41 protein-coding genes, 5 tRNA genes and 7 pseudogenes (1 of these 53 running past the window's edge) are annotated in these 57,671 nt (G+C 47.4%); 33 read left to right on the plus strand and 20 right to left on the minus strand.

Annotated features, from left to right (window positions below; genetic code table 11):
- The first annotated feature begins 230 nt into the window (after nt 1–230).
- From JCM15908_RS07540 to JCM15908_RS13015, 16 genes and pseudogenes are all read left to right on the plus strand, one after another.
- Nucleotides 231–752: a transposase gene (locus JCM15908_RS07540; RefSeq protein ID WP_025002882.1), complete on the plus strand. Its 522-nt coding sequence runs from the start codon at nt 231–233 to the stop codon at nt 750–752.
- Nucleotides 753–1,286: 534 nt separating this feature from the next.
- Nucleotides 1,287–1,523, plus strand: a complete 237-nt coding sequence (locus JCM15908_RS07545; protein WP_025002883.1) for a hypothetical protein — start codon at nt 1,287–1,289, stop codon at nt 1,521–1,523.
- Nucleotides 1,524–1,826: 303 nt separating this feature from the next.
- Entirely contained in the window at nt 1,827–3,593 is a 1,767-nt protein-coding gene (locus JCM15908_RS14145) for a choice-of-anchor J domain-containing protein (protein WP_025002884.1), read from the plus strand.
- 184 nt (nt 3,594–3,777) lie between these two features.
- Nucleotides 3,778–3,963 (plus strand): hypothetical protein, encoded by a 186-nt coding sequence (locus JCM15908_RS14620; protein ID WP_148295551.1) that lies wholly within the window; start codon nt 3,778–3,780, stop codon nt 3,961–3,963.
- An 80-nt stretch (nt 3,964–4,043) separates the two neighbouring features.
- On the plus strand, nt 4,044–6,293 hold the full coding sequence (locus JCM15908_RS13005) for a ribosomal protein L7/L12 (RefSeq protein ID WP_148295552.1): 2,250 nt from the start codon (nt 4,044–4,046) through the stop codon (nt 6,291–6,293).
- A 684-nt stretch (nt 6,294–6,977) separates the two neighbouring features.
- A tRNA-Pro gene (locus JCM15908_RS07560) sits at nt 6,978–7,050 on the plus strand.
- A gap of 32 nt (nt 7,051–7,082) precedes the next feature.
- Nucleotides 7,083–7,155 (plus strand) — tRNA-Gly (locus tag JCM15908_RS07565).
- Nucleotides 7,156–7,201: 46 nt separating this feature from the next.
- Nucleotides 7,202–7,283 (plus strand) — tRNA-Leu (locus tag JCM15908_RS07570).
- Between the two features lie 35 nt (nt 7,284–7,318).
- Nucleotides 7,319–7,402: transfer RNA gene (locus tag JCM15908_RS07575), tRNA-Leu, on the plus strand.
- 34 nt (nt 7,403–7,436) lie between these two features.
- Nucleotides 7,437–7,509, plus strand: a tRNA-Gly gene (locus JCM15908_RS07580).
- 32 nt (nt 7,510–7,541) lie between these two features.
- The gene (locus tag JCM15908_RS07585; protein ID WP_025002886.1) at nt 7,542–8,081 is read left to right on the plus strand and encodes a hypothetical protein; all 540 of its coding nucleotides are present in this window, start codon (nt 7,542–7,544) and stop codon (nt 8,079–8,081) included.
- A 54-nt stretch (nt 8,082–8,135) separates the two neighbouring features.
- Nucleotides 8,136–8,543 (plus strand): single-stranded DNA-binding protein, encoded by a 408-nt coding sequence (locus JCM15908_RS07590; RefSeq protein WP_025002887.1) that lies wholly within the window; start codon nt 8,136–8,138, stop codon nt 8,541–8,543.
- Nucleotides 8,544–9,857, plus strand: coding sequence for a gliding motility-associated protein GldE (gene gldE / locus JCM15908_RS07595; protein ID WP_025002888.1), 1,314 nt, complete (start codon nt 8,544–8,546; stop codon nt 9,855–9,857).
- On the plus strand, nt 9,847–10,179 hold the full coding sequence (locus JCM15908_RS13010; RefSeq protein WP_051530777.1) for a 4'-phosphopantetheinyl transferase family protein: 333 nt from the start codon (nt 9,847–9,849) through the stop codon (nt 10,177–10,179). The genes gldE and JCM15908_RS13010 overlap by 11 nt, the downstream gene beginning before the upstream one ends.
- Complete coding sequence (locus JCM15908_RS14625) at nt 10,170–10,352, plus strand: hypothetical protein (protein WP_148295553.1); 183 nt, start codon at nt 10,170–10,172, stop codon at nt 10,350–10,352. Before JCM15908_RS13010 ends, JCM15908_RS14625 begins: the two co-directional genes overlap by 10 nt.
- A gap of 186 nt (nt 10,353–10,538) precedes the next feature.
- Nucleotides 10,539–11,134, plus strand: a pseudogene (locus tag JCM15908_RS13015) (porin family protein).
- Between the two features lie 697 nt (nt 11,135–11,831).
- Here the strand turns inward: JCM15908_RS13015 and JCM15908_RS15605 are convergent.
- The 6 genes and pseudogenes from JCM15908_RS15605 to dnaN form a co-directional block, all read right to left on the minus strand.
- Nucleotides 11,832–13,501, minus strand: a pseudogene (locus JCM15908_RS15605) (tetratricopeptide repeat protein).
- A 1-nt stretch (nt 13,502) separates the two neighbouring features.
- On the minus strand, nt 13,503–15,176 hold the full coding sequence (gene recN / locus JCM15908_RS07615) for a DNA repair protein RecN (RefSeq protein ID WP_025002889.1): 1,674 nt from the start codon (nt 15,174–15,176) through the stop codon (nt 13,503–13,505).
- 55 nt (nt 15,177–15,231) lie between these two features.
- Nucleotides 15,232–16,158, minus strand: coding sequence for a type IX secretion system protein PorD (gene porD, locus JCM15908_RS07620; protein ID WP_084607836.1), 927 nt, complete (start codon nt 16,156–16,158; stop codon nt 15,232–15,234).
- A pseudogene (gene coaBC / locus JCM15908_RS13025) lies at nt 16,094–17,292 on the minus strand (bifunctional phosphopantothenoylcysteine decarboxylase/phosphopantothenate--cysteine ligase CoaBC). The gene porD and the pseudogene coaBC overlap by 65 nt, the downstream one beginning before the upstream one ends.
- Before the next feature lie 3 nt (nt 17,293–17,295).
- Complete coding sequence (locus tag JCM15908_RS07630; protein WP_025002891.1) at nt 17,296–18,150, minus strand: 3'-5' exonuclease; 855 nt, start codon at nt 18,148–18,150, stop codon at nt 17,296–17,298.
- Nucleotides 18,151–18,208: 58 nt separating this feature from the next.
- A complete protein-coding gene (gene dnaN / locus JCM15908_RS07635; protein ID WP_025002892.1) occupies nt 18,209–19,333 on the minus strand; it encodes a DNA polymerase III subunit beta in 1,125 nt (374 codons plus the stop codon).
- A 203-nt stretch (nt 19,334–19,536) separates the two neighbouring features.
- Here dnaN and JCM15908_RS07640 point away from each other — a divergent pair, with 203 nt between their 5' ends.
- Nucleotides 19,537–19,929, plus strand: a complete 393-nt coding sequence (locus JCM15908_RS07640; RefSeq protein ID WP_025002893.1) for a DUF3127 domain-containing protein — start codon at nt 19,537–19,539, stop codon at nt 19,927–19,929.
- A gap of 144 nt (nt 19,930–20,073) precedes the next feature.
- Here the strand turns inward: JCM15908_RS07640 and JCM15908_RS07645 are convergent, their stop codons facing one another.
- The 3 genes from JCM15908_RS07645 to spt form a co-directional block, all read right to left on the minus strand.
- Nucleotides 20,074–23,133, minus strand: a complete 3,060-nt coding sequence (locus JCM15908_RS07645; protein WP_159101322.1) for a C10 family peptidase — start codon at nt 23,131–23,133, stop codon at nt 20,074–20,076.
- 103 nt (nt 23,134–23,236) lie between these two features.
- The gene (locus JCM15908_RS14815) at nt 23,237–23,383 is read right to left on the minus strand and encodes a hypothetical protein (protein ID WP_159101323.1); all 147 of its coding nucleotides are present in this window, start codon (nt 23,381–23,383) and stop codon (nt 23,237–23,239) included.
- A gap of 587 nt (nt 23,384–23,970) precedes the next feature.
- Nucleotides 23,971–25,161 carry a serine palmitoyltransferase gene (gene spt / locus JCM15908_RS07650; RefSeq protein WP_025002895.1) on the minus strand — a complete coding sequence of 397 codons (1,191 nt, stop codon included), beginning with the start codon at nt 25,159–25,161 and terminating at the stop codon, nt 23,971–23,973.
- Nucleotides 25,162–25,341: 180 nt separating this feature from the next.
- On the opposite strand from spt, the gene JCM15908_RS07655 reads away from it, so the two are divergent.
- From JCM15908_RS07655 to JCM15908_RS07700, 9 genes and pseudogenes are all read left to right on the plus strand, one after another.
- Nucleotides 25,342–26,370 (plus strand): diacylglycerol/lipid kinase family protein, encoded by a 1,029-nt coding sequence (locus tag JCM15908_RS07655; RefSeq protein WP_025002896.1) that lies wholly within the window; start codon nt 25,342–25,344, stop codon nt 26,368–26,370.
- Nucleotides 26,370–27,068 carry a tRNA1(Val) (adenine(37)-N6)-methyltransferase gene (locus JCM15908_RS07660; protein ID WP_025002897.1) on the plus strand — a complete coding sequence of 233 codons (699 nt, stop codon included), beginning with the start codon at nt 26,370–26,372 and terminating at the stop codon, nt 27,066–27,068. Before JCM15908_RS07655 ends, JCM15908_RS07660 begins: the two co-directional genes overlap by 1 nt.
- 131 nt (nt 27,069–27,199) lie before the next feature.
- Complete coding sequence (lon, locus tag JCM15908_RS07665) at nt 27,200–29,665, plus strand: endopeptidase La (protein WP_025002898.1); 2,466 nt, start codon at nt 27,200–27,202, stop codon at nt 29,663–29,665.
- Nucleotides 29,666–30,793 (plus strand): tRNA guanosine(34) transglycosylase Tgt, encoded by a 1,128-nt coding sequence (tgt, locus tag JCM15908_RS07670; protein WP_025002899.1) that lies wholly within the window; start codon nt 29,666–29,668, stop codon nt 30,791–30,793. It begins immediately after the preceding gene.
- Between the two features lie 278 nt (nt 30,794–31,071).
- Nucleotides 31,072–32,159, plus strand: a pseudogene (locus JCM15908_RS13030) (LptF/LptG family permease).
- A 46-nt stretch (nt 32,160–32,205) separates the two neighbouring features.
- Nucleotides 32,206–33,995: pseudogene (locus JCM15908_RS13035) on the plus strand (DEAD/DEAH box helicase).
- 473 nt (nt 33,996–34,468) lie between these two features.
- Nucleotides 34,469–35,698 carry a site-specific integrase gene (locus JCM15908_RS07690; RefSeq protein ID WP_025002900.1) on the plus strand — a complete coding sequence of 410 codons (1,230 nt, stop codon included), beginning with the start codon at nt 34,469–34,471 and terminating at the stop codon, nt 35,696–35,698.
- A 65-nt stretch (nt 35,699–35,763) separates the two neighbouring features.
- Nucleotides 35,764–37,059, plus strand: coding sequence for a site-specific integrase (locus JCM15908_RS07695; RefSeq protein WP_025002901.1), 1,296 nt, complete (start codon nt 35,764–35,766; stop codon nt 37,057–37,059).
- Between the two features lie 23 nt (nt 37,060–37,082).
- Entirely contained in the window at nt 37,083–37,472 is a 390-nt protein-coding gene (locus JCM15908_RS07700; RefSeq protein WP_234396412.1) for a hypothetical protein, read from the plus strand.
- Between the two features lie 174 nt (nt 37,473–37,646).
- Here JCM15908_RS07700 and JCM15908_RS07705 read toward each other — a convergent pair whose 3' ends face one another.
- The 5 genes from JCM15908_RS07705 to JCM15908_RS07725 all read right to left on the minus strand — a co-directional run bounded on the left by JCM15908_RS07705 (nt 37,647) and on the right by JCM15908_RS07725 (nt 45,160).
- Nucleotides 37,647–38,126, minus strand: a complete 480-nt coding sequence (locus JCM15908_RS07705) for a hypothetical protein (protein WP_025002903.1) — start codon at nt 38,124–38,126, stop codon at nt 37,647–37,649.
- Between the two features lie 22 nt (nt 38,127–38,148).
- Nucleotides 38,149–40,344, minus strand: a complete 2,196-nt coding sequence (locus tag JCM15908_RS07710; RefSeq protein ID WP_025002904.1) for a peptidase domain-containing ABC transporter — start codon at nt 40,342–40,344, stop codon at nt 38,149–38,151.
- A gap of 56 nt (nt 40,345–40,400) precedes the next feature.
- A complete protein-coding gene (locus JCM15908_RS07715; RefSeq protein WP_234396413.1) occupies nt 40,401–42,524 on the minus strand; it encodes an outer membrane beta-barrel family protein in 2,124 nt (707 codons plus the stop codon).
- A 173-nt stretch (nt 42,525–42,697) separates the two neighbouring features.
- Nucleotides 42,698–44,020, minus strand: coding sequence for a radical SAM/SPASM domain-containing protein (locus JCM15908_RS07720; protein WP_159101324.1), 1,323 nt, complete (start codon nt 44,018–44,020; stop codon nt 42,698–42,700).
- A gap of 510 nt (nt 44,021–44,530) precedes the next feature.
- Nucleotides 44,531–45,160 carry a hypothetical protein gene (locus JCM15908_RS07725; RefSeq protein WP_025002907.1) on the minus strand — a complete coding sequence of 210 codons (630 nt, stop codon included), beginning with the start codon at nt 45,158–45,160 and terminating at the stop codon, nt 44,531–44,533.
- Nucleotides 45,161–45,348: 188 nt separating this feature from the next.
- Here JCM15908_RS07725 and JCM15908_RS07730 point away from each other — a divergent pair, with 188 nt between their 5' ends.
- Nucleotides 45,349–46,104, plus strand: coding sequence for a helix-turn-helix domain-containing protein (locus JCM15908_RS07730; RefSeq protein WP_025002908.1), 756 nt, complete (start codon nt 45,349–45,351; stop codon nt 46,102–46,104).
- A gap of 14 nt (nt 46,105–46,118) precedes the next feature.
- On the opposite strand, the gene JCM15908_RS07735 is transcribed toward JCM15908_RS07730, so the two are convergent.
- From JCM15908_RS07735 to JCM15908_RS07745, 3 genes are all read right to left on the minus strand, one after another.
- On the minus strand, nt 46,119–46,868 hold the full coding sequence (locus JCM15908_RS07735; RefSeq protein WP_025002909.1) for a ThiF family adenylyltransferase: 750 nt from the start codon (nt 46,866–46,868) through the stop codon (nt 46,119–46,121).
- Nucleotides 46,869–46,995: 127 nt separating this feature from the next.
- Nucleotides 46,996–47,286, minus strand: coding sequence for a helix-turn-helix domain-containing protein (locus JCM15908_RS07740; RefSeq protein WP_025002910.1), 291 nt, complete (start codon nt 47,284–47,286; stop codon nt 46,996–46,998).
- 26 nt (nt 47,287–47,312) lie between these two features.
- Nucleotides 47,313–47,600, minus strand: a complete 288-nt coding sequence (locus JCM15908_RS07745) for a helix-turn-helix domain-containing protein (protein ID WP_025002911.1) — start codon at nt 47,598–47,600, stop codon at nt 47,313–47,315.
- Between the two features lie 479 nt (nt 47,601–48,079).
- Between JCM15908_RS07745 and JCM15908_RS07750 the strand changes: the two genes are divergently transcribed.
- The 6 genes and pseudogenes from JCM15908_RS07750 to JCM15908_RS14150 all read left to right on the plus strand — a co-directional run bounded on the left by JCM15908_RS07750 (nt 48,080) and on the right by JCM15908_RS14150 (nt 54,300).
- Nucleotides 48,080–49,477: a virulence-associated E family protein gene (locus JCM15908_RS07750; protein WP_025002912.1), complete on the plus strand. Its 1,398-nt coding sequence runs from the start codon at nt 48,080–48,082 to the stop codon at nt 49,475–49,477.
- 256 nt (nt 49,478–49,733) lie between these two features.
- Nucleotides 49,734–50,738 carry a DUF8464 domain-containing protein gene (locus tag JCM15908_RS07755; protein WP_025002913.1) on the plus strand — a complete coding sequence of 335 codons (1,005 nt, stop codon included), beginning with the start codon at nt 49,734–49,736 and terminating at the stop codon, nt 50,736–50,738.
- Between the two features lie 4 nt (nt 50,739–50,742).
- On the plus strand, nt 50,743–51,201 hold the full coding sequence (locus tag JCM15908_RS07760) for a DUF3408 domain-containing protein (RefSeq protein WP_025002914.1): 459 nt from the start codon (nt 50,743–50,745) through the stop codon (nt 51,199–51,201).
- Nucleotides 51,202–51,605: 404 nt separating this feature from the next.
- Nucleotides 51,606–52,031 (plus strand): plasmid mobilization protein, encoded by a 426-nt coding sequence (locus JCM15908_RS07765; protein WP_025002915.1) that lies wholly within the window; start codon nt 51,606–51,608, stop codon nt 52,029–52,031.
- Nucleotides 52,021–53,075, plus strand: a pseudogene (locus JCM15908_RS13040) (relaxase/mobilization nuclease domain-containing protein). The gene JCM15908_RS07765 and the pseudogene JCM15908_RS13040 overlap by 11 nt, the downstream one beginning before the upstream one ends.
- Before the next feature lie 505 nt (nt 53,076–53,580).
- The gene (locus tag JCM15908_RS14150) at nt 53,581–54,300 is read left to right on the plus strand and encodes a hypothetical protein (RefSeq protein WP_148295554.1); all 720 of its coding nucleotides are present in this window, start codon (nt 53,581–53,583) and stop codon (nt 54,298–54,300) included.
- A gap of 180 nt (nt 54,301–54,480) precedes the next feature.
- Here JCM15908_RS14150 and JCM15908_RS07780 read toward each other — a convergent pair whose 3' ends face one another.
- The 3 genes and pseudogenes from JCM15908_RS07780 to JCM15908_RS07790 form a co-directional block, all read right to left on the minus strand.
- The gene (locus JCM15908_RS07780; protein ID WP_025002917.1) at nt 54,481–54,993 is read right to left on the minus strand and encodes a hypothetical protein; all 513 of its coding nucleotides are present in this window, start codon (nt 54,991–54,993) and stop codon (nt 54,481–54,483) included.
- Nucleotides 54,994–56,960, minus strand: a pseudogene (locus JCM15908_RS13050) (NAD(+) synthase).
- Nucleotides 56,961–57,208: 248 nt separating this feature from the next.
- Nucleotides 57,209–57,671, minus strand: the 3' portion of a protein-coding gene (locus tag JCM15908_RS07790; protein WP_025002918.1) for a DUF2027 domain-containing protein. 731 nt of this gene lie beyond the right edge of the window; the window shows 463 of its 1,194 coding nt (coding positions 732–1,194); the start codon falls outside the window, past its right edge; its stop codon occupies nt 57,209–57,211.

Raw genomic sequence — 57,671 nt, forward strand, 5'->3', positions numbered from 1 at the left:
TATGTTTCTCCGAATCACCCCAAGGACAGCGGACCGCAGCCACGGGCTATCTCCCTCACGAATCGTGCCCCAACAGGCCCGTAAACTATTCCTTATCTTAATTGGCATAAGATGAAAACGGAAAAATTTGGCTTTGTCGGTGAAATGTTTAATCTTTGCTACTATAAATCTTGCAGCAACCAAAAATCGCCCGGTGTTGAACAAATACATGCTTAAATAACCTAATCTCTATGAATGTAAACGAACAGCATCCTATGCCACAACGCAAGGCAATGCGGTTGGCGAATTATGACTACGCCACCCGTGGCTATTATTTCATAACACTCGTTATTTACAAGCGGCTGTGTTTGTTTGGGCATGTTTATGACGGATGTATGATGATGAGCGATGCTGCCAAGGTCTTGGAGCAAAGTTATTATGAGCTGCCTCAGACTTTCAAGGATGTAGAATGTGGGGAGCATGTTTTCATGCCCAATCATTTTCATTGTATAATAGGTTTACAAATAGGTGGAAATAGTAATCTGTCAGACATCATGCAGTGGTGGAAGAGTCATACGACAAACCTTTATATCCGCGGTGTGAAGGAAAAAGGATGGCCGCCATTCTCCCAACGCCTATGGCAGGGTCGTTTCTATGACCATATTATCCGCAATCAATATGATTTTGACAATATTCGCAATTATATTTACGAGAACCCCATACGTTGGGGGCATGATTGTTATAATCCGGATGCTCCCAACGCACAAGTTTAAGATTCAGGAGTCAATTACGGGGCATGCCCCTGTAGATTGATATGTTTCTCCGACTCGCCCCAAGGACAGCGAGCCGCAGCCACGGGGTGTGTCGTGTTGAGCCGCAGCCACGGTGTAGGGACAGACCGCGTGTCTGTCCGATAATCAAACAGCACACGCATGCGTAAGCGGACAGGCACAGGGCCTGTCCCTACGGATTTTTATGTCGGGGAAAGGCATTTTCTCCTATCAAACTCTACAAAAAGACATTGCCATAACGAATAGATCTGCCGTGCCCGATGCGCAGAAAATGCTGTTTATCTCCTTCGGAAAGACTAAAATATCCCCAAAGCTGTAAATGTTAAAAGGCCTAAAAATATCACTAATAAAACTCTGTGATTCAGATTGTTGCGATGTATTGATGTCCGATATTGATAGATTGGGAAAATGAAGAATGTCCGATTTCGCTATTTTTTTGTCCGATTTCGCTATGTACTTTCGCGAATCTTGCCCTTATCTTTGCAGCAGAATTAAGACATAAATTTCCACGGTAAGATGAAACAGCAATCAGACGGAAAGCAGAACCTACGGCAAAAGCAGAACATGCAGTTCTTGGAAGACCGTACCGACCTGCTTGATACCATCCGCGAAATGATTGACTGCGAACTCGACCGAAGAGAACAGGCAAAGAAACACGGTATTCACCCCGAGAATCCGCCGCCCATCCCACCGCCTCGTTGGTGTTCACTCTGGCAGCGCATCATGAACATCTTCACCGTCTGCCTGTTATAATTAATAAGGTAAATTAATATGAAACAAAATGCAGAACACAGCGGATAGGCAGAACGACAGCCACGGTGTAGGGGCAGACCTCGTGTCTGTCCGATAAACAGAAAACAGATAAACAGATAAACAGATAAACAGAAAACAGATAAACCGATAAACGAAGAAAGAAAACAAAAAAACAAAGGAGCACGGGGCGATGCAAACTCCACTTAACTCCAAAATAAAAAACAAACTATTATTTAACCCAAACGCCCGAGCCTCCGCAAGGCGTTGCCCCGGAAGGGGATTCAGCAGGGAGGCATAAATACGATGAAACATAAGAACTTATTCAAGAACACGGCAGCGGCGATAGTCGCCCTGTTCATCGCAATGCTCGCACTGCCGCAGACTGCGCAGGCAGGCGGAACCGTAACCATCGACGGAGAGGAAAAAGCCGTCCTGTCGCATGAATATGATGGTGGTACAGGGGGCTTTATGCTTTCTTTATACCTCTCGGAAGACAAGAAAGAAAAAATCGAACTGGAACTCAACAAGGACTTCCATGTGGGCAAGGACATCGACCTGACGGAGAAAGAAAGCGAACACGACGGATACTATTGGGCCGTAGTCTATTATAAGGGCGGTTCTAAGGTTTTCAACTCTTTTGCCAAACCCGGCTCAAGCGCGGCTGTCTTTACCACGGGTACGTTACGCATGGACGGCGACCCGGCAGGCACCTTCACCGTCAGGCTATCCAACGGCAAGATAACCGATAATATAAACGACGGCAAGACACACACCATCAGCATCAACTACAGCAGTGGCGAAGCAGAAACATACGCCATCACGGTTTGCGAACAGCCTGTAACGTCTGCCAACTGCCACGACCTCAGCAGTATTGACGGTGTGGAGGGAAAAGTATTCTACAACCCCGACACCAAGACCCTCACCCTTGAGAATGCGGTAATCAACACGTCCGCGACCATAATTGAAGTGGATAAGGATGACCCGACCGATGAGGTCTACACCATTGTCGTGAAAGGAAACAACGTCCTGCACTCCACCTACGGGCACGGACTGCGCTTCGCAGGAGTGAACCTGAACATCAAGGGCAGCGGCTCGCTCACCGTCAACTGCGACAGATTCATAGCCCTCTGCATCTACAAGGGCAATACGACCGTGTCTGGAGGCTGCTCCTTAACGATGAAGGGCTGTCAGGGAGTTAACGGCTGGAAAGAGGCAGGCCTGACCATCGACGGCTCGCACTTCACGGCTGTCTCCACGGGGACTGAGGACTATGACCACACCATGAGAAACCTGACATGGCTCGCCCTCAACAACTGCCAGATTACGCAGCCCGCAGGCGCAGCCTACGACCCATCGCTCATGGGCGTGGCACTTGACGGAACGCTGCTGAAGGGCGAGGTGGTGATAGAGCCGACACCGTCGGGCGGCACTCTTCTCTATGAAGGCTTCGAGCAGGAAGGCATGCCAGCGGGATGGAAAACCATCGACAGCGACGGCGACGGATACGACTGGACGTTCTATTTCAAGAACGAAGGAGAATATACGGTATCAGCACACTCGGGAGAGGGCATTGCCACTTCGTACTCTTACGGCGATGGTAAGCCCCTTAACCCGGACAACTACCTCATTACGCCGCTCGTGAGCGGAGCGACCAAGGTGAGATTCTATGCCATGGCACAGGATAAGGACTATCCTGCAGATCACTTCGCAGTATGCGCCTCGAAGACGGGCAGGGAAGTCTCCGACTTCGCCATCGTAGAGGAGTGGACCATGACGGCCGCCAAGCCTACGACGAGGACTGTTGGCCAGTGGTACGAATACAATGTTTACCTGCCTGCCGGCACCCGGTACGTAGCGTTCCGCCACTACAACTGCACCGACCAGTTCCGTCTGAACATCGACGACGTTACGGTATTCGGCACCGCCGACGGCATCAGCACCGTAGCCACCGCCGTGCCTGCCAAGAAGCAGGGCATCTACAACCTGCAGGGCGTGCGCATGTCCGGCGACTTCAGCCGCCTGCCGGCCGGCATCTACATCGTAGACGGACGAAAGGTAGTGAAGAAGTAGAATCCCTTCCCGGGCTGGCCTAAGTGCCAGTCAGAACATAAACGACATACCGTCTCCTCCCCTCTCGGGAAGGAGGCGGTAGTGTGTAATACATCCTTTTCTCCCTTGGCACGCAACGAATAATAAAAAAAAATTACCTGATATTTGGTGTTGTCGGAAGAAAACATTATCTTTGCGAACAAGAGTGCCAATTGCAGTCAAAGCAGCTGCTGGCAGGGTCGTGGCGGTGGCCGTCATCTTCTACCGCTCCCTGTTGATGCGGGTACTCACTTCGGCTTGCTCCGATATTCTGATACACATAGGCACATTCCTAACCGACAATCACCCTGTAGGGACAGACTGCCACGTCTGTAGCCGCAGGAAAAATTAATCATAATCATTAAACTCTAATGCCCGAGCCTCTATAAGGTATTGCCCCAAAAAGGGATTTAGCAGGGAGGCGTCAATACGATGAAACAACAAAGTCCATTCAAGAACTTGCCTGCGGCGATAGTCGCGCTGTTCGTCGCAATGTTTGCACTGTCCACCACAGCGCAGGCGCAGGAACGGTACGACCTTATGGTTGCAGGTGTATGGGTAACATCTGACAACTGCGACGACCTCACCGTCGTTGATGGGGTAGAGGGTGTCGCGCAGTACGACCCCGAAACCAAGACCCTCACCCTCGAAAACGCTACAATCCGTAACTCGGCAGAGGAAAACGGCTATGCCTCGGGTGTGGCTTTTACGAATACCATGGACGGACTGACCGTCAACCTCGTGGGCAACAATACCATTATTTCAGAAAATAGCATGGGTATGTTCAATTTCCGGGAAAAGCAGCTCATCCTTACGGGCGGCGGCTCGCTCAAGGTGAGCGGTGCGGAAACAGCGACGAACGACCTCTTCAGCTGTGGTATATTGAACAGGGGCAGCATGGTAGTGAAAGGCTGCACCGTTGAGGCAACAGGCGGAATCAGCGGCATTAACCACGGCAACTGGGAGTTCGACAGCTGCACCGTGCGCGTCAAGGGCGGCGGCTCTGCGAACGATGAATATGCAGGCAGCATGGGCTGGCTTCATTCTCAGCCTACTTTCAAGAATTGTATTCTTACCGCTCCAGCGGAAGGAGTATGGAGAGATTTTACAGGGGATGATGGAATCTACTACGCTCTCTTCGGCTCTGACGGCAAGGTGTTTACCGACTGGATAACCATCGCACCAATTACAGAGGTTGAAAACTACGGCTTTTATGTTGCAGGCGTGCAGGTAACGTCGGAGAACTGCAATAGCCTGACGGACATCCCCGGTGTAGAGGGAACCGTGAAGTATGACCATAGCAGCAAGACTCTCACCCTCGAAAACGCTACAATCCGCAATTCGGCAGAGGAAAACGGCTATGCCTCTGGTGTGGCTTTCACCAATACCTTGGACGGCCTGACCGTCAACCTCGTGGGCAACAATACATTTATTTCCGAAAAGAGCATGGGTATGTTTAATTTCCGGGAAAAGCAGCTCACTCTTACGGGCGGCGGCTCGCTCAAGGTGAGCGGTGCGGAAACGGCTGCGAATGAGCTTTTCAGCTGTGGTATACTGAACAGGGGCAGCATGGTAGTGAAAGGCTGCACCGTTGAGGCAACGGGCGGAATCAGCGGCATTAACCACGGTAACTGGGAGTTCGACGGCTGTACCGTGCGCGTCAAGGGCGGCGGCTCTGCGAACGATGAATACGCAGGCAGCATGGGCTGGCTTCATTCTCAGCCTACTTTCAAGGATTGTGGTCTCATCTCTCCAAAAGAAGGAGTATGGAAAGACTTTACAGGAGACGACGGAAACTACTACTCTCTCTTCGGCTCCGACGGCAAGGTGTTTGCCGACTGGATAACCATCGCGCCAATTCCAGAGGTTGAAAACTACGGCTTCAGTGTTGCAGGCGTGCAGGTAACGTCGGAGAACTTCAATAGCCTGACTGACATTCCCGGCGTAGAGGGAACTGTGAAGTATGACCATGACAGCAAGACCCTCACCCTCGAAAACGCTACAATCCGCAATACGGCAGAGGAAGACGGCAATGCCTCGGGTACGGCCCTTTTCAGCACCTTGGACGGTTTCGTTGTCAACCTTGTGGGCAGCAGCACCATTATCTCCGACAAGGGCATGGGATTATGCAATGCCGATTCTGCTCATCTTACCCTTATGGGTAGCGGAACTCTCAAGGTGAACGGTTCGGCAGCAGCGGATGGTCTCCATAGTTGCGGCATACAGAACAATGGCTACCTCACCGTGAAGGACTGCGTCGTTGAGGTGGCAGCAGGAGTCAACGGCATTTGCAAGGGTGTTTGGACATTCGACAACTGTATCGTGCGCGTCAAAGGCGGAGGTTCTCAGAGCAGCGAGTATGCAGGCAGCATCAGCAGCCTTTGGGATAAGCCTACCTTCAATGGTTGCTCCATCATTGCCCCGGAAGGTACATACCTGAAGGATTTCATGTTAGATGGTGGTAAGGAACCTTGCTACTCCCTCTTCGGTTCGGACGGCAAGGTAGTAACGAGCAAGGTGGTAATTTCCACTGAAGTCTCTGGCATCAACACCGTACCTGTTGGCGTGTCTGCCGGGGAGCAGGGTATCTACAATATGCATGGTATGCGTATGAACGGCAACTTCGACCAATTGCCTGCCGGCATCTACATCGTTGACGGCAAGAAGGTGGTGAAGAAGTAACTATCTTCTTTCGGATAGGCACGGGTGTGTCCCTACATGCAATCGGTGTGTAGGGGCACACTTTGTGTCTGTCCAGTCTTCAAGGAAAGAAGAACGCGTATAGTGGATGCGGTCAGGCAGAAAACAATACACGCACGCATCAGCGGATGCTGACAGGCAGAAAGCAGTAAACATACATTGTAACGAAAGCGGACTGGCACGTGGCAATGCGGACAGGCATAGGGCCTGTCCCTACAGATTGATATGCCTCCCCCGATTCCATCCCCAAGAACAACGAGTCGCAGCCACGCAGTAGGGACAGACCGCGTGTCTGTCCGATAATCAGAAGACAGCATACGCATGCAGCAGCGGATGCTCCAAGGACAACGAGTCGCAGCCACGCTGTAGGGACAGACCGCGTGTCTGTCCGATAATCAGAAAACAGCACGTGCACGCAGCAGCGGAAGTGGATAAACAGAATATAGCAGTACGCACGCATCAGCAGATACGGACAGGCACGAGTGTGTCTTTGTAATGGCACTCGCTGTGCGAGAGCAAGGGATTCAACGCGCTTCTTTGTGAAAAAACTTTGCAAAAAATATACGAAAAGTTTGGTGGAATTAAAAAGATATGCTATCTTTGCACTCGCAATTCAGAAATGATGTTTCTCTGCTAAAGAGATAATAAAATTTGTATGAATGGTAGCGGGGTGTAGCGCAGCCCGGTAGCGCTCCTGGTTTGGGACCAGCGGCCGCAGGTTCGAATCCTGTCGCCCCGACACACATCAAGAGAGATGTGTGGATGATAAATGCGGCAATAGCTCAGTTGGTAGAGCACGACCTTGCCAAGGTCGGGGTCGCGAGTTCGAGTCTCGTTTGCCGCTCTTTGACATTCTGAAATAAGTACTCAGGGAGACGTGTCTCTTTTATGCCCAGGTGGCGGAATTGGTAGACGCGCACGTTTCAGGTGCGTGTGTTTCACGACGTGCAGGTTCGAGTCCTGTTCTGGGCACTTTGCTTATTCAGAATGTTAATATAAATAATGTCGGAGAGGTGGCGGAATTGGTAGACGCGCTACTTTGAGGGGGTAGTGAAAATTGTTTCGTGGGAGTTCGAGTCTCCTCCTCTTCACATTAGTTTGTAAGAAGTTTCTTACATTGTTGATGCGGCAATAGCTCAGTTGGTAGAGCACGACCTTGCCAAGGTCGGGGTCGCGAGTTCGAGTCTCGTTTGCCGCTCTTTTTAAGAGAAACATACTAAAGCCAACAGAATGAATTTGTATTTAAGATACTTCGACAATGAAACGTTAGTACATAATGTCGATGACGCTCTTGATTTTTTGGTCTCTATCCCTGATATTCAGATGACTCCAGAATTGGAGGCTGATATTCGTACGTATGCTGCCAACGATGTGTTCTATCCGAAGCGGTATAAGGTGCGTCCCCGTATTTATTTCATTATCATTAAGACAGAGGCTGCCACCATGCTGGACTTCAAACAGAAGAAGGCTCTCCGTTCCAGTGGTGATTATGCACAGCGTAAGGAAAATCCTGCCATCATGCACCTTGCCGAAGAGCGGGAGGGATGGTATGAAGGGCAGCTCAACTTCAAGCGTGTAGTCTTCCTGCCTGCAACGGGGAAGCATGAGTATCGCGACACCCATTTTGTTGCGAACTGCAAGGCTGTTTCGGGCATGGACTGCTACAACCGAATCATTGATTATCTGAAGGGCAGGGTAGATGCCCGTAGTCAGTTTCCTTCTGCTAAAGGCAAGAACTTCTCCTTTAGGTATTTGGGAATGTGGAAGTAATAAGGGCGCATGTATTCCGGTGCGTACCCGTAACTTTTTTAATATGTTGATGGTATGAACAAGGTCATGTTGATTGGAAACGTAGGAAAGGAGCCGGAGATACATTACTACGAGGCCGACCAGTGTGTGGCCTCGTTTCCTTTGGCAACAACCGAGCGTGGATATGTGCTCCCGAACGGGACAAGCGTGCCGGACAGGACGGACTGGCACAACATCGTGCTGTTCAAGGGGCTTGCCAAGTATGCAGAGAGATATATTCACAAGGGGGATAAGGTTTATATAGAGGGCCGTATCCGCTACCGTACTTACGATGACAAGAAAGGGGCCAAGCGAATGGCGACAGAGATTTATGCCGATAATCTTGAGTGGCTGACCGCTCCCCGGAAATCGTCTGATATGGCCTCGTCTGAAAACACGCCGTCAGGGCAGCAGGTTGGCGACGACTCAAAACTCCCATTCTAAATGGTTGATTTATTATTGGACATATCTTCATACGTAGTCTTTCAGAGCCCGACTCCCGGAGTGCTGATAGCCGCGGCTTTGGCCGTTGTGCTTTTGGGACTTTCAGGGTTTGCCAGTGCATCGGAAATAGCTTTCTTCAGCCTTTCGCCTAATGACGTAGATGAACTGGATGCCGAACACAGCCCGGCCGACAAGCAAATAGAGATGCTTCGAGAAGATAGCGAGCGTACCTTGGCGACTATCCTGATTACCAATAATCTGGTGAACGTAACCATCATCATGCTTTCCAACTATGTCTTGGGCAGTGTTCTGCTGTTCAAGGTGGCTTGGCTGGAATTTCTTTGCATAACGGTTCTCCTTACCTTTATTCTTCTGCTTTTCGGTGAGATTATGCCGAAGGTGTACAGCCGCCAGAATTCCTTGCGGTTTTGCCGCCTTGGTGCAAGGTATATCGTCATGCTCCGCGGCCTGTTCTGGTATTTGGAGAATATTCTGCTCAAGAGCGGTACGTTCGCCGAGAAAATGGTGCAGAAGGAGAACAGGCAGCTGTCGGTGGATGACTTGGAGCAGGCTTTGGAACTGACGAACAAAAACGAAATCAAGGATGAGCAGAAAATGCTGCAAGGCATTATCCGATTCGGGGATGAGACGGCGAAGGAGGTGATGACTCCCCGGCAGGACATTGTCGACCTTGATATCCGCAGTTCCTATTCTGACGTGCTGAAGTGCATTGTGGAGAACAACTACTCGCGTATTCCCATCTATCAGGACAATGATGACAACATGAGGGGAGTGCTCTACATCAAGGATTTGCTTCCCTATCTTTCCAAGCCGTCCAATTTCAGGTGGCAGAGTCTCATCCGTCCTCCTTATTTCGTACCCGAGACCAAGAAAATCGACGATCTGCTGCGTGAGTTCCAAAGCAACAAGGTGCATATTGCGATTGTGGTAGACGAGTTTGGAGGCACGAGCGGCATCGTAACGTTGGAGGACATACTCGAGGAGATTGTAGGAGAAATTAACGACGAGTACGACGAGGAGGAGAAGTTCTATTCCAAGATAGGCAGCAATGTCTATCTTTTTGAAGGAAAAACACTGCTGAGTGATTTTACGAAGATACTGAACGTGGCTGACGACGAATTTTCGGAAGTGGAGGGCGACGCGGATTCGCTGGCAGGCCTGCTCTTGGAAATAAAGGGAGATTTCCCGGGCGTTCACGAAAAAATCATCTATAAGAACTATACCTTTGAGGTAATGGACATAGAGGAACGCCGTATCAGCAAGATAAAAGTTACCGTAGGCAATGCCCGTTAGGATAGAAGAGATTGCCGGAGACGTGGTTCTGGGCCTGTACGCCATCGGGCAGGGCAGGGCGGAAGAGCTTCGCGGAGAACGGGAACTCCTGAAGCTGATGCTGGGCAGGGAGGTGGAGATTTCCCACAATGCCGACGGCCGGCCCTTGATTTCCGATGGCAACGTCAGCATATCGCACACCAAGGGACATGTTGCCATCTTATTTTCCCCAACCCGTTCGGTGGGGGTCGATATTGAATTTCCCTCGGAGCGGGTGAAGCGCGTTGCCCCCCGTTTTCTCCGGAGGATGAAAGGTACGATTCGACAGAGGACTTGCAGATAGTATGGTGTGCCAAGGAAACCATGTACAAGCTGTATTCCGAAGAGCATTTGGCGTTGGCGGAGATGAAGGTGCGGCTGAAGGAATCGGAAATAATCAATATGCGGAACGGCAGCGTCGTGCGTTTTTTTCACCGGGTCAGCCCCGAGTATATCCTGACCGCTGCTTGGGAATAGGCCTTGGCCGTGATAACGGCAAACGGGTCTGGAAGCCGGAGATTATCGGATGCCGTTGTGCAGAAATAGGGTTTTCCCTATTGTTTTTGTGGGAAAAAACTTGCAGGTTAACATATAAGTTCTTACTTTTGCACTTAGTTATAATAAAGGAACAAGACAAAACGTTTAATTTTAATACATAAAGTTATGAAAAAGTTAATTCTCATGGCAGCAGTAATGCTTGCATCGGTTGGAGCATACGCTCAGCACGCAGTAGGTTCTTTCAATCTTCAGCCAAAGATTGGTATGAACATCGCGAATCTCTCTGAAGGAGATGCCGACAGCCGTATCGGCTTGGCAGCAGGTGTTGAAGGCGAGTATCAGGTTTCCGACCTGTTCTCTCTCTCGGCAGGTGCCATCTACTCCATGCAGGGATGCAAGAGCAAGTGGGAGGCTTTGGGTCAGTCCGTAACCACTACTACAAAACTGGACTATATCAACATTCCCATCATGGCCAACGTTTATGTTGTCAAGGGCTTGGCCGTGAAGTTGGGTATACAGCCGGGCTTCAAGGTGAACGGTGAGGTAAAGACCTCTGCTGAGACAAGCCTCGGTTCTGGCTCGAAGACGGCAGATGTTGATGCCAAGTCGTTCGACTTCTCCATCCTGTCGGCATCTCATACGAATATAACAATATTCAGCTCGATGCACGTTACAACTGGGGACTGACCAAGGTTTCAGACTTCTCTGATGCCAAGAACAGCGTATTCCAGATAACTCTGGGTTATAAGTTTGCATTGTAGTCTTAGAAAGGTATAAGTAAACGGGCCGTGTGCCAATTGTTCCCGGAACATTGGTACACGGTTTTTTTCATGTAGCGACGTCCGTCGGCAGAATCCCACATTCTGCCGACGGGCGTCTTTTTGTTTGGTGTGCGGTTTTATGACCGTGGGTTTTCAGGAGTGAGATATGCCTTTCCGTCCGCTTTCCATAGGGTATAATATGAAAATCTTCATGTGGTAATCCGATTACCATCAGGTGGTAATTCGATTATCTTCATGTGGTAATCCGATTACCGTCGTGTGGTAATTCAATTATCTTCATGTGGTAATCCGATTACCGTCGGGTGGTAATTCAATTATCTTCATGTGGTAATCCGATTACCGTCAGGTGGTAATTCAATTATCTTCAGGTGGTAATCCAATTACCATCGGGTGGTAATTCAGTTATCTTCAAGTGGTAATTCAATTACTATCGGGTGGTAATTTTATTATTATTAGGTGAGTCTTTATTAATTGTAGTGTAGAGATGATATTCTGATGAATAGAAAAATATTTCCAGTATGTAGGAAAATGTTTTCCTTCATACTGGAAATAATGAAAAATTGTATATAAGGCTGATTATGTATTGTATATTCTCTCGGAGGGCTTCCTTAATTGATATTGACGGGAGAGTGCCGAGGAAATAGAGTACTTTTGTGTCCGGGCTGGGGAATATGGGCTATTTGAACTTGTTGAGGAAGGAGTCTGCCTGAGCATTGCCCAACTCTTTGGCCTTGGATATGTTCTTGAGTCCTTCTTCTTTCTGGCCGCTCTGGCACTGGGCGATGCCGAGGACGAGATGTGCGTCGGCAAAGTCTGGTTTCAGGCTGATGGCACGCTTGGCGGCAGCGATGGCTGCGTCGGTTTTGTTTACTCTGAGGAGAAGGCTTCCTGCTTCGGCATGGTAGACAGCCTCTTCGGGGGCAAGGCGTGAGGCGATGAGTATGTCCTGAAGGGCCTGCTGCCACAGGTGTCCCTTGGCTTCGCACTGCTCGCGCTCGTAGTAGAAGCCGGCTCCGAGGGTGCCTTGGAGGAAATACTCGTAGGTATAGTAGTCGCGCATGGCTTTTCTGTAGTCGCCCATCCTGTCGTACTGCCGTGCACGGGCGAGAAAGAATGGGGCCGCGGTAGCGGCGTAGGGGGTGTCGCATAGTTCGATGCTTTGGTTCAGCAGCGAGAGTATCTCCTGATTGGCGGCTCCTAAATGTTCGCGGCTTTGGGCCATTTCGAGGTAGAGTTCGGGGTTCTTGAATTTCGTCCTTGTCAGCTGCTCGAAGGCATTGTAGGCTTCCTTGTAGTTTCCCTTGGCGTAGTCTATCTGTGCTATCAGGTGCTTGTAGCTTCTTGCGGATTCAGTCTGTCGGCCTCCTTGGCCTCGGTCATGGCCTTTTCGAGTGTCCATCCGATGGCGGAGGCGTTGCCGGTAATGGCTGCCTGATAGATGCTTCGGGCATAGTTGAAATGCGCCTCGCCCTTGTTTTCCGCCTTTCCTACAGCAGCTTGGAGGGTTTTGTCGGCTTCCTGCCATCTGCCTTCTGCCATGTCTGAGGATGCCGAGGCGAAGTAGCCGTCGTTCAGGGTCGGGAATTTGGCAATGAACTCGTCGATGACTTTCCTGTGTACTTCCTTGGGCTTCTGGATGGAGAGCATCAGGCCGATGAGGGCTTGGTCCTGCGCGTCGGGGAGTCCTATGCGGATGGCGCACTGGCGCATGACGGGGTCGTTCTGCGAGAGGCCGGTCAGGCTGAAGTCGCGGGCGTATGCTGCATCGGTGGCACTTTGCTGTCCCGATGCCGAGGTGGCGAACAGGCCTATGACTTGTCCTTTCTCGTTGACAACGGGCGCGCCTGCCTGCCGGTCTGTGGCTGCTGATTTCAGTATGCAATAGTTGTACTGCGTTATGAATTTTTCCACTTCGGAGATATCCGACAGGATGGGTTGGCCTTCCTGCGTACTGGTAACTATCCATGCGTTGGAGTTGGCCGTGGCCGTACTTGCCAACGGTGCGGCGGTGGTTGCAGCGTTGATTTGGAGTTTTGCCAGATTGTATATCTCGTTTGCTCCCAAGAGCACTTCCACGTCGTGTTTCTCTCCCTTTGCGTCGGCCACTACGGCTCGCTCTGCTCCGGCAAACGGCGACCAGAGGGTTACGCCTGTTCCGTCTTTTCCGATGAACACGCCGTTGGCTGTAGCGAGTACCGACCCGTCTTTCTTGTAGGTGGTCAGCGTGAAGGCTGCTTCGGCTGCCTTCCTTACCGCGGCTGGCTGTGCGCAGGCTTTGGAGATGCCGGTGCAGAGCAGCAACAATCCTAAGAGTAGTCTCATATTGTCTTTTTTCCGTTTTCTCATTTCAATATTGCTTTTTGCCATTGCAGAGCAGCTCGCGGGCGTTTTGCAAGGCAGCTTCCGATATGTCGGCACCTGAAAGCATCTGAGCGATTTCCGATACGCGCTGTTCTTGCGAGAGTTCGCGCATCTGGCTGCGTGTGCCTGCCGGTGTCTCCTCCTTTTCCACTTTGTAGTGCGAGGTTCCCAACGCTGCAATCTGCGGAAGGTGGGTGATGGAGATTACCTGCCGGTTGCTGTCGCCCATCTCCTTCATGATGAGTGCCATCTTTTGGGCTGTCTTTCCGCTGACGCCTGTGTCAATCTCGTCGAATATTATCGTCGGCAGCTTCACCGCACCGCTTATCATTGCCTTCAGCGAGAGCATGACACGGGCTATCTCGCCACCCGATGCTACCTGTACGACGGGCTGCATCTCCGTGCTCTTGTTGGCGGAGAAGAGAAACTGAATCTTGTCTGCGCCGTCGGCCGACAGGGGCTTTGGCAGGAGCTGTACTTGGAATCTGACGTTCGGGATGCCCAACGGGACGAGGCGGTTTCTCATTTCCTCCTCTATTTTCCTTGCGGTCTTTGTGCGCAGGGCGGTCAGCGTCTTGGCAAGTTTGTTACAGTCTGCCAGCCTGCGTCCTGTCTCGGCTTCCAGTTCCTTGAGTGCTTCGTCGCTGTTATCTATGCTGTGCAGCTGCGCCTTCAGGTTCTCCATTATTTCTGTGAGTTCCTTTACCGATGAGACGCGGAACTTCTGCTGAAGCGAGTATATCTTGTCCAGCCTCTGATTGATGCTGTCCATCCTGTTGGGGTCGAAGTCTACGTCCTCCACATCGCTGCCGACATCACTTCCAATGTCCTGTAGCTCAATGTGGACGGAGCCAAGCCGCTCTGCCATTCCTTTTACTTTCGGAAACACCTCTTCTATTCTTCGGAGACATTCTGCGGCAGCCTTGACATTTTTCACCGCCCCAGTCTCTTCGTCGTTCAGGGCTTTGTCCGTCTCGTAGAGTGCTGTCTTGATTTCCTCAGAATGGGAAAGGGTGCGGCTCTCGGCCTCCAGCTCTTCCTGCTCGCCGTCCGTGAGATGGGCACTATTGATTTCCTCGAACTGGAATCTCATAAATTCCTCGTTCTCCAGTCCCTTGGCTATATCGGCTTTCATCTGCTCCAGCTGACGTGCAGCAGACCTGTACAGTGTGTATTTCTCCCTGAATGTCTGCAAGTCTTTTGCATTGTCGGCGATGATGTCGACGACGTTGAGTTGGAAATCCTCTCTCTGAAGCAAAAGGTTCTGATGTTGGGAATGGATGTCGACAAGCTGCTCACCCAGTCGTTTCATCAATTGGAGCGGGACGGGCGTGTCATTGATGAAGGCGCGCGACTTTCCCGTATCGCTCAGTTCGCGTCGGATAATCGTGTCTTCGGCATCAAGGTCGATATTGTTTTCCTCGAAGAATTTTTCCAAACCGTAGTGCGTAAGGCTGAAATGCGCCTCAATGATACATTTCTTCTCGCCTTTCTTTATCTGTTTGCTGTCGGCACGGTTGCCCAAGAGCAGTCCGATAGCACCAAGAATGATGCTTTTTCCGGCTCCGGTTTCTCCACTGATGACGGAGAAACCCGGGTGAAAGTCGATGTCGAGCTGGTCTATCAGTGTAAAGTTCTTTATATAGAGATGTTTTAGCATGCTTCGGTAGAGTTAGAGATGGTGAGGGGATTCGTCTCGCACACGGGTTCCGCGGTTATTGCTTAATCTTCTCCCAAGTGGGGTTCTGGCTGGCATTGATGCTGAAGAGAATATCGTAGACCGATTCCTTTTCTTTCTGCGTCCCCTTACCTTTATATATATTGGCAAGCTCGTCCTTTTTGTAGTCAGTCCAGATTTGTGGCAGCAGACTTAGCGGACGGTCTTCGTGGGCTTTCTTCAGGTCGTTCTCCAATGCTGTAGTGATATTGGTGCGTCCCCGCTCTGCATTGTTTGCCATCTCGTCCAGTCCTTGCCTGTAGTAGTCGTATTGCAATTGGCGGAACGATTTCATGGCACCGTCAAGATAATCGTTGATGATGGCAAAGCGGTTCCGCTGTGTCTCGAACGATTTCCATCCCGTAAAGCTAAGGTTCTGCGCGTTGTTGGTCAGGTTCATGCACCTTTGCAGAATGTCCTCACCGCCCATGGGCGCAAACGAGTCCAAATCCAGTCCGATGAACAGATAGGCATAGTAGGCTATGAGTGCCGTCAGCTGGTTGTCGATGGATGCTTCGTTAAATTCCAGTTGGTCGAATTGGGCAAACGTGAAATTGAAATCACCGTCCTGATTATTATATAGAGTCGTGGTATAGGCCGAATTGTAGACCGGGCGATTTGCCTGCACGAGAGCCGTACAGGTAAACATGTTTGAGCTAGGGTCATACTTCGTTACCGTGATATTGAAATTACAGGCTATCCGTTCATTCTTTTGGAATTGCAGATTTGTCCATTTCCGCTCGTTGATGAATTGTTCAAGCGTTTGCTTCAGATTGTCAAATACCGAAGCATCTGTTCCCTGTATTTGGTTGTGGTTGACCGTTACCTTAGCCAACAGCTCCTGTGCCGTGGCCGAAAGGTTACAGCCTATTGACAAGCTCGTCAATAATGTCGCTTGCAACAGCAGTTTTCGGCTTCTTGTCATACGCTTTTCTACCTTCTTTTGATATAATGGTTATCTGATTATCGTCCGACTGAAAAGTCGTTCCGGGGTTTCTTGTGGAGTTCAGCACGATAAAGTCTGCATTCTTCTTCTCCAGTTTGCGCTGTGCGTTGGTTTCCTCGTCGTTGGTTTCCAAAGCGAAGGCAACAATGCGCTGTCCGTCCTTCTTCATTCCTCCCAATGTGGCTGCTATGTCATGGGTAGGTTTCAGCCGGATGATAAGGTCGTTGTCCTTTCGTTTTATCTTTCTGTCGGCAACCGAATCGGGACGGAAGTCGGCAACGGCAGCACAAAGAATGGCAGCATCGCTGTTGGCAAAACATTTCAAGGCAGCCTGATACATCTCCTCACAGGATTCTACGTCGATACGGTGTATCTTTTCAGAGCAGGTCTGGTGTACCGGGCCGGCTATCAGGGTTATGTCTGCACCACGTTGCAGACACTCTTCTGCCAAAGCGAATCCCATCTTTCCCGACGAATAGTTGCCGATGAACCTGACGGGGTCTATTTTCTCGTAGGTTGGCCCTGCGGTTATCATGATTCTTTTGCCTTGTAAGTCGTGTCCTGTAGTGGTTGTGTCGATGTAGGCATCAAGTGCATCAACTATTAGTTCAGGCTCTTCCATTCGCCCCTTTCCCTCCAGTCCGCTTGCAAGGAATCCGCTTGCGGGTTCTATGATTCGGTTGCCATAGCCTCGTATTGTATCCAAGTTGTGTTGTGTGGATGGATGGCTGTACATGTCAAGATCCATTGCAGGTGCAACAAAAACAGGAGCTTTCATTGACAGATACGTCGTAATAAGCATATTGTCGGCTATTCCGTTTGCCATTTTCCCAAGGGTAGAGGCTGTGCAGGGGGCTATCAGCATGGCATCTGCCATAGACCGAGGTCTACATGCGAGTTCCATGTACCGTCGCGCTGGGAAAAGAACTCCGAGACTACGGGCTTGTGGGTAAGGGCAGAGAGCGTAATAGGAGTAATAAATTCTTTACCGGCAGGCGTAATGACTACCTGTACCTCTGCACCTTTCTTGATAAGCTGTCGGATGATTAGACAACTTTTATAGGCTGCTATTGACCCGGTGATGCCGAGAACAATCTTTTTTCCCTGTAGCATAAACTATTTGTTGTTAAACTCGCGGAGACGGATGCGTGTCAATACTTGCTTGGTGTTATAGGTGAAGTCGCTTGCCAGCATCCAACTGTAATATCCCGGATCCTTGCGGAGTACTTCCGCAACATCCCATCCTTTGTATTTGCCAAAGTTGAACACCTCGTGCCTGAGAGGTTTTCCTTCTTGGTCCGTTAGCGTATTCCCGTCCTTGTCGGTAACATCTTGCCAGACAATGCGTCCTGAGAAGTCTACAAAGTCGTTCATGCGTGAGAACTTTGCCACCTCGTCCATATCGTTTTTCAAGATGCGCTCTTCTTCCTGCTGCTTCTCCGGTGAATACATCTCCAACTGACCTTGCAGTACTCTCCATGTGGCTTCCGTGTCTTGGTCAGCACGGTGAGCCTCGAAGTCGTCTTCCATCTTCCGCCCGCAATAAAATTCGTAGGCAGCTGACAAGTTGCGGCGTTCCATTTTGTGAAAGATATTCTGGGCATCAATGAGACGGCACTTGGAAAAGTCGAAGTCAATACCTGCACGCAGAAATTCTTCGGCAAGCATCGGCACGTCGAAGCGGTTGGAGTTGAATCCGGCAAAGTCGCAGCCGCCAAACTTGGTTGCCAGTTCCTTGGCCTTCTGCTTGAAAGTCGGTGCATTCTTTATGTCGTCGTCGCTTATTCCTGTTAGTTCAGTTACTTCTGCCGGTATTGGCTTTTCGGGATTGATGAATACATTCTCACGCTCCTCTTGCCCGTCTGGGTAAACCTTAATATAAGATATTTGGATGATGCGGTCTTTAACAAGATCAAGCCCCGTTGTTTCTAAATCGAAAACAATCAGAGGCTTTGTCAGATTTAATTTCATTATCTTTAATAATCGTAAACGCCACCCGGGAAGTCCGGGCAGCGTTTTATGTTCTTTGTTAATCGTTCAGCAACATCGGCATAATCAGCATCAAGACTTCCTCGTTATCGGGTTGTTCTGCCGGAATAATAACACCTGCACGGGACGGGTCGGCCAACTGCACTATGACGTCATCGCTTTGTAGGTTGTTCAGAATCTCCAACATGCTCGATCCTTTGAATCCGATGCTCATCGGATTACCACTATATTCGCAGGTCAGGCTTTCTTTTGCACTCGTTGAAAAGTCAATGTCTTCAGCATTGAGTGTCAGGTTTCCCATTTCGACATGGAAGCGAATCAGCTGTGAAGAGTCGCTTGCAAATGGTAGAACGCGCCGGATGGCACCTATCAGTGATTTTCGGTCGATGGTAATCTGGTTGGGATTGTTAGTCGGGATAACGCTGTTATAGTTGGGGTACTTGCCTTCTATAAGGCGGCAAATCAGATTTCCGTCGGCAAAAGAGATGTTAGCTGAACGCTGGTCGAAGCGGATAACGACATCACCACCGTCCTTTGTCAGTACATTCTTCAGCAACGTAGCAGGTTTTTTCGGCAGGATGAAGGCGGAAGGAGCATCGCTCTTGATGGAGAGGTTCCGATTGCGAACTAATTTATGACCATCGCTGGCTACAATGGCAAGCCCGTCAGCATTGAGGTCGAAATAGATACCGTTCATCACAGGGCGTAACTCATCCTGTGCCGTAGCGAAGAGCGAGCGTCCGATATTGTCAGAGAGAATGGATGAATCTATGGAAATGACCGTTGCATCGTCAGCTACCGGCTGTGTCTTGGGATATTCGTCGGCACTCTGAATAGGAAAGTTGTAAGCACCGTTTTGGTAGGTAACGTACATCTTCATTTCATCGAAGTTTACATCTATGGTCAATGGCTGCTCCGGCAGCTCCTTTACAGCATCCAAAATGGTATGGTTGTTTACGGCAAAGTTGCCTTCACCTTCATTTCCGTCAAGGTTTATTCCGCCTTGAATGACATTCTCATTATCCGATGCGGTAATCATCAAATGTCCGTTAAGAACTTCAAACAGGAAGCAGTCAAGAATCGGAAGCGAGTTCTTGCTGTTTATGACCCGTGAAAGTGTAAGCAGTCTGCTGCTCAGTGCTGTACTTGAAATGGTAAATCTCATTAGTATCTTATTCTTTTAATTATTGCTTCTACTTCTAAAAGCATTTTGGGGGCATGTATTGCCTTGTGCTTTTAGATGTACAAAAATACGAAAAAACAGTGTGAATAGCAAAAAATAAAGCTAAAAGTTTCTGTTTTTAGAACTAATTTAGTAATTTCGCAAACACAAACGAAAAGCAAAATTATTAATATAATTAAGAATAAATGGAATTACAAGGAAAAGTTATCGCTGTTCTGGAAGTGCGTAAAGGCACGTCTGCCCGTGGTCCATGGGAGTCTCAAGACTACGTTATTGAAACACATGACTCGTATCCAAGGAAAATGGTCTTCAATCTCTTCGGAGCAGACCGTATAGCCCAGTTTGCCATAAAGGCTGGTGAGGAAATCATTGTCAGCTTCGATATTGATGCACATGAATATCAGGGACGTTGGTTCAATAGCATCCGTGCTTGGAATATTCAGCGCATTGACGCAACGGCTGCACAGGCTGCCGCACCTGCAGCTGCTGCCACGCCACAGACACCGTCTGCCGGCGCACAGGCTCCATTCCCTCCGACCACTCAGAGTGGCGACTCGAACGACGACCTGCCTTTCTAACGAACATAAGGAATAAGAAATGCCGCAAGGATTATCCATGAGGAAATCCTTGCGGCTTTTGTTTTTTATATTGTCCCACCCTCATTGCTTCTGCCTTGTTGTTTTTATACAACAGAAACCGGGCAAAAGGATGGGACAAAACGTTTATCTAAGTACTACCTTCTTACCGCCTACTATATAAACGCCCTTGGGCATAGTGCGCTGTTTGAGTTCGCTGAACGAACCAGCAACCTTGCGTCCTTGGCAATCGAATACAGGAGCTGTGGAGAGAGTATCCGTTTCGCTTATGGAGGATATGCCGGAAAGTACGGAACGCCCTGTCAGCAGAATGTTCAGCTGCTGTACTTGGTTGTCAGCCTGAGTGGGCTCTATATAGGCACGGAATGGCGCAACGGTACCTGTAGTCTTGCAGAACTTAGTGCCTTCTTCGTTGAGGAGATAGGCTGAAACCTGTTTGGTTGAAAGTCCGCCACAGAAGCTATAGTCGGTTGAGGCTGTCAGGCAGAGTGGGGAGCTGTTTACGACAATGTCCGTTGCACTGAATGACACCGTTCTTCCGTCTGTTCCAGCATCGGGGATTCCCAACAGATAAGGAACACAAGCACGCAGGGTAGACTCCGCATGGCTGAAGATAAGGTTGTCGCCTTGGCTGGCGGACAGGTTCATCACCCAGAACTGCTTGCCCTTGTCGCTCGTAGAGGTGTACCATTGTGCTGTTGTTCCGTCTATAGTCGCATCCGTTGCATCGAAGGGAAGGGCAATCGTTTCCCATCCGCCGGCTTTGTCAAGCTGACGTTTGGCCGTGCGTGTATAGCTGATATGGTTAGCCCGGAAAGATAGCGGACAATAGAAATCGTGTCCGTCTTCAAGTTTAATATTTTCAGCAATGCCATTTACAATCACATTTTTCCCCTCTAAGCCGAACTTAGAAGCGTCCGAAACTTTCACATAGTAAAGGGTGTTGGGGTTGTTGTTAGGCTCTATGGGCTTCGGCTGTACGCCCGTGAGGTCAACGGCAACGACGTCGTCGGGTATTTTCAGCCCGTCATTTATCTTTACTCCGTTTTCTGTGCCATCCGCCTTGTAGAGAATAGCACCTGAGTAGAGGAATCTTTTTGCTTGTGTTATAAAGTCTTGGCCGTTATAGACAATGAGACTATGTGTTCCTGTCGAAATGGTATGGAACTCGAAAGGAATATCTATGCTGTTGCCTTGTTGCAAATCAATTTCCTGAGAGGCTGTGCCGATAAAGTTGCCTTTCGAATCCGTGCAATAGATGGAAATGGTTCCTTGACTGTTGCCTGACTTGGCGACTACATGCGCTTTGCCCTTAATCATTTTGCCGAACAAGGTGCCATTGGTCATTCCGTCGTATGAGAAGGTAACGTCCAGTTTCCCCGATGCCTGTCTGGGTTGAATATCCACCTGCGCCTGTCCTATGACGTTCTTTCCCTGCGTGTCCGTGGCAATCCAAATATTGTATTTGCCTTTCAGGTTGGGGGTGAATGACATATCTATTTCTTCTTTGCTGCCTGCTGAGACTGAAGGTGAAGTGGATGCAGCCGGCCTTCCCTTTGTTTGCGTAGTAGAAGCAAACAGATAGATGTTGCCATAGAAGTCTTCCTTGCCAGAGTTTATTAGTTCAAAACTTATAGGCTGTTCTATGCCCTGCTGCTTGAATCCTCCTGCCATAATATGGTCTGTCGTCAGGTGAGATGGGTCAGAGTAATCAATGAAAGATGCCGTTGCACCTTGCTCTGTTACGGTTACCATTGCATAGCAGTCAATATCGTAGGACCATTCCTGTGTCCCTGCTATTCGGCTAATGGGCATGACACGATACGAGCCTAACTCCTTAGGGAGTTTAAGGATAACATGCCTTTCCATTCCATAGAAACTTCTTAAAGAAACAGACGCTATAGTGCTCGTCATGGTTATCGTTCCATGGTCGTCAATGAATCCAATGCCGTATTCAAAAGTGTTATCAGTGCCTGAAAGGTTGTAGACTTGGAGAACAGCCTCATGTCCGCTTATTCTTTTTAAGTTCATGGTAAGTCCTGGTGCTACCGGCTTCCCGTGAGGGTGTATGTCGATGATGGCCGTTTGCTGCATGCTGTATCCGTCTGACGACGAACTGGCACCCGTTCCTGTCGTGTTGTTGGGGTTGAGTATGGAAATGAGGAAGTATCCGTCGCTCATTCCGTTCCATCCCCAATTGACGTGGAACATGCCTTTTCCGTCGTAGCCGTCCAGTACGAAGCTGTGTCCGCCTCCTGTAGACGCACCGCAAAAGACAACGGGGCGTCTTGACAACAATTCGTTGTAAATGGCTTCGTCGAAAGCCGACTTGCTATAATTCCTGCGGTTGATTAGCCGTGCTGAGTAATCAAAATACTTGCTGAGTGCAGGAGCAACGGCATAGTCGCTTGCCCCGGAGCCACCGTTTTGCCCTATGTCATAGTCCATATATATAGATCTGCCGACGTATGCCATCAGGTTGGCGACGGCTTCTTTCTGCTCCGTGCTTTCAGTGCCACTATAGCGGGGGAGTATATTCTCCCAGTCTATGGTGGAGTTGCTGTTTATCTGTCCGCATTTCAGTTTTAGTGCATCCGTTGTATAGGCAGGGATTGTGGCTGTAGTAGCCTTGGGATACTGGTGATAAGCCATTACCTGCGCTACAGCCGTGGCCACACATCCCGTAACGGTCTTCTGACCCCGGTAGACGGGGCAGTGGCTGTTATAGGGATAATCTTGTCCCCATGTGCTGCTAATCAGGGGAGATATGGCGTTGCGGACAGGAGTCCCTTCGTATTGTCCGCCGGTCATTTCCTCGTTCATTTGGTCGAGTTGTCCGATTTGGTCAGCATAGCTTTGCAGAAAGCTGCGCATGTTGTCGGGTATTTCCTGAGAGGGGAAGGAACCGGAATCGGAATATCCCAGTATCTGCTCGGTTCGGTCGTCGCCCGAGACAATGACAAAGCCCTTCTGGTTGCCGGCATTGAATACATAGTAGGCTGCCGGGGAGGAAGGCTGATGTGGGGTAGGGGCACTTAGTACGAACCGCGGTTGTTTCATTTTTATGCCGCGGGCGGAAAGAAAATCCCTTGCTATGGCTGTTGCAGCCGATTTTGATACGGGTGCAGCCTCTGCCATCAAGGCGAAGAGGAAAAGGGATAGGAAAATAAATAGATGTTTTCTCATTATTGTTGTTTGTTTTATAAACAGGTGTAGAGGACTGGATGTAGATAGTCTGTCATAGTCGTGTAAGCCTGTTTGGGTGAATAGTTTGCCGTGTATTAGCCGGTTAGGCGTGTTGGAGATGACAAAGCCATCGGCAGAGGTGTAATTTCTGCTTGTTGTCTGACAACCCGATGCTGATACCATCGGGATTCCTGCAAGCCTCCATCCCTGACTGGGAACGGGCAAGGGATACATAAAAAATCCTTTCCATCTTTTGTAAATTAAGTTTGTTAAAATAATAAATCTGATAAGACTGCCATGGGCAGTGCTTGTTGTTTAGTCGCAGGATTTGTATTTCATGTTTACAAAGTTATCATTTTATTGCTTGTACACAAAGGTGTTTTGCATTATTTAACAAAAAGGTGGACGACCAGACCAGTTTATCTCGTTATTGCTCTGTTTTAGAGTCGGTATCTGTATGACAGACCGTGGTGGGATAGTTATCGTTTTATGTTTTGTTTGCAGATGTCTTGAAGAAAAACGAATAAGATATGGCCGTACAGCGGAAGTGCCGTTTTCGCATTGTCAAAGTGCCGTTTTCACAGGACGAAAACGGCACTTTCGTTCTTGAGGCTAATCGGGCTTGTTTGGCCTAATGTTAAGTTCAGGTTGTTATTTTGTTTTTTCGGGATAATTTTTCAGTGGTGAGTATGTTTCTATTACGTTTGTTTTGGTTTCTTCTGGCAGAGTGGATTCCTGTTTGTAGATTGTGTTTGTCTTGCCCGGGAGGATTAAACAAAAAAGAGATGGCGTTCGTTCGGATAGCCATCTCTTTATTCTATATATGAGGGGGAAGGGTTATTTGATGATTCCTTCTTCTACGAAAATCTTCTTCAACGCCTGAACGCCACGTTCTACCTGCTCTTCTGTGTGTGTTGCCATCAGTGCGAAGCGGACTAAAGTGTCCTGCGGTGCGCAGGCCGGTGGAATGACCGGGTTGATGAATACACCGGCTTCGTATGCCATTTTTGTTACGATGAAGGTCTTGTGTACATCGTGCACGTAGAGCGGAATGATGGGACTCTCGGTGTCTCCTATCTCGAATCCTTCCTCGCGGAAACGCTTCAGGGCGTAGTTGGTAACTTTCCAAAGTTTCTCAATGCGCTCCGGCTCCTTCTCAAGAATACGGAGTGCCTCAAGTGCCGCGGCAGTTGCTGCCGGTGTGTTGCTTGCCGAGAAGATATAGGTTCGGCATGTATGGCGGAGAAAGTTGATGGTATCGCTGTCTGAAGCAATAAACCCACCGATGGAGGCGAGGCTCTTGGAGAATGTGCCCATGATGAGGTCTACCTCGTCGGTCAGCCCGAAATGGTCGCAGACCCCTCTCCCTTGCCGGCCGAATACACCGAGGCCATGAGCCTCGTCAACCATGATGGAACAGTTGTATTTGTGCTTGAGCTTGACAATCTCCGGCAGATTGGCCAAGTCGCCCTCCATGGAGAAAACACCGTCTACGACAATCAGCTTGATGGCGTCTTCTGGGAGTTTCTGCAATACACGCTCCAAGTCTTCCATGTCGTTATGCTTGTAGTGGAGCTGAGTGGCAAAGCTGAGACGTCGCCCGTCTACAATGCTTGCATGGTCGCGGTCGTCGCAGATGACATAATCGCCGCGCCCGACAACCATAGCCAGTACACCGGCATTAACAGAGAAGCCTGTAGAAAAGCACAAAGCCTCGTCCTTACCTTCAAAGGCGGCAAGTTCTTTTTCGAGTTGTACGTGCAAGTCAAGTGTCCCATTGAGGAAACGACTTCCTGCGCATCCTGAGCCGTATTGCTCCAAGGCGCGGTGGGCAGCATCTATGACCCGTTGGTCGTTTGGTAATCCTGTGTATGCGTTAGAACCAAACATCAGGATTTCGTTTCCGTTTATATCGGTAACTTCCGTCCCCTGCTTGCTCGTAATCTCACGAAAGTAAGGATACACCCCGGCATCCATAAACTTTTGCGGATCACGGTAATTCTTGTACTTTTCTTGTAACTGTCCCATTTATTAATAAGGTGATGTACTATTTTTCTTTCTTTTTAGGGTGCAAAGATACTAAATTACTATGATAATCAGCACATTTTGTGTAGAAAACTGACTTTTGAGCTATTTTTTATGCTATAAAATTGAATGGTTGCATATAAAATTGTAATTTTGTCGGTTCAGTATGAGAATTACGCCGAAATGAAGAAGAGTATTCTTTTTATAATGAACCCAATTTCGGGAACTGTTAGCAAGGCTGGGATTCCCGGAATAATCGACGAGCGTCTGGATAAGGAAAAGTTTGACTGCCAGATAGCTTTTACCCAGTATGCCGGGCACGCCACCGAATTGGCAAAGGCAGCGGTAGACAATGGTGTCGACGTTGTGGTGGCTGTGGGAGGCGACGGTACCGTAAACGAAGTCGGGAGGTCGCTTGTCAATACGCATACGGCAATGGGAATAATTCCCTGTGGTTCGGGAAACGGGCTGGCACGCCATCTGGCACTGCCGTTGAATGTTAAGAAGAGTGTTGACATCATCAATGTCTGTACCATCCATCGGCTGGATTATGGAATCATCAATGGGATGCCTTTTTTCTGCACCTGCGGCATGGGCTTCGACGCATTTATATCCATGAAGTTTGCAGAGGCAGGAAAGCGGGGCCCCATCACCTACGCCCAGAAGATATTGGAGGAGGGGCTTAAGTACGAGCCGCAGACCTACGAGATAGAGGACGAGGAAGGAATACACCATTATAAGGCTTTTCTTGTCTCGGCGGCCAATGCCTCGCAGTATGGCAATAATGCCTATATCGCTCCGCAGGCGTCAATGAGCGACGGACTTCTTGACATTATTATAATGGAGCCGTTTGACGTGATAGAAGCTCCGCAGGTAGCCATTGAAATGTTCAACAAGACGCTTGACAAGAACCTGAAGATTAAGACGTTCAAGGCAAAGCATATCCATGTCCACCGCAAGGAGGCAGGAGTGATTCACTATGATGGAGACCCGGTCATGGCGGATAAGGACATAGATATATCCTTGGTGCCGAAGGGGATAGACATTATAGTCAATCCGAATGATGAAAAATCGCAGCGTCAGCCGAACATTCTACAGACGGCATTTTCCGAATTGTTCTCCAACATTGACATGATACGCAGGGATATTACCAGACAAAGCCGTAAATTTCAGGCTCTGAACAAGACTCTGCTGCGCAAATTGAATATCTGATGGGGTTTACTTTCAAGGAATTCCACATAGAGCAGGACCATTGTGCCATGAAGGTGGGGACGGACGGAGTTCTTCTTGGTGCATGTGCAGCAGGTGGCAAACGGATTCTTGATGTCGGTACAGGAACGGGATTGATAGCTCTGATGATGGCACAGCGTTTCCCGGAAGCCGTGGTTGATGCTATTGATGTGGATGCCCGGGCCGTTGGTCAGGCTCGGGAGAATATAGAATCATCGCCTTTTAAGGAGCGTGTCCGGGCTTATTGCGCAAGGTTTCAGGAGTTTGCCAAAGAAGGAGAGCGGCCTCTCTATGATGTCATTGTGAGTAATCCGCCTTATTTTCAAAATTCTTTGAAAAATCCTGACCGATTAAAAGCTATGGCAAGACATACGGACACACTATCGTTCTATGACCTTATCTGCCATTCGCTCCGTCTTCTCTCCCCTGTTGGAACATTGTCAGTCATAATCCCTTCCGATGCTAAGGCTTCTCTTGAGAGTGAAGCTGTAATTCTTGGATTATCAGTCTCAAAATGTTTATATATAAGGACTAAGAAGAATAAACGTCCGCTTCGTTGCATTTTGGAACTGAAGCAAGGTAGCCATACGGCTTTGGTAGAGGAAGAGGTTCTTATGAATGAGGATGGGAATCGTTCGGAATGGTATAGTCATATTACGAAAGATTTTTACATAAAGTGATAATCTTTCTGCTTCCGCATAAACCCTCAAGGCATTATATTAGGTATTATTAAGATTAAAGATGGGCTAATCGTACACTCTTTCGTTTTATTTTCGTACTTTTGCACGTCAAAAACGAAAATAGAAACTTAATGAAGCAAAATAGTTCGATACAGATGTTTGCCGACTATGAAGGCGATATGCCCAGCTTCGACGTGAAGGTTGAAGGCGAAGTGCCTGTCTTTATCACACGCAATCTGGTCATGTTTCCGGGCGTGCTTTCACCGGTACTGGTTGGTCGGAAAGCAACCCTCGCACTGGTAAAATATCTTGAGCAACATCCGGGTATGGTCTTTGCCGTGGTCAGTCAGCGTGATGGGAATGTTGAAGAGCCGGAAGAGAAAGATCTCTATCATACAGGCATCTATGCGAGGCTGGTTCGTGCTTTCGACATGCCGGGAAGTCCGAATGGAGAGAGCCGCACGGCTATCTTGCAGGGATTGGGCAGATGTCGTCTGGATACGCTGACTTCGGGTAGGTCTTTTATGACGGGAACAACGACGCCCATGCCCGATGAACTTGTCGATGCTGATGATACGGAGTTTATTACGGCCGTTAATGATATGAAAATGACGGCAAAGGAGTACATACACGGAAGCGATGAAATCCCCGACGACTCACAGTTTGCTCTTGATAATATCAGCAATGCTGTCGTATCTGTCAACTACGTTTGCAGTAACATGCCGTTTAGTGTCAGCGACAAGATTCGTTTGCTGGAGGAAAGTTCTGTCAAGCATCGCCTTTTTGGCCTGATGAAGGTGCTGAACCGTGAGATACAGTTTCAGCACCTGCGTCAGAATATCCGCACCAAGACTCGGGAAGACCTCGATGAACAACAGCGCGAGTATTTTCTCCATCAACAAATCAAGAACATACAGGAAGAACTGGGGGACGGAGATTCCGCTCCTGAGAAGAAGGAACTGCGAGAGAAGGCCGAGAAAAAGAAATGGTCGGAAGATGTTGCCAAACTTTTCAAGAAAGAGTTAGCCAAACTTGATACGCTCAATCCTCAGAGTCCTGATTACAGTGTACAGGTAAACTATCTCCAAACGATGGTCAGCCTGCCATGGAATGAGTATACCAAGGACGACTTGGACCTTAAACGGGCGAAGAAAGTGCTTGACCGAGACCATTACGGCATGGAGAAAGTGAAGGAGCGCATCCTTGAGTACATGGCGGTCTTGCAGCTGAAGGGAAGCAATAAGTCGCCTATCCTTTGTCTTTATGGGCCTCCCGGTGTAGGAAAGACAAGTCTTGGCAAGAGCATCGCCGAGTCGATGAAGCGCCAATACGTGCGCATGTCGTTAGGAGGACTCCATGATGAGTCGGAAATCCGTGGACATAGACGTACCTACATAGGGGCGATGCCCGGTCGTATACTCAAGAATATTCAGAAAGCCGGCTCTTCCAATCCGGTGTTTATTCTTGACGAAATAGACAAGGTTACCCAAAGCACGGTTAATGGCGACCCGTCGTCGGCATTGCTTGAAGTGTTGGACCCTGAGCAAAACAATGCTTTCCACGACAACTATCTTGATGTGGACTACGATTTGTCCAAGGTACTTTTCATAGCTACGGCCAATGATATCAACACGATTCCCCGTCCGTTACTTGACCGTATGGAAATTATTGAGGTATCGGGATATATTACTGAGGAGAAAATAGAGATAGCAAAGCGACATCTCTTCCCAAAGGAATTATCAAATACCGGGCTTGACCTCTTCGCCCCAAAGTTGAAATTCACCAAACAAGCTTTGGAAAAGGTAATTGAAAGCTATACACGCGAGAGCGGTGTGCGCCAGTTGGAGAAGCAGGTCAACAAGGCATTGCGGAAACTTGCCTACAAACAGGCGATAGACGGGCAACTTTCATACGACAAGATAACACCTGTAGAGTTGGAAGGCCTGCTCGGTAAGCCGCCTTTCTACCGCGACATCTATCAAGGCAACGACTATGCTGGAGTTGTAACGGGCTTGGCGTGGACAAGCGTCGGCGGAGAAATCCTCTTCATAGAGACTTCGCTGTCCAAGGGAAAAGCCGGCAAGCTGACCTTGACGGGAAATCTTGGAGATGTGATGAAAGAGTCTGCCATCATTGCCCTCGAATACGTGAAGGCTCATATTGACGCTCTGGATGTAGACTATCGTATCTTTGAGCAGTGGAATATCCACATTCACGTTCCCGAGGGGGCCACACCCAAGGATGGTCCTTCCGCAGGCATTACCATTGCGACGAGCATTGCCTCTGCACTTACTCAACGCAAGGTGCGCAAGAATACGGCCATGACAGGGGAAATCACCCTTCGTGGAAAGGTATTGCCAGTAGGAGGAATCAAGGAAAAGATTCTTGCTGCCAAGCGTGCGGGCATTACCGACATCATCATGTGTCAGGAAAACAGGAAGGATATAGAAGAGATACCCGAGAAATATCGTAAGGGTGTAGACTTCCACTATGTGGAAAATATACAGCAGGTATGGGATTTCGCGCTGACAGACGAACTTGTCGAAAATCCTGTAAACCTGACTATATCAGACGAAGACAACAAAGGAGAGAAGTAAATGACGTTTGAACTACAATGTACCGACAAGGCAAGCGATGCCCGTACAGGACTTATAACAACTGCTCATGGACAGATAAAGACTCCCATCTTTATGCCTGTCGGGACGGTAGGTACTGTCAAGGGCGTCCACTTTTCTGAGTTGGTCAATCAGGTGAAGGCTCAAATCATCCTCGGAAACACCTATCATCTCTACCTCCGCCCCGGACTTGAGGTGCTAAGGGCGGCAGGTGGTCTGCACAGGTTTAATGGTTGGAATCGTCCTATCCTTACGGACTCGGGTGGATTTCAGGTATTTTCGCTCACGGGTATCCGCAAATTATCCGAAGAGGGATGCGAGTTCCGCAGCCATATAGACGGTTCGAAGCATGTTTTCACTCCGGAGAATGTGATGGATACCGAGCGTATAATAGGTGCGGACATCATGATGGCACTTGACGAGTGTCCTCCGGGCAAGAGCGACTACGAATATGCCAAGCGCAGTCTGGGTATGACGCAGCGCTGGCTTGACCGTTGCATCAAACGGTTCAACGAGACCGAACCACTTTATGGCTATCATCAGAGTCTTTTCCCAATTGTTCAGGGTTGCACCTACAGGGACTTGCGTGCTGATGCTGCCAAGTTCGTTGCAGACAAGGGAGCTGACGGAAATGCCATTGGTGGTCTGGCGGTAGGCGAACCGACAGAAATCATGTACGAAATGATAGAAGTTGTCAATGGCATCCTGCCTAAAGACAAACCCCGTTACCTCATGGGGGTCGGCACACCGCAGAATCTTCTTGAAGCCATTGAGCGTGGAGTGGATATGTTCGACTGTGTAATGCCGACTCGCAATGGCCGCAATGCGATGCTGTTCAGCTACGAGGGTACGATGAACATGCGGAACAAGAAGTGGGAGATGGACTTTTCGCCAGTTGATGCCAATGGCTGCGAAATCGACCGGCTAACCACCAAGGCCTATCTCCATCATCTCTTCAAGGCCGGTGAGCTGTTGGCAATGCAGATTGCCAGTATTCACAATCTTGCTTTCTATCTCCGTTTCGTAACCGATGCGCGTATGCACATAGAGCAAGGCGACTTTGTTCAGTGGAAGGCATCTGTTATCGGGCAGTTGGGAAGAAGAATCTAAGTAGAACGGTATAGGAGCATCGGGCAATGGAATGTATAGATGTTAATGACGAATCGGATGGTTTGATATAGCAATACGTGTCACACAGAATTTTATATTCTCAGTTTGTCAAGACTCTTTCTGTATATTTTTATCCTCATATCCCTATAACCATCAGCCAATTTATGAAAGATGTTTTGGATAATATAGCAAAGGCAAATACCCAAGCCGCTGTGGCTCGGGGGCGTCGGGCTTTTTCCCGGTTGCCGGAAGCATTGGTACGGTTAAGCCCCAAAAGGATGGTGGGGAGGCTTGACTGGTATATCATCAAGAAGTTTATAGGGACTTACGTCTTCTCTATCCTCTTGATAATTTCGATAGCCATTGTTTTCGACTTCAACGAGAATCTGTCCAAGTTCACCCAGTACCACGCACCGTGGCGTGCTATTGTCTTTGACTACTATGCCAACTTTATTCCTTATTATTCCAACCTCTTCTCTCCGCTTTTTGTTTTCATTGCCGTCATCTTCTTTACTTCAAAGCTGGCGAGTAACTCCGAAATCATTTCAATGCTTGCTGCCGGGGTATCATTCAACCGGCTGTTGCGTCCCTACATGATTTCATGTGTACTCATAGCAGGCCTGACCTTCTATCTTAACAGCTTTGTCATTCCGAAAGGAACGGTTATTCGGCAGAACTTCGAGTCGCTTTACCGTAATTCAAAGAAGAACACATCTGCCGAGAATGTGCAGCTGCAAGTAGGCAAGAATACCGTTGCCTATATTCAGCACTACGACGACAAGTACAAGCGTGGCTATGGATTCTCCCTCGACCGCTTCGAGAACAAGAAGTTGGTAGACCACATGACAGCTACTGAAATTCAGTATGATACTGTGGCAGACGCAAAGTATCACTGGAAGGCAAGCAACTGGAAAATCAGACAGCTGAAAGGTTGAAGGAGCATATCAGGACAGGCGACGTTCTTGATACGCTTATCATGATGGAACCGACCGACCTTGTCTATTCCAAGGGGCAGCAGGAAACCTTCACCTCTCCCGAACTGCTCGATTACATCTCCAAGCAGACCAGCCGTGGTTCGGGTAACGTCGTACAATACGAAGTGGAGTACCACAAGCGAATAGTCATGTCGTTCTCCTCATTCATCCTGACCATTATAGGTGCCTCCCTCTCGTCGCGCAAGCGAAAGGGCGGCATGGGCATGTATCTCGGTATCGGCCTTGCTCTCAGCTTCGGATACATCATGCTTCAGACGGTTTCTGCAACCTTTGCAATCAATGCAGATACCCCTCCGATACTTGCAGCGTGGATTCCGAACGTGATATTTGCGGTAATTGCCTACTTCTGCTACCGTAAGGCACCCAATTAAATTCCATCTCACCACCATCCTCCACCGCCTAAAAAGAAAAGAAATTATGATATTTGAAGATTTAGATTTGAATGAAAATGTCCTCGATGCGCTCTATGATATGCACTTCGAGGAGTGTACTCCCGTACAGGAAAATTGTATTCCAGAGATATTGAAGGGCCGGGATGTGCTCGGTGTAGCACAGACAGGAACCGGCAAGACTGCCGCCTATCTGCTCCCGGTGCTTTCCAAACTGGCCGACGGAGGCTATCCGGAAGATGCCATTAACTGTGTCATCATGTCGCCGACCCGTGAACTTGCCCAGCAGATAGACCAAGCCATACAAGGCTTCTCCTACTATCTCGACGGTATTTCGTGCGTAGCCGTCTATGGCGGTAACGACGGCAACCGTTACGATCAGGAACTGAAGAGCCTTTCGCTTGGTGCGGATCTCGTCATTGCCACCCCGGGACGGTTCATCTCGCATATCTCCCTCGGTAATGTAGACCTCTCAAAAGTCAGCTTTTTCATCCTTGACGAGGCCGACCGAATGTTGGACATGGGCTTCTCGGACGATATTATGACCATTGCCAAGAAACTGCCTTCTACCTGCCAGACCATTATGTTCTCCGCCACCATGCCTGCGAAGATAGAGGAACTGGCAAAGACGCTTCTCAAGAACCCTGTGGAGATAAAGCTCGCCGTCAGTAAGCCGGCAGAGAAAATTCATCAGATGGCATACGTCTGCCACGAGACGCAGAAGATAGGAATCATCAAGAACATTTTCAAGGCAGGCGACCTCAACCGTGTCATCATATTCTCCGGTTCCAAGCAAAAAGTGAAGCAGATAGCCCAGTCGCTCAGTCAGAAGCATATCAACTGTGGCGAAATGCACTCCGATCTTGATCAGGCCGCACGCAATGACATGATGTTTAAGTTCAAGAGTGGGCAGATTGACGTGCTTGTGGCTACCGACATCATTGCCCGTGGCATTGACATTGACGACATCACGCTGGTCATTAACTACGACGTACCGCATGATGCCGAGGACTATGTACACCGTATAGGGCGTACTGCCCGTGCCGACCGAGACGGTGCAGCCATCACTTTTGTCAGCGACAACGATATTTATTACTTCCAGCAAATAGAGAAATTCTTGGAGAAAGAAGTTGAAAAGGTGCCGCTTCCGGAAGGTTGGGCGAAGGCCCCGAGTATAAGTCGTCGGGCAAGCCGCATCGCGATGCCAAGAGCCGTCGCCGCCAAGACCGCGACCAACAGAGTCATCGCGACAAGAAGAGCCGCAGTCAGAGCCGCCAGCGTGGCAGTCGTCCTGCAGAGGAAGGGATAGGGCAGGAAGTCAAGGCTGAGGTTGCCGGGCCGCGTAGCAAGAACCGTCGTCCTGCCAGTCAGAAACAGGAAACGCCAAAAGACAACGTAACGGCTGTGCAGGTACAGGACGGTAAGGAGCAGGGACAGGCTGGTCAGGAAAGACAGAAGCGTCAGAACTCCCGGCGAAAGGGAACTGATTCCCGAAACGGTGAGCGGACAGAAAAGAACGCGCAGGCAGAGAAGAAGGGCGAAGACGGACAGAGAAGCAGCCGCAAGCAGGCCCAGCCGAATGGCAAGAAAGCATCTCAGCCGAGCGGAAAGCGCGGTGGGCAGGCAGAAAAGTCTGCAAACGCCAAGTCTGCCAAGTCCAAACAGAGGAGCAGGCGTAAGCCCGGCGAAAAGGAACCCCTCCGCAGCACGAAGTATGACATCAGGGATGAGGTCTATACGGCAAAGAAAGAGGAAGGCGGATTCAAGACTCTTATCAAGAAGCCATTGAAGTGGCTTAGTCGTTTGGGCAAGAAATAAGAATGTGATGTAGTGCCGGTTGACAGGCAGTAGCGGATACTTGCCGCAGTGGGCATGGCATCGCCCCCCATTTAAGAAAATCCGGAAGAGATTTCTCTACTACTTGGAGAAGTTCTTCCGGATTTTCTTTTGTCTGTTGGGCAGCCCCTTTTCGTGTGGTGAGAGTGCCTTTTTCGTCTTGTAACTAATCAACGAAAATGAAGAGAAATCGAAGTTGGCGCAAACTAGCTGATAATGAGTGAGAAACGAAACGGTTTGCATAGAAGTACTCTTTTCAAAAAGGGCAGGAATATGCAGATTTAGGCAGAAGTTCAGTTACCAGAGCGTTACCCGATTTTGGGATAGGTAACGATGGAGTAATGTTCGGTAACTGAATTATTTTCGCTCTTGTGGCTGTTGCTTCGGTTGGCAGTTTTCTGCATAAGTGAGGAACGCTTTAATTCGGGTAACTTTGCCCACAAATATTAAAGCGTATGAAACACGAGAAAATGAAGGTGTTGCTCTACCTCAAAAAGAGCGGTCTCGACAAGTCAGGGAAGGCTCCGATTATGGGACGTATCACACTTGGAAGGAATGTTGCGCAGTTCAATTGTAAGCTCTCCTGCAATCCTGACTTGTGGAATCCCCGTGAAAGTAGAATGGACGGAAAGAGCCGTGAGGCGGTGGAGATAAACGGCAGGTTGGAGAATCTGCTTTTGTCAGTTCAGTCGGCTTATCAATCCTTGCTTTCCAAAGGCTGTCCGTTTGACGCAACCGACGTGAAGGAGCAGTTTCAAGGGAGTGTGCAAACACGGTGCATGCTCATTGAGAGGCTTGATATGCTCATCAAGGAGAAAGAAAGCCATATCGGTGTGGATATCAAGAAAGAGTCCCTGTTAAGTTATCATTCTACGAGAAACCGCTTGCAGGAGTTCATTCAGAAGAAATACAAGGTTTCTGATCTGACTTTCTCACAATTGACAGAGAACTTCATCTATGAGTTTCGCCAATACTACTTGGGAATATGCGGTTTCCAAGAAAGTTCTTTCTTCGCAGTGGCATCCCATTTGAAAACTGTCTGCAAGTTGGCATATCGTGAGGGGATAGCCGATACTCTGATGTTTGACAAAGCCCACATAGAAAGGGGAGACAAGAAAGTTCCAAAGGCTCTTGATAAGGAGTCGTTGGATGGTTTGAAAGCGTTGCAATTTGGTGATTTGGAGGAGGATTTGGAAACGGCAAGGGATATTTTCCTCTTTGCCTGTTATACAGGTGCTGCGTATTGCGATTTGATGGAACTTGGCAAGAAGCATCTTGTCCGTGATGACGAGGGAAGTTTGTGGCTGAAGTTCAACCGCCAGAAGACTGGTGTGCTTTGCCGTATCAAATTGTTGCCCGAAGTTATTAGGCTGATGGAGAAACTCCACAGCGGTGAAAGGGAAACGCTGCTTCCATATATGAAGTACAAGAACTACCAGACCTGCCTGAAAGCCCTGCGGCTTCGTGCAGGTATATCGTTTCCCTTTACCACGCATACCGCAAGGCACACTTTCGCAACGCTCATCACGCTTGAACAGGGCGTGCCCATTGAAACAGTGAGCAAGATGCTCGGACATAGCAACGTAAGTATGACCGAGCGCTATGCAAAAGTAACACCACAGAAACTCTTTGAGGAGTTTGACCGCTTCCTTTCTTTCACTGAAGATATGCAACTGGCTATCTGACCATTTGCTTTCATTTAACATAGTATTTAGTCAAATAAAACACGGACAATTCAATCAAGACCATTATGAGAAGTACATTCAAGATACTGTTCTATATCAACAGACAGAAGACAAAGGCGGACGGCAACACCGCCATTCTCTGCCGTATCACCATAGACGGAAAGAGCGCAGCCATTACCACAGGAGAAGAGTGCCAGCCCTCCGAGTGGAACACTAAACAAGGGCTGACAACCAACAAGAAGACAAACCAAAGAATCAATGAGTTCAGGGAATTGGTAAAGAAAACCTATCGAGACATACTGGCGAGGGACGGAGTGGTTAGCGTAGAACTTATCAAGAGCCGCTTGCAAGGCATTGCCACTAATCCAACAATGCTCCTTGCCATGAGCAAGGCGGAACTGCAATCCGTCAAAGAGTCAGTAGGTAAGTCAAAGGCAGTGGGAACTTATCAGAACCTGTATTACTCAGACAAGATGCTCACAGAGTTTGTCAATGACAGAGGGAACGAGGATATACCCATTACTGCCATCACAGAGAAGATGTTCGAGGAATTTCGTTTCTTCTTGAAGAAGCGTGAATATGCAGCATCGACTATTAACCGTTACCTTTGTTGGCTGAGCCGACTGATGTTTAGGGCAGTGAGCCAAAGAATAATCCGCTGCAATCCCTTTGAGCATGCCAAGTATGAGAAGGAGGAAAAGAGAATACGCTTCCTGCAGAAAAGCAATGTAATGAAGATTATGGCAATGAGGATGAACGACAGAGAAGCGGAACTGGCACGGCTGATGTTTGTCTTTTCCTGCTTTACAGGGTTGGCTATCGCTGACATGGAAAGTTTAGAATACAGGCATATCCAAACGGCAGCAGACGGACAGAGGTATATACGCAAGGAGCGTCAGAAGACAAAGGTCGAGTTTGTCGTACCGCTGCATCCCGTAGCAGAAGCCATCATCAGCCATTGCAGGAATGAGCAGGAAAGAGACGAAGTGCAGCAGACGATGAAAGAAAAAGGTGAAACCCTTGTCTTCCAACCACATTGCAGCCGTAGCGTGATGGGCAAAAACCTGTGCATCGTGGGCAAGGCTTGCGGTATCAGACAGAGATTGTCGTACCATGTTGCAAGGCATACTTTCGGTACGATGAGCCTAAGTGCAGGCATACCTATTGAGAGCATAGCCAAGATGATGGGGCACGCTTCCATATCAAGCACGCAGATTTATGCACAGGTGACGGACAACAAGATCTCGGAGGATATGGACAGGCTCATTGCCAAACAATCGGCAATGAAGAGAGACATTACGGAGAGAGAGGCTTGTGAACTTTCGGATATACCAATCTGTAAAATGGAGGAAACGGCATGAATACGAGCTATAGACCAAAAACAATGACCGACACGTACAATCATCGCAGTATCTTTGATTGGGGCAATAATATGCAGGTTGTCCGCAAGGGTAAAGGCGAGATAGCCATGACAGAAAGTGAGCTTGTGAGATTCTTCGGTGTAACATGGAAAAAGCTCAATCATAGGCTTCAGACGATAATAAAATCTTCCAACCTGTATCCCGATGAGAGGGTTGCAGGTGAGGAGGAAGTCATAATCAACGAACAACTCAAAGGTTATGCACCGCTCTATCCGCTTCCTGTCATCATCGCCCTGTCCTTTCTGTTGGACAGCATGGAAGCGCATTTGTTCAGAAAGTATATCAGTAGAAGATTGCAGACAGAGTCTATCATTGTAACGCCAGTCTTCCTGTTGGGCAATACCAAGAACTGATGGATATATTTCCTTTTTCTTTCACCGATTATATCTTACTACATTACTACAATAAGAGTTAAAGCGGTGAAAGAGAAAGGATTAACGTGTAGTTGGGTACTCAAAATAATTATACTACGCAGTAACTACATTTGCCTTTCTTCTTTCACCGCTTTATTACGGTTAAAAAGGGAATTATATGCTATTTGTTATTTGCCTGACTATCCTCTGAAGCACGCTTTCATTGCTTACAAGTATAGATGCCGTGCCCGTCATTCCGCTGATAATTTTATACCTGCAATCCGTTATCCTTACCTGTGCCGTGAACACGCTGACAACTTCCGTTTGTCGGGGTGTATGCGATGTGGCGGTTATAATGCCATGGGCAACTCCGTATGTTTCAGCATCGTAACCCTCAAATTCGATGTTTGCAGTCATTCCTCTCGCTATTGTATTCACGTATTTATAAGGAATTTTTATTGTGCCTTGTTGGGCATTTGTTATTTGTACCTTTGCACTGATGGTTTCGGGATAAGGTATAAAGTATGCGCCCACCAGCAGTGCCAATATCACAAAGGTGATAATCGTGATGCCATAGCGCACAATTCTTGACGGTATCTCGCCAATGATGTGCCTTACCTTCTCGCTGCGGAGTTCTATCTTGTCGTCTGCCATAGTTGTTTTGCCTTTCCTAATGTCAGTTGCCCAGTTCCAATTGATTTTTCACAAGGTTATAGTATACACCCCGCTTCGATGTGAGTGTTTCGTGGTTGCCAATTTCCACCACCTTGCCTTTATCTAATACCACTATCTGGTCGGCATTTTTCACCGTACTTAGTCGGTGCGCCACGATAACTACTGTCTTGCCTTTGTAGAACTCGTCCAAATGCTCCACAATCATGCGCTCATTGTTGGCATCGAGCGAGTTGGTGGCTTCGTCAAGGAAGATATAATCGGGATTCTTGTACACGGCTCTTGCTATCAAGATGCGCTGTTTCTGTCCCTGACTCAAGCCCACACCATCGCGACCAATCTTTGTGTTGTATTTTAAGGGCAGCCCCATCACATAATCGTGAATACAGGCTATCTCGGCAGCTTTCAGCAAATGCTCCTTGTCAATCTCTCCATTATCTACGGCAATGTTCCTTGCAATGCTCTCGGAGAATATCACACCGTCCTGCATCACCACGCCACATTGTCTGCGCCACCATTTTTTGTTGAGCGCATTTACATCAGTTCCTCCAATGGTGATTTGTCCGCCCAATACGGGATAATAGCCAAGCACGAGCTTGATGAGCGTTGTTTTACCGCTGCCCGACGCACCTACGATGGCTGTTACTTTGCCTTTGGGGATTGTGAGGCTTACATCATCAATGATAGTTTTCAGTGCGTGTGGGTCGTACTTGAAGTTTACGGTTTCAAGGTCTATGCCTTGATTTTTTTCTTTCACTGCCATTTCCAATCCTTGCTTTCCGTTCTCATCATTCATGCGGTGGATTTCATTGATACGCTCAAGACTTATCTTCACGTCCTGCACCGAATAGAAGAAACTCATCAACTGCTCAACGGGTGAGTTGAGTTGTCCGATGATATACTGTACGGCGAGCATCATACCCAGTGTGAGTTGTCCGTGAATGACGGCTGTTGCTGCCACCACCGTAATGACGATGTTCTTCAGTTCGTTGATAAAGATACTTCCTGCCTCTTGTGTCTGCTGGAGTTTCAGCGACTTCATCTGCACCCCAAAGAGGTCTGCCTGCACGTCCTCCCACTCCCAGCGTCTTCGCTGCTCGCAGTCTTGGAGCTTTATCTCCTGCATGGAGGTGATAAACTCGTAGGTCTTGTTGTTGTTGATGGCTTGCTGCTCAAAGAGTTCATAGTCGAGTACCTTTCTGCGTCTGAGGAAGAGTGCAAGCCAACCGCCATAGAGTAAGCTGCCGAACATAAAGATAGCAAAGACAAGCCAATTATAGGACAGCAGTACGATGCTGAACACCACAAAGGTAAAGAGTGAGAACACTATGCTAAGCGTCTGCTGTGTCAGGAACGTATTCACACGGCTATGATCACCCATGCGCTGCATAAGGTCGCCCATCAGTTTGGTATCGAAGAATGACATCGGCAGCTTTAAGAGCTTGATGAAGAAGTCGCTCACCAATGAGATATTGATGCGCAGCGATATGTGTAGCAAAAGCCATCGACGAATAAAGTCGATGGCGGTTCGACTTATGGTAAGCATCAGTTGGGCCAAGAGTATCAGCCAAATAAAGCCGATGTTTTGGTTCTTGATTCCTACGTCCACAATGGATTGCGTGAGGAAAGGCAGGATAAGCTGCAATAGGCTGCCCACCAACAGGCCTAAGACAATCTGTCCGAAATACTTTCGGTATTTCTTGATATAGCCAAAGAGGAACTTAAACGAGCGTTCATCTGTTGTCTGTTCATCTGTCTGCTTTTCATAAAAGGCAGGTGTGGGTTCTAAGAACATCGCAATTCCCTTTTCCTCACCGCCCGATTGGGTGCTGATCCAATGCTTCTTGAACTCATCAAGGTTGTACTTCACAAGTCCTTTAGCAGGGTCGGCTATGTAGAAAATCTTTCCTTTCTTTACTTTATACAACACCACAAAGTGGTTTTGATTCCAGTGAAGAATGCAGGGAGACTTAACTTTTTTTATACTGCTAATATCTATTTTCCCACATTCACTCTCTAGCCCAATACTTGAAGCAGTATTCTTTATGCTTAACATAGAAACTCCTTCTGTTGTAGAGCTACATATATCAGATAGATATTCCAAAGAATAAACCCTATGGTAGAATCCACAAACCATTTTCAGGCAGGCTATACCACACTGCATCGAATCGAACTGTCTATAAAAAGGGAATTGATACATTTATTCCGTGAACTAATATTCTATTAATTATCCATACACTACGAAGGTATGTATTTTTATAATCGTTTCAGCTCGCTCTGTCCGGCTGTCTGGCCTTTATATTTTGATCGGACTGGATTAAAGGAATAGGAGACGGTCAAGCTGATGACGGGATGCCGATAATCAACACGGTGCGAGGTATAGGCCTCGGCATATTGCGAATAACCCTTTTCCTTGGAATTGAACAGATCCAATGCGCTCAACTTTACCCACCAGTTCTTCATATTTTTCTGAACAGCCATATCTACCCTGAGCAACGGTTCCGACATATATGTGTCGGCATTGCCTTTAAGGTTTCCGCTCACATTCACTACGATGTACCAGTCTTTGGGCAGCGTGACAAAATTTTTCCACTGCAACCCCCACTGCGGCCGATTGTAGGAAAGTCCGTTATGCGACAGCCATTGCTTATGTACCCACAGGTTCCACGACGGTTTCCATATCTTGAAAAGCGTAGGAGCATAAGAGAGGCTACTGTATGCGCTCGAATAGGAATGATTCTCCTCACCGGATAGGACAGCCGGCACCTGATTCATTACGTCGAACCACGTGATGACGGCATTTTTCCCATAAGTATAGTCGCATATAAAGATGAGATCCTTGTAAGATGCGCTGAAAGACACGTTGTGGTTATAAGTAGGCTTCAGTTGGGAGTTGCCTCTGTCGTAACGGAAATCGCTGATGTAATGCAGTCCGTCGTCCAACTGGCTGTAAGTCGGATTGCTGGTATATATGTTATAACTCAACATGAGCGACAGACGATTCACGTCGTAAGAGAAGGAAACGGAGGGCAACAGGCGATGATAGGTACGACTACTGGCATTAATGAGCTTGCCTCCGGCATAATAGTCGTAGTTGGTGTATTCGTACTTCAGGCCAAGTCGGGAAGATAGGTGACCGAAGCTACGGCTGTAATTAATAAACACACTGGCTGCCGACTGCTTCGACTCGTTGTCGTTGTTTTCCAGTACGCCCGTATAGTCGCTGTTGTCAATATTATATTTCTGACGGAAATGGGTGTAAGTGGCTTCGAAACCATATTCCAACTGGTTCTTTCCCAACGACGAGGAGAAAACCGTTTTCAGTGCTCCAAGGTCGGAAGCAATCTTGTTGACAGGAATGAGCATTGAATTGGCTGTGTTCTGCTTACTCTCGACCGTCTGTCTGCCATTGCTGTTGTTATGCACATAGCTGGCATCGACGTTGAGAGCCAACTTATCACTGAACCTATTCTCATAATACAGACTCACATTATGACTGCCATTCTGCGAGAAAGTGTGCGACCGTGTGTCGAACTCGGTAAGCTCGTTGCCCTGCTGCATGTGATTATGATAAGACTGGTCGGAATGGCCAGAAAATGTTCGTGAAAAGATGTAGGTAGCACCGAGTGACTGTTTCTCAGAGAACTGATTGTTGAAGCCCAATATGACGGAACCGTTCTTCGATGAACTGTAGCCATCGCCCGAATAATCGGCATTGACATCCTGTCCGCCATACCGAAAGCGGTAAGTGTCTGTACGCAGATAATGCAACTTGCTGAAAGTTTCGTACGACGAACTCATAAACACATCCAGTCCCTTGTGGCGATAGTTCAAGTCGAGCCATCCGTCTGTTGTCCAACAGCTGGACACACTCTCCTTCATGGTCAGCGTTCCGCCCAGTCCCTCTCCGACGGGTTTCAGTGTGGTAATGAAGAGTACGGCACGCACAGATGAACCATACTTTGCTCCAGGATTCATATCTATCCTGATGTCTTTTATCATGTCGCTCGTTATGCGGTCCAGTTCGCTCCAGCTGCGCATACGCTTGTTATTGATGTAGATGAGAGGTGTTCCTCTACCCAAGACACTTACTCCGTCGGTACTCATCATCGGCAACTGTTGCAGCACATCGGTTGCTCTGCCCAACTGGCTGTACACCGTGCCTTGAATGCTGGATACGAACACGCCATTCTTCATTCGGAACGCAGGACGCGTGGCCGTTATCGTAACGCCGTTTAGAATTTGTTCTGAAGGTGAAAGCAATACCGTCATGTGTTCGGAAGCCGGCAGAATCAACGTCTTGCATCCTACATACGATATTTTCACCAACTTATCTACAGGAGAAGCATCGAAAGCAAACGTTCCATCTTCATTCGACACGACTCCCGTAACATACGCAGAATCGGATGCCTGAAGCAATGACACAGTCGCGTAAGGAATAAAAACGCTATCGTTCTCCATTACAACTCCATTAATGCTTTGAGCATTCAGACAAGTAGAATAGGTCAAAGCAACCAAAAAAGACGTGATATATTTATTCATAGCACTTATGTTTAAATTGCATATATTTTATAAGAATCTTCTTTATCTTTTTTCGCATGCTCTAAAAGACATTCCTTTAATATCTGCTGATTATTTAAGAAACAACATGTATTATACTGTTTACCCTCAAAGATATTTTTATGCTTAAACCATTGGCAGCCTCCATCACACACAGGGAACAGTGCACAATCCTTACATTTCTGGGTATTATAGATAGACGTATCATATAAATAGTGACTTACTAATGTCGGATTCTTTAATTTGTCATTCTGAATATTTCCTATTATTCTTTCAGGCGAATTGAAATCATTCCAACATTTATACATTTCACCACTTGGACCTATGATAAAACTACTATTCCGATTTACCATACATCCTTTTTGCAAATCTATGTGCGGAAAGAAGTCTACAGGAACTCCTTCTTTCTCTATTCTTTTATAAAATTGAAAACGCTTAATGTCAAACAATGATTTATAACACATTTTGCAACCATCTTTACTGGTTTCACGGATGAATCCTGGATATGGATTAACTTTATGTGTACCATATCTTTGTATGAATTTCTTATATAGCGGTGCAAAATCATTTTCATTGTCCTTATTTACATTTATGCGTAAATCTATTTTGAAATCATCTGGAACCTGCCTGACAAGATTGTCAAGATTATTTATTATTTTAGCAAAAGTACGCCCTTTATTTCCTTTTAAGAAGCGAGTTTTATTATGATTTTCTTCATCTCCATCAAAAGATATCTGAATTTCAGTAAATCCAAGATTAATCATATCTCGAATTACATTATCAGACAAAAGATAACCATTTGTAATAATAGATTGTGAGCATATCTTTACTTTACAATTATTGCGTATTTTTAGTATGATTTGCTTTATCTTATCAAAAGCCATGAGAGGTTCGCCACCATACCATGTCAAGTCAAGTTTTTTTACAGAAGAATATCCATTAATAAAGCAAATAAGATTTTCTATTACATCATCTGAAATTACCTTTGTTTTCTTTTCACCTTCAAAACAATATGGGCAAGCAAAATTGCATCCCGTAGTGGGGGCTATCACTAAACTCAAAGAATCTGTAACACCAATATTAGAGAGGTAACTCAATTTGCAAGAATCATAAAAGTCATACTGATGTTCGTCATCAATTATGATTTTTTTCTCCTTAAGTACATCTATAAATTCTTTTTCAATTTCGTTATAAGCTCCATTATACAATTTTTCATAAATGTCTTCTGATAATAAAGAGAGGAACTCTGTTTCAGAGTTATATAGATAAAATTTATTATCTCTCTCAAATAATATAGTATATAAGGATAACTTCATAAGCATTAGTGTTAAAAACAAGTGAACTTAATAACAAGAGTCATTATTTGTGGAATACTTTAAGTTATTAAGTCCACTATTTTACGTTTATGATTTCAATTATAAAATTATGGTTTATTAGTAGTAGAACCGTTAGTGTCTGTAGGAGGTTTTACCGGCTCTGGCTTAACCTTGTTGCCAATGCAAGCAACGGCATTTCCTTTGTAACAACCACACGACGTAAGACTTGGACAATCAGTAGAACTTCCAAATCCACCTTTCAACATCTCTAAGGATGTTTCATTCATTACCTCTCCATTGTGGAGAATCTCTAAAAAACATTTTTCCATATAATATTAGTTTTGTGCCATCTTATAGCTTCTGGCATTGCTCCTTTTGACAGTTAGGTCTGCTTTATAATCTTGTCGACTTGATTATTTCTGTTGCAAATATATTTATATCTCCAAATTATTTCGCTACACAAAAGTGTAATAGAGAATATGTTCGTTTAAATATTACACAAAAGTGTAATCATGCAGCCTTGCAAAGTTCACCATACTTGGAAAAGAAGCCCTTGATACCTCTTTTACTGGAACATACTGGAACGGTCTCCGATGTCAGGTAATCTATGGATTTTCCTATTTGGCGTGTGCCAAATCCCAAAGCTTTCATTACTTTCAATAGTTTGCTGTCAATCTCTGCAATCATATAACTGTACTTGTCCTCAACTATCGGCTTTACTGCCAATGCCATTAACCGCTTGAATAAAGTCAATGTGGATATTCCTGTTCCCTTTGCAACGGCAAAACGTCCAATATGCCAATAGTTATATTTTGCTTCCTTATGTATAGCAGATAAAGGGTTTATACCATATACCTTTTCTATTGGAAGAATCTTGTGCTTATCCCAATGAAAGCTCCTGATGCAGCCTATCATATTCCCAAAGGAATCCCTTGCAATATAGATTTGGGATTTGTTATCATACAGATATTCCTCTTCTTCAAGCACTGATTTGATGTCTTCATTTACTTCTTTCTCTGTAAATGAAGATAAGTGATGGGAGTAATTTTCCCTGACCACGAAATTGGCGATTTCATTCAGACAGGATTTATCTGCCATGAATATCTCATACTCGTTGAATGACGCGACTTTCTTTTCCATAATAATCCTTTTATATTTATTTTATACGGCAAAAATAGTGGCTCTTCAAATATGGAATACTACACTTTTGGGTAATTTGCCTTTTTCTGCTTTACTTTTTACACTTTTGTGTAGTCTTTTGATGTTATTCCGAAAAAAATAAATATATTTGCCAACAGATTATGTAAAGGACCTAATATATTCATCATATGACAGATGTAAAAGACTTCTTTATCGCATCGAATACTGTACGCAATGCACCGGACTATGACTCAAATGTACTGTCCACATTGATTCATACCGTAGAGGCTTTTGCGCGTATAACCTATCAGAGCGTTTACTTGATAGACTATTATAAGCAGGAGTTTCTTTATGTATCAGATAATCCTTTGTTCCTTTGTGGGCATACGGCAAAGGAGGTGAAAGAGTTGGGATATAGTTTTTATTTGGGACACGTGCCGGAGGAAGAACAGAAAATGCTCGTGGAGTTGAACAACAGTGGCTTTAAGTTCTTTGATACCTTCGATGATGTTGATAAATACCAGTGCTCTATGTCATATCATTTTCATCTGACCAGTGGGGCAAAGAGCAAACTAATCAACCACCAACTTACTCCCATTCTATTGACCGATGAGGGCAAAATATGGATTGCAATGTGTGTTGTATCGCTGTCTTCGCATAAAACCGTCGGACATGTAGAGTTCCATAAGAATGGATTCTGTAATTATTGGAAATATTATTTCGAAAGCCATCGGTGGAAGGAATGTGAAGGAGTATCGCTCAAAGAAGAAGAAATTGAGGTGCTGCGGTTATCAGCAGCAGGACTTACCATGACGGAAATTGCGGATAAGATATGCCGTTCATTGGACACTATTAAATTCTATAAACGCCACGCCTTTGAGAAGTTAGGCGTGGCGAATATTACAGAAGCTATTTCAAGGGCAACTTTAAACAAATTGTTCTAAAACGATATTTCACTTTACTGCAAAAGTGAGGAGAAATAGAATTTTGGAAAATAGTTCACAGGTTTTCCTGTTGCAAGATTGTACATTGCCGTTGTACATAATCCCGCTGCGATCCATGATGCTATGGATAGTTGTGGCGGTGGGAGCATTTCGCTTTCTTCCCTGTATTGAGTAACTATTTTATCCAACCATTCTTTTGGCTGATTCCAGAAAGCCCCGTGCCCGGTTACATACTCAGCCACCTTTAGTTCAAATCCCTTAGGCTCGTCTGCCAGTTCTGATATGGTATGTCCCAATGGATCAACAACCGTGACAAAACCCGCCCATCCAAAATTGTATGGATGAAGTATGGGGATTTTTCTTTCTTTGCAGATTTTGTCAAAAACGAAAGGGGTTTCATCCTTGAAATCCAATGCATTGATAGCAACATTATGCCCACTCAGCATATTTTTTATGTTGTCAGGGGTCAGGAACTCCGTATGGTAATCTATCTGTGCATTGGGATTGATACTTAGCAAACGTTCAGCCAAACACTCTGCTTTGTATCTGCCAATGTCATTCTCCGTATAGTTCTGCCTGTTCAGGTTGCTTTTCTCAACCTTATCACCGTCGACAATTGTAATATGCTCGAAACCAAACCGCAAGGCACATTCAGCCACGATACTGCCTATACCTGCACCACCAAGGAATATTCTATAATCCTTGATTAAACTTTGTTCTTTCTCGCTCACGTAGATCCTGTTTCTACTGTATCTTTGTTCCATAACTAAATAATTGTTTAGGGCAAAAGTAAATGCTATAATACATACATACTCTACACAAAAGTGTAAAAAACTCTCATTTCACTGATTATTTTAGATTTTATAACATATTCAGAGGGTAATATGTTTGCTACTCCTGATAATTCTCCTCCAACATCCTCTCCAAGTCCGACTCCTTATAGAGTATCTTCCCCGCAAACTGCGTGTAGGGAATAATCCTCCTGTCCCGATAGTCCTGCAAGGTGCGGGGGCTGATATACAGCCGTTCGCACACTTCCTTGCCCGTGAGGTAATGTTCACCGCCAAAGAGCGGTTTGTGTGTCTGTGCCACTTCCTTTATCCGTTTGCTCACACCGCTGAGTGCAGATAATACCACCTGCATATCGTCAGCCTCCATGTTCAAGTCCCTTACCTGTTCCATAGTTCTCTTATCTTATTGTTGTTCTTTTATTTGTCCGTTTTTGTTTTCTCTGATTTGGTTTCCAACAATCGTTCCACGTCCTCACGCTTGTAATAGCACTTGTGTCCAATTTGGACAAAGGGCAGCACACCCGTATCACGGTAGTGCTGCAAGGTACGCTTGCTGATGTTGAGCAACCTACATACATCACCATTGTGCAACCAATCCGTGTGCCTGCTCTTTTCTCCGAAAGCCTTGTGGCAGGTCTCTGCAAGAGCGAGTATCTCGTCCCTCAGTCTTGCCCAATTTGAGTCCGTAATGATAAAATATCCCATAGTTCTATTATTGTTTTGTTTATAAAATCCTTCTTGTCCTGCGCTTCATCGCATGTTTCTGCCTGCAAAAGTAGGATGTGTTTTCCATACCTCAAAGTACGAGGGAACAGCAGGGAAATATCGGGAACTTGAAGGAAAAGGCAATGCATTCCATTGACTGACGTTTGCACCTTTTAGCCCTGTATTTTTCTTTCACCGCCATTTTAGTGCAAAGACAGAGCGGTGCATATCCAATTCAATTCGGTGTTTGTTCAAGTTGCAGCTTGCGGCACTTTCAATGTGGCCAAACGCTACCACATCTCTGCATAGATTCTATAGTTTGCAATATCGGTGCAGAATACTGCAAACATGCGCAAGGGGCACACTATTGTCTTCGCCTTTTCTTGTTGTTTTATCTTCTGTTTTAGCTTAAATCAACCTTTTTCTTTTCCCACCTCAATAAAAAACATGTGAACTTTATTGCAGACAAGTGCAACATTATGCAAGCACTCCCTGAATGCTTGGAACTTACCCATTCTCTTGATAACTTCGTTCTTGGAAACAAAACAAAGCATATAATGAAGAAGAATGCAGATAAAGGCAAATCGGAAGGCGGTAACAATACGCCCAAACCGAGAAGGACTTCCTCCAAGAACTCAGAGATAGAAGCCTATCTCTCCACGCACTATGAGTTCAGATACAACACGGTATTGGGAAGAACCGAATACCGAAGCAAGGCAAACAGTGATTTTACAAAAGTAGGTCGCTATGAAATCAACACGCTCCGCAGGGAGATAGACAACGACATCGGGATAATAACCTCATCGGATAACCTGTACTCCATCATCGAGAGCAGCTTCTCTCCACGCATCAACCCCATACAGGAGTATTTCAAGCAACTGCCCTTGATAGATATTGGTTGCAACAATAGTAGAAGCACAGACTGTCGCCGTGATAATGAAAGTAATAATGATGCTTCTTCCTTTTCATTGAAAGCTATTCCCTACTTGGCAAGCTGCGTTGTGGTGAGCAACTCCGACAAGTGGCTGCCGTACCTCACCAAGTGGCTCGTGGCAGTGGTCGCCAACGCAATGGACGACCGTGAATGTCGTAACCACACCTGCCTCGTGCTGACAGGCGAGCAGGGCAAGTTCAAGACAACATTCTTGGATTTGCTCTGTCCGCCTGCCCTACACGGTTACAGCTATACGGGCAAGATATATCCGCAGGAGAAGGACACGCTCACCTATATCGGGCAGAACCTCATCGTAAACATCGACGACCAGCTCAAAGCCCTCAACAAGCGTGACGAGAACGAACTCAAGAACCTCATCACCTGCCCGATGGTCAAGTACCGCATGCCCTACGACAAGTATGTGGAGGAACACCCACACTTGGCGAGTTTCGTGGCATCGGTGAACGGCAACGACTTCCTTACAGACCCGACAGGCAGCAGACGGTTTCTGCCCTTTGAGGTGCTTTCCATTGATATAGAACGTGCAAAGGCTATCTCTATGGATAGTGTCTATGCGGAAGCCAAAGCCTTGTTGAACGCCGGTTTCCGCTATTGGTTTGACGATGACGAAATAGCGGAGCTTTACAGGGAGAGCGAGGATTTCCAAGTGCAGACCGCAGAAATGGAACTGCTGTTGAGGTGCTTCGAGAAGCCGACTGATGATAATCCCCACTGCTCCTATATGACCACAACGGAGATAATTACCTATTTAGGCTACTATACGCATCACCCATTGTCGTTGAAGCACATGGGCGAAGCCCTTAGAAGGGCTGGCTTTGAGAAAGTGAGCAGAAGGCGAGATGGTGGCAGTCCCATCTATGTATATAAGGTAATAAAGATACTTCCTTGTCCCTTGCCAAGTTATTGCAGCAGTCAGATGTAGTAGGCGCATGTAGTAGGTTGGTAGTATGATACCGTTCTATAAACAAACATTGATTATCAACAACTTAACTTGAAATAGTATGTAGTAAGAAGAAAGATAAAAAAGTTTGGAGGGAAAAACTTCAGAAAAGAGAATTTCTTTCAACTACCATTCAAATATCATTCAAACACACTATTGTTATTCAAACACACTATTGTTATTCAAACACATCATTATCATTCAAAAAAAAATATTCAATCAATTCAAACATATCACAATGAAAGCAGAAGATTTATCTCTCATCAAGCGATACTCCATCGTGGAGTATCTTGAAAGGAAAGGCATCAATCCTGTACGTAGGACACCAGCCTATGCCCTGTACCGTTCACCGCTTCGTGCAGAAACACATCCGAGTTTCAAAGTGGACACAGAGAAGAACCTCTGGATAGACTATGCCGAAGGCAGGGGCGGAAGTATCATAGACCTTTATATGCGATTGGAAAACTGCACGTTTTCGGAAACCATTCACCGCTTAGGTCAGACCGCTCCTGATAATACAGCATATAGTTCTCGCAATGACTTTGCACCAAATAATTCCCAACCGGCAATGGCTGCAAACGAGGCAAGGAAACTGATAAGCATATCAAACACCCTACCGCCACATTTGCAGGAGTATCTTACAAAGGTACGCTGCATTGATTTGGAAAAGGCTATGCCGTTTCTCAAATGTATAAGCTATGAGGTAAGAGGGCAATGCTACCAAGCCATCGGCTTTGCCAATCCATCGGGAGGATATGAACTTCGAGATAACAGCTCATTCAAAGGGACAATCGCCCCGAAGGATATTACTCCGATATTTACGGACAAACAGACAGAACACACAACAGACAAGACACAGCCTGTCTATTTATTTGAGGGCTTCATGGATTTTCTTTCTTTTCTTTCAATGAAAGAGAAAATTATCAATCACTGCCTTGTGATGAACTCTGTAAGCAATATGGCAAGGACAGTCCGCTATCTGAACGACCGACACCTGACCTATATCCGTGCCTTCCTTGATAATGATGAAGCTGGGCGGAGAACCGTGCAAGAATTTGTAAGGGCAGGTCTCAAGGTGGAGGATATGTCCGTACATTACAAAGGCTTCAAAGACCTCAACGAGTTTCATGTCAGCCGTATGCGTAAGCAGGAGCAGCAGAAAGTGCAGGAACGGATACGGATGTCGGTTACGGAGCAAAATCAAAACAGAAAATCAAAACAAGTCAAACATAAAATGAGATAGAATAATGGAAAAGAAAAAAGTCAGTAACGAGGGAATGGAGAATACAATCTATTCCACCAAGCAATATTTAGGACTCAACCAAATTGAAGGTCCGTCTGAACATCTTATTGCCGAACTTCGGGCAAGGAGATCCAGAGCTTTTCAAGACCCAAACATACAGGACACAGAGAATACCACGCACTCTGAACCTGTACTAAATACTGAGAGTGGAACCGTTCAAAGGCGCATCAGTGCCAAGATGAGAAAAGAGACGCTTGAAGCCTACAAGCAAGCCTACCTTATTCCAACAAAACTGAGCAACCGAAAGGCGGTCTATCTGAGCCGAGAAACTCAGGAGCGTGCCGACTTCATTGTGCGTAGGTTGGGCGACAGGGGCAGCAACCTTTCAAGTTTTGTGGAGAACATCGTGCGCCTCCATTTGGAGGAGTACGGTGAGGACATAGAGAAATGGAGGAGGTTGTAAACCGCAGGAAAAGGGTTAAGGGATGAATTTCAAAAGATTTATTTCCCGCTCCAATCCTACTGTCGCATTAAAATATGATGTTATATTCTCATAAAAGAGACGTCATATTTGGGCAAATATGACATCATATTTTAACTAATCAGACATCTGAATGATGAGAACACCACGAACGCAGTTAAACACAGAATGCACTGCATTCATTTTCAAGCAGCAAAACGCCTTGTGCGTAAACGTCTTGTTAGCTGACATTGCAAGACGTCAGTTTGTACCCACAAACTGCTCCCTGCTCCCCTCGTCAGACTATCAGGGAGATTAGACCGTAATCACTCCGTTCTCATCGGTCAGTGTTCAGGAATTAAGAAGCAATGAATCATCTGCAATGATTAACTTTCAAGGAAACTTATATGAACAAATACAAAGGAAAAGCTGCCCGATGGCAGCAACAGGATAAGGAAGAAAAGAAGATAAACAAGACGGAATTCATCAAGGTAAGATGCACCTTAAAAGAGAAGCAGCGAATCAAGTCAAAGGCGGAAATCACAGGTCGGAAGTTCTCCGATTACTGCCGTGAGATACTCCTTAACGGAGAAGTAACAGCCGTTCCCAATATGACCGACAATGAGAGGGAAGCCATTGCCATACTCCAACGGACGAGAAGGTTTTACGGACAGATTTCCAACCTCATCAAGGTCAAGGACGAAAGGTGGGTACTTCTCACAAAGAACCTTTCCCTATGTGCCAAAGAAGCATTTAAGCGGTTTTACGACCCGCATTTTCGTGTGGATGAGGAGGTATATAAGGTCTTAAATCTAACAAGAGATGATAGGTAAATGCAAGGCAATAGCCCACGGAAGTACGGCTTTGGACTATATATTCAGGGAAGGCAAGCTCGGTAGCCGGCTTGCCTTCCACAATCTTTGTAGCAGGGAGCCAAAGACTGTCTATGAGGAAATGAAGGTGGTCAGCGACTATAACAGCCGTTGCAGGAACAAGTTTCTCCGTATCGAAATAGGCATCGCACCGCAGGACGAGAAAAAATTGCCTGTGCCCGAACTTATGCGAATAGCCCATTTGTTTGCCAAGCGAATAGGACTTGACAACCATCAATGGGTGGCGGTAACGCACAAGGACACCGACAACAGACATATTCACATCATTGCCAACCGCATCAGCCTGTACGGAGAGGTCTATGACACCACATTTGTAAGCAACAGGGCAGCGAGAGTGGCGGAGGAAATAAGCAGAGAGAAAGGCTTGACCATCGCAAAGGAGGTCAAAGCGGAAAGGAAACACCAAAAGACAAAGGCTAATCCCACAAGAGAGCAAACAAAACAGCAGGTACAGCAAATCTGCTATGCCTTGCTTGACAAATACAAAGATACAGGCATCACGGGACACTCTATGTTCCTTTACGAACTTAACAAGAACGGCATTACCATAGAGCGCTTGAAGAACAAGCAGGGCAAGGTCTATGGCTTAAAGTTCTCATATGGAGAACATACGTTCAAGGCTTCAGAAGTTGGCAGGGAGTTTGGTTATCGTTCCTTGCAGAAGATTATCAATAAGGCAGAGGCAAAAACATTGCAACAAAACGAGTATAATCCGCCAAAGGAAAAAGAAACCTCTGATACAGGTTATCAACTTGTTCCTCCAAGCCGTTCCAATATCTCACGAGATGGCGATACCTTACAACCACTTAATACTATTGGTACGGTAACAGATGCTGCGATTAGCGCAGCCGATGAAGTAGTAGAAGGAGATTAGGAGAAATGATTTCGCCATCAGCACACAGCGAAGATTATGCAGAAGCAGTATGGCAGCGCAAGCTGAGATACCAAGCCAACAGAAAGAAGAAGCTAGGAAGAGGACTATAGCCAACTCCTATCACACTACGGCAACCCAAAATGCAGAAACGTGAATATTTCAGCAAAAACGCTTGTTATTCGGTAACAAAGTATTATCTTTGCAAACAGAATAACAAGCGTTCTTTGTTAGGCAGAAAACAGCGAAGCCAAGTAGCTTGCTCGTTTCCAAATCGTTACCTATTCAGTTTCGCAAGCAAGGTAACCTCTTTATTTTCAATTAGATACATTTTAATAATTATCTTGTCTTGTGAACTACAACCACTTGCAACCCAACACATTACACACTTCTCACCAAGCAGGCGAATTGAACGGGAAAGCATACCGGCAAAACTACGGAAACATAGCCGGCAAAGCAGCATATCCCTCCTACCTACACTTCCAAACACGTACAGAATATCGGGCACGGGGACTAACTTACAGACAATAAGCGTTAAATCATGCAAACAGACATACCAACACTGCATATTCAGCGTTATTGCTTATACAGATTTTATAATAACAAAAAAGAGAGATTATGAAAAGAACCATGTTTTCAATCATTGCCTTGGCAGCAATGACCCTGACGAGCTGTAACAACGGCAGCAAGACAACCACCTCCGACGCGGACTCTGCAATGGCAGACACGGCCGCCGCCACCAGCGACAGCAACGAATCGGGAAACACAACTGTACTGAAAGGGGCACCTGCAAACATACAGACACTCATCAAGACACTCAACGAAAGAGTAAAAGCCAAGGACGGTAAGAACGTCGCCCTGCTGTTGGCCGATGCACAGACCAAACTGGCGGAAATGGCAAAGAACAATCCGGAGGAAGCCAAGAATTACATCACCGCTCTCCAGACGTGGCTGAAGGACAATGCCGCATCCATTCAGACCGCTGTTGCGGGAGCAGGGAACTCCGATGCCGCCAACGCCGTTGCCGCTGCAATGAGCACCATAACCAAGCTGAACCCCGAGAACGTATTGAAGAGCCTGTCAGGCGCAGCCGCCAAAGACGCGCAGGATGCAGGTTCACAGCTGATGGAGAACGCCAAAAACAGCAATGCCGGAAAGGCCATAGAGCAGGCCAAGGCCATGAAGGCGGCTGTAGAAGACGCTCCCGGCAATGCCAAGGCAAAGGCAGCCGAGGCTGCCAACAAGGCAACCCGGAAAGCCAACGAAGCCGTAAACAAAGCCAACGAGAAGGCCAACAAGGCCGTCAACGACGCGGCAGATAAGGCCCTGAAGGCTTAGGCCTCTAACTGAACTATCAGTAAGGAAAAAACATAATGACATAGTGTCCTTCTTGACTTCAAGAAGGACACTGTTTTCATAAAGAGACATACACGATTGCATCTCACGAGCGCATCTGACGCCTGACCGCTGCATCGCTGACAGGCACTGCTGCCAATAGGCCAATTAAGGCGTTGTCCCCTACGTGTATATCTCCATCACGTACATATCGCTCCAGACTATCACATCAACTTTCAGGGATACATCGCTTTTCCTGAAAGCAAGGACGTTAGACTGCGCGTTTGAGAGACATACAAAGCCCATCCGCCGCAACTCGGATGCACAGTAGCGATAGATGAGCTTGTTCCAAAAGACCACTTGCAAACTTCCTCCCCGCGTATCTATGAAGGCAACGCTGTCGTCGCTTTTCTTCCTGAAGATACGATAAAGAGGCTGCTTATCCGGCACAAAGGCATCGTTTCGACCGACTTCACGCCCCCAAAGCTGCCGGGGGTCGTTGCCGGGGAGCAGACTGGACGCCCTTATCCTGCTTCCGCCATACTTCCCGAAAGGTGGCTGAACGTGTGCCGACAGTCCCTTCCTCTGCTGATACTGAAGCAATTCCAAGACAGAAAAACGAGGATGCCAGCCGTACTGAGCGCAGCTCCATACAGCCATCATCCCCAAAACACATATCAACAGAATCCTCTTCATCTACAGGGCTTCCACTTCTGCTATCCAGTCTGATGCCATTGCGTCGGAAGGCATGCGCCAGTCGCCGCGCGGCGAGAGGCTGACACTGCCCACCTTTGGCCCGTCGGGCAGACAGGAACGCTTGAACTGCTGGGAGAAGAACCGTCGGTAGAAATTCCGAAGCCAATGCCTGATGACCTCCTCGCCATACACCGACCTGAAGGCTATCTTGGCGAGATAGTAGATTTTTCCCGGACGGAACCCATAGCGGAGACAATAGAAGAGGAAGAAGTCATGAAGCTCGTATGGTCCGACGAGGTCTTCCGTCTTCTGGGCTATCTCGCCATCCTCGCCGGCAGGAGTCAGCTCCGGGGATATGGGCGTATCTATTATGTCGAGAAGCGTTTTGGCAGAAGTCTCATCTACCCCGCTCTGCGCCACATACTTCACCAAATGCCTTATCAGTGTCTTCGGAATACTGACATTGACACCGTACATGCTGATATGGTCGCCATTATAGGTGCACCATCCCAAGGCGAGTTCGCTGAGATCGCCCGTACCGACAACCATACCGCCATGCTTGTTGCTCAAATCCATCAGCAGCTGTGTGCGCTCCCGCGCCTGCGAGTTCTCGTAAGTGGTATCATGCACGGAAGCATCGTGCCCAATATCCCTGAAATGCCGGGTAACGGCATCGGAGATGTTGATTTCCATGATACTGACACCCAGACTCTCCATCAGCGTCATGGCATTGTTATAGGTGCGGCCGGTAGTACCGAATCCGGGCATGGTAATGCCCATGATTCCCTTTCGGTCGTAGCCCAGCTTATCGAAGGTCTTGATGCAGACAAGCAAGGCAAGGGTAGAGTCAAGACCTCCGCTGACACCAATGACAACCGTCTTACAATGGGTATGGACGAGCCGCTTTGCCAGTCCGCAGACCTGAATATTGAATATCTCCTCACATGAGGCAGCCATATCGGCCGATGCGGGGATGAAGGGATGTGGCTGACGGTGCGGCTCAGTGTAAATTCCTTCTCGGGATTGTTCTTCGGAAGACAATGTACAAACTCCTCTGCTCCGCCAGTCTCCTTCGCAACACTGACCGTCCCGGTCATCGGCGGACGCTGCGCATTTACGTAGGTACTGTTGGTTCGCCGCTCGCTGCGTATCTTCTCCACGTCAATTTCCGAAACCTTCATCTGCGGGGTCAGCGAGAAACGGTCGGCCTCTTCCAACAGCTGCCCGTTCTCGTAGATAAGCGCATTGCCCCCATAGACTACGTCCTGCGTGCTCTCGCCAAATCCGCAGCTGCTGTAGACGTAGCCGCTGATGGTGCGTGCACTCTGCTGGGCCAGCAGAGACTTCAGGTAGCCGTGCTTGCCGATAAGGTCGTCGCTTGCCGAGAGGTTGAAGATGATCTCCGCCCCGGCCAAGGCGAGACAGCTGCTCGGGGGAGCCGGTGCCCAGACGTCCTCGCAGATTTCTATGCCGAACTTCACTCCGTCTGCCGTGCGGAAGACTTGCTGCCCGGGAGTTACCAACAGGTGGTGTCCTGCGTAGTGGATGCGCTGCGGATGCAGGTCCTGCGCCGATGCGAACCAACGCTTTTCGTAGAACTCGCTGTAGTTGGGAAGATAAGTCTTGGGGACGATGCCGAGGATGCGCCCCTGCTGAATGACAACGGCACAGTTCAGCAGCAGGGACCCCACACATACGGGGGCACCCACTATGGTGATGATGTCGAGCTGACGGGTGAAGTCGAGCAACATCAGCAATGCATGCTCCGCATTGTCCAAAAGCAGCTGCTGCCGGAAGAGGTCCTGACAGCTGTAGCCCGTCAGCGAAAGCTCGGGGAAGGAAATAATCTCTACGCCCATTCCCTCGGCAACGGCGATTTGCTTTTCTATTTCGCCAAGATTAAACTTGGTGTCGCCAACCTTTACCGACGGTATGGCGGCTGCGACCTTGATGAATCCGTATTTCATTTTCGATATGTTTTATATGTCTGTCCGAGACGGGGAAAACACTGCTGTCCGAAAGCAAACAATGCTCCTTTTCAGCCTGCCTCTCCGGGCACGTTTATACCCCACTCGTGGGGTATGAATGCACCCCACTCGTGGGGTATGAATGCACCCCACTCGTGGGGTACGAAAGCACCCCGCCCGTGGGGTACGAAGGCAGCTAGACTAAAGGGGCATCCGGGGGCTGCACCATATCCCCGAGGATAGCGGAACTATCTGATTATCACCTGTGTAGCACCATATCCATACTCTCTGAACGAGGCGTCCTGATAGAGGTGCTGCTTGTACTTGTAGTTCAGTTCGTGGATGACGGCACGACGCAGCACACCTTCGCCCTTGCCGTGGATAAAGATGATTTTCTGACCTTTATTGGACTTATACTGGTCGAGAACCTTGCGGAAAACGTCCAACTGATATTCCAGTATGTCGCCGGCACTCATACCGACCGTGGTTTCCAACAGTTCATTGGCATGGAGGTCGACCACTATCTTGTCGTCTTTCAGCACCTGCTTCACTTTTCTCGACTTCGACTGTCCGGGGCTGTACCGTTTCACCAGTCCGTCTGCCGGGTGCTCCAAACGTGCCGGCTGCTTCCGCTCCTCCTTTATCCTGTTTTCCTTGGGTTCTTCCACAAAAACGACGCTGTTAGCTTTCATCGGCTCGTCCTGCTCTACC

The sequence above is a fragment of the Prevotella dentasini JCM 15908 genome, from assembly GCF_000614065.1.
GTDB classification, from domain to species: Bacteria; Bacteroidota; Bacteroidia; order Bacteroidales; family Bacteroidaceae; genus Prevotella; species Prevotella dentasini.

Coding starts and splice junctions, on each gene's coding strand:
- JCM15908_RS14150 (WP_148295554.1), top strand. CDS start 53,581: ATGAAAAGAACCATGTTTTCAATCATTGCCTTGGCAGCAATGACCCTG.
- JCM15908_RS07585 (WP_025002886.1), top strand. CDS start 7,542: ATGAATTTGTATTTAAGATACTTCGACAATGAAACGTTAGTACATAAT.
- porD (WP_084607836.1), bottom strand. CDS start 16,158: ATGACAAGAAGCCGAAAACTGCTGTTGCAAGCGACATTATTGACGAGC.
- JCM15908_RS07765 (WP_025002915.1), top strand. CDS start 51,606: ATGAACAAATACAAAGGAAAAGCTGCCCGATGGCAGCAACAGGATAAG.
- JCM15908_RS14815 (WP_159101323.1), bottom strand. CDS start 23,383: ATGGAAAGGATTTTTTATGTATCCCTTGCCCGTTCCCAGTCAGGGATG.
- JCM15908_RS07730 (WP_025002908.1), top strand. CDS start 45,349: ATGACAGATGTAAAAGACTTCTTTATCGCATCGAATACTGTACGCAAT.
- JCM15908_RS07760 (WP_025002914.1), top strand. CDS start 50,743: ATGGAAAAGAAAAAAGTCAGTAACGAGGGAATGGAGAATACAATCTAT.
- JCM15908_RS07590 (WP_025002887.1), top strand. CDS start 8,136: ATGAACAAGGTCATGTTGATTGGAAACGTAGGAAAGGAGCCGGAGATA.
- JCM15908_RS07540 (WP_025002882.1), top strand. CDS start 231: ATGAATGTAAACGAACAGCATCCTATGCCACAACGCAAGGCAATGCGG.
- JCM15908_RS07660 (WP_025002897.1), top strand. CDS start 26,370: ATGGGGTTTACTTTCAAGGAATTCCACATAGAGCAGGACCATTGTGCC.
- JCM15908_RS07735 (WP_025002909.1), bottom strand. CDS start 46,868: ATGGAACAAAGATACAGTAGAAACAGGATCTACGTGAGCGAGAAAGAA.
- lon (WP_025002898.1), top strand. CDS start 27,200: ATGAAGCAAAATAGTTCGATACAGATGTTTGCCGACTATGAAGGCGAT.
- JCM15908_RS07750 (WP_025002912.1), top strand. CDS start 48,080: ATGCAAGCACTCCCTGAATGCTTGGAACTTACCCATTCTCTTGATAAC.
- JCM15908_RS07740 (WP_025002910.1), bottom strand. CDS start 47,286: ATGGAACAGGTAAGGGACTTGAACATGGAGGCTGACGATATGCAGGTG.
- gldE (WP_025002888.1), top strand. CDS start 8,544: ATGGTTGATTTATTATTGGACATATCTTCATACGTAGTCTTTCAGAGC.
- tgt (WP_025002899.1), top strand. CDS start 29,666: ATGACGTTTGAACTACAATGTACCGACAAGGCAAGCGATGCCCGTACA.
- JCM15908_RS13010 (WP_051530777.1), top strand. CDS start 9,847: ATGCCCGTTAGGATAGAAGAGATTGCCGGAGACGTGGTTCTGGGCCTG.
- dnaN (WP_025002892.1), bottom strand. CDS start 19,333: ATGAGATTTACCATTTCAAGTACAGCACTGAGCAGCAGACTGCTTACA.
- JCM15908_RS07755 (WP_025002913.1), top strand. CDS start 49,734: ATGAAAGCAGAAGATTTATCTCTCATCAAGCGATACTCCATCGTGGAG.
- JCM15908_RS07720 (WP_159101324.1), bottom strand. CDS start 44,020: ATGAAGTTATCCTTATATACTATATTATTTGAGAGAGATAATAAATTT.
- JCM15908_RS07695 (WP_025002901.1), top strand. CDS start 35,764: ATGAGAAGTACATTCAAGATACTGTTCTATATCAACAGACAGAAGACA.
- JCM15908_RS07545 (WP_025002883.1), top strand. CDS start 1,287: ATGAAACAGCAATCAGACGGAAAGCAGAACCTACGGCAAAAGCAGAAC.
- JCM15908_RS07745 (WP_025002911.1), bottom strand. CDS start 47,600: ATGGGATATTTTATCATTACGGACTCAAATTGGGCAAGACTGAGGGAC.
- JCM15908_RS07710 (WP_025002904.1), bottom strand. CDS start 40,344: ATGTATCAATTCCCTTTTTATAGACAGTTCGATTCGATGCAGTGTGGT.
- JCM15908_RS07630 (WP_025002891.1), bottom strand. CDS start 18,150: ATGAAATTAAATCTGACAAAGCCTCTGATTGTTTTCGATTTAGAAACA.
- JCM15908_RS07640 (WP_025002893.1), top strand. CDS start 19,537: ATGGAATTACAAGGAAAAGTTATCGCTGTTCTGGAAGTGCGTAAAGGC.
- JCM15908_RS07690 (WP_025002900.1), top strand. CDS start 34,469: ATGAAACACGAGAAAATGAAGGTGTTGCTCTACCTCAAAAAGAGCGGT.
- JCM15908_RS07645 (WP_159101322.1), bottom strand. CDS start 23,133: ATGAGAAAACATCTATTTATTTTCCTATCCCTTTTCCTCTTCGCCTTG.
- recN (WP_025002889.1), bottom strand. CDS start 15,176: ATGCTAAAACATCTCTATATAAAGAACTTTACACTGATAGACCAGCTC.
- spt (WP_025002895.1), bottom strand. CDS start 25,161: ATGGGACAGTTACAAGAAAAGTACAAGAATTACCGTGATCCGCAAAAG.
- JCM15908_RS07705 (WP_025002903.1), bottom strand. CDS start 38,126: ATGGCAGACGACAAGATAGAACTCCGCAGCGAGAAGGTAAGGCACATC.
- JCM15908_RS07700 (WP_234396412.1), top strand. CDS start 37,083: ATGACCGACACGTACAATCATCGCAGTATCTTTGATTGGGGCAATAAT.
- JCM15908_RS13005 (WP_148295552.1), top strand. CDS start 4,044: ATGAAACAACAAAGTCCATTCAAGAACTTGCCTGCGGCGATAGTCGCG.
- JCM15908_RS07725 (WP_025002907.1), bottom strand. CDS start 45,160: ATGGAAAAGAAAGTCGCGTCATTCAACGAGTATGAGATATTCATGGCA.
- JCM15908_RS07780 (WP_025002917.1), bottom strand. CDS start 54,993: ATGAAGAGGATTCTGTTGATATGTGTTTTGGGGATGATGGCTGTATGG.
- JCM15908_RS07655 (WP_025002896.1), top strand. CDS start 25,342: ATGAAGAAGAGTATTCTTTTTATAATGAACCCAATTTCGGGAACTGTT.
- JCM15908_RS14145 (WP_025002884.1), top strand. CDS start 1,827: ATGAAACATAAGAACTTATTCAAGAACACGGCAGCGGCGATAGTCGCC.